55 protein-coding genes, 2 tRNA genes and 1 pseudogene (2 of these 58 cut by a window edge) are annotated in these 56,386 nt (G+C 64.5%); 32 read left to right on the top strand and 26 right to left on the bottom strand.

Annotated elements, in window-relative coordinates; translation table 11 throughout:
• From BM118_RS23870 to leuB, 5 genes are all read left to right on the top strand, one after another.
• Positions 1–970: the 3' portion of a putative 2-aminoethylphosphonate ABC transporter permease subunit gene (locus BM118_RS23870; RefSeq protein WP_210189060.1), read on the top strand. Its footprint begins 722 nt before the window's first position; 970 of the gene's 1,692 nt are visible here — the last part of the coding sequence; its start codon lies off the left edge, out of view; its stop codon occupies positions 968–970.
• A gap of 2 nt (positions 971–972) precedes the next feature.
• On the top strand, positions 973–1,938 hold the full coding sequence (locus BM118_RS23865; protein ID WP_210189059.1) for a LysR family transcriptional regulator: 966 nt from the start codon (positions 973–975) through the stop codon (positions 1,936–1,938).
• Positions 1,939–2,053: 115 nt separating this feature from the next.
• The gene (gene leuC, locus BM118_RS23860) at positions 2,054–3,445 is read left to right on the top strand and encodes a 3-isopropylmalate dehydratase large subunit (protein WP_092187992.1); all 1,392 of its coding nucleotides are present in this window, start codon (positions 2,054–2,056) and stop codon (positions 3,443–3,445) included.
• Positions 3,446–3,447: 2 nt separating this feature from the next.
• Positions 3,448–4,032: a 3-isopropylmalate dehydratase small subunit gene (gene leuD / locus BM118_RS23855; protein ID WP_092187912.1), complete on the top strand. Its 585-nt coding sequence runs from the start codon at positions 3,448–3,450 to the stop codon at positions 4,030–4,032.
• 42 nt (positions 4,033–4,074) lie between these two features.
• Positions 4,075–5,145 carry a 3-isopropylmalate dehydrogenase gene (leuB, locus tag BM118_RS23850; RefSeq protein ID WP_092187911.1) on the top strand — a complete coding sequence of 357 codons (1,071 nt, stop codon included), beginning with the start codon at positions 4,075–4,077 and terminating at the stop codon, positions 5,143–5,145.
• 333 nt (positions 5,146–5,478) lie between these two features.
• Here the strand turns inward: leuB and BM118_RS23845 are convergent, their stop codons facing one another.
• Both BM118_RS23845 and pxpB read right to left on the bottom strand, forming a co-directional pair.
• On the bottom strand, positions 5,479–6,504 hold the full coding sequence (locus BM118_RS23845; RefSeq protein ID WP_092187910.1) for a 5-oxoprolinase subunit C family protein: 1,026 nt from the start codon (positions 6,502–6,504) through the stop codon (positions 5,479–5,481).
• An 8-nt stretch (positions 6,505–6,512) separates the two neighbouring features.
• Positions 6,513–7,268 carry a 5-oxoprolinase subunit PxpB gene (gene pxpB / locus BM118_RS23840; protein ID WP_092187909.1) on the bottom strand — a complete coding sequence of 252 codons (756 nt, stop codon included), beginning with the start codon at positions 7,266–7,268 and terminating at the stop codon, positions 6,513–6,515.
• Between the two features lie 140 nt (positions 7,269–7,408).
• Here pxpB and BM118_RS23835 point away from each other — a divergent pair, with 140 nt between their 5' ends.
• Positions 7,409–8,185, top strand: a complete 777-nt coding sequence (locus BM118_RS23835) for a LamB/YcsF family protein (RefSeq protein WP_092187908.1) — start codon at positions 7,409–7,411, stop codon at positions 8,183–8,185.
• A 26-nt stretch (positions 8,186–8,211) separates the two neighbouring features.
• Here the strand turns inward: BM118_RS23835 and BM118_RS23830 are convergent, their stop codons facing one another.
• Positions 8,212–9,474, bottom strand: coding sequence for a Zn-dependent hydrolase (locus BM118_RS23830; RefSeq protein WP_244550214.1), 1,263 nt, complete (start codon positions 9,472–9,474; stop codon positions 8,212–8,214).
• The gene (locus BM118_RS23825; protein ID WP_092187907.1) at positions 9,471–10,463 is read right to left on the bottom strand and encodes a hydroxyacid dehydrogenase; all 993 of its coding nucleotides are present in this window, start codon (positions 10,461–10,463) and stop codon (positions 9,471–9,473) included. Before BM118_RS23825 ends, BM118_RS23830 begins: the two co-directional genes overlap by 4 nt.
• Positions 10,464–10,713: 250 nt before the next feature.
• On the opposite strand from BM118_RS23825, the gene BM118_RS23820 reads away from it, so the two are divergent.
• The 4 genes from BM118_RS23820 to BM118_RS23805 all read left to right on the top strand — a co-directional run bounded on the left by BM118_RS23820 (position 10,714) and on the right by BM118_RS23805 (position 13,850).
• Complete coding sequence (locus tag BM118_RS23820; protein ID WP_092187906.1) at positions 10,714–11,505, top strand: amino acid ABC transporter ATP-binding protein; 792 nt, start codon at positions 10,714–10,716, stop codon at positions 11,503–11,505.
• A 34-nt stretch (positions 11,506–11,539) separates the two neighbouring features.
• A complete protein-coding gene (locus tag BM118_RS23815) occupies positions 11,540–12,211 on the top strand; it encodes an amino acid ABC transporter permease (RefSeq protein WP_092187905.1) in 672 nt (223 codons plus the stop codon).
• Positions 12,212–12,261: 50 nt separating this feature from the next.
• Positions 12,262–13,050 carry a transporter substrate-binding domain-containing protein gene (locus BM118_RS23810; RefSeq protein ID WP_092187904.1) on the top strand — a complete coding sequence of 263 codons (789 nt, stop codon included), beginning with the start codon at positions 12,262–12,264 and terminating at the stop codon, positions 13,048–13,050.
• Positions 13,051–13,193: 143 nt separating this feature from the next.
• Positions 13,194–13,850 carry a GntR family transcriptional regulator gene (locus tag BM118_RS23805; protein ID WP_244550213.1) on the top strand — a complete coding sequence of 219 codons (657 nt, stop codon included), beginning with the start codon at positions 13,194–13,196 and terminating at the stop codon, positions 13,848–13,850.
• 268 nt (positions 13,851–14,118) lie between these two features.
• On the opposite strand, the gene lpdA is transcribed toward BM118_RS23805, so the two are convergent.
• From lpdA to BM118_RS23780, 5 genes are read right to left on the bottom strand one after another with little or no spacing between them, the layout of a single operon-like run.
• The gene (gene lpdA, locus BM118_RS23800) at positions 14,119–15,516 is read right to left on the bottom strand and encodes a dihydrolipoyl dehydrogenase (RefSeq protein WP_092187902.1); all 1,398 of its coding nucleotides are present in this window, start codon (positions 15,514–15,516) and stop codon (positions 14,119–14,121) included.
• Between the two features lie 13 nt (positions 15,517–15,529).
• A complete protein-coding gene (locus BM118_RS23795; RefSeq protein WP_092187901.1) occupies positions 15,530–16,813 on the bottom strand; it encodes a dihydrolipoamide acetyltransferase family protein in 1,284 nt (427 codons plus the stop codon).
• The gene (locus BM118_RS23790; RefSeq protein WP_092187900.1) at positions 16,813–17,829 is read right to left on the bottom strand and encodes an alpha-ketoacid dehydrogenase subunit beta; all 1,017 of its coding nucleotides are present in this window, start codon (positions 17,827–17,829) and stop codon (positions 16,813–16,815) included. The genes BM118_RS23795 and BM118_RS23790 overlap by 1 nt, the downstream gene beginning before the upstream one ends.
• 3 nt (positions 17,830–17,832) lie before the next feature.
• The gene (locus tag BM118_RS23785; RefSeq protein ID WP_092187899.1) at positions 17,833–19,065 is read right to left on the bottom strand and encodes a 3-methyl-2-oxobutanoate dehydrogenase (2-methylpropanoyl-transferring) subunit alpha; all 1,233 of its coding nucleotides are present in this window, start codon (positions 19,063–19,065) and stop codon (positions 17,833–17,835) included.
• Complete coding sequence (locus BM118_RS23780) at positions 19,062–19,382, bottom strand: hypothetical protein (RefSeq protein ID WP_092187898.1); 321 nt, start codon at positions 19,380–19,382, stop codon at positions 19,062–19,064. Before BM118_RS23780 ends, BM118_RS23785 begins: the two co-directional genes overlap by 4 nt.
• 125 nt (positions 19,383–19,507) lie before the next feature.
• Between BM118_RS23780 and BM118_RS23775 the strand changes: the two genes are divergently transcribed.
• Positions 19,508–20,008 carry an Lrp/AsnC family transcriptional regulator gene (locus BM118_RS23775; protein ID WP_011089070.1) on the top strand — a complete coding sequence of 167 codons (501 nt, stop codon included), beginning with the start codon at positions 19,508–19,510 and terminating at the stop codon, positions 20,006–20,008.
• 143 nt (positions 20,009–20,151) lie between these two features.
• On the opposite strand, the gene BM118_RS23770 is transcribed toward BM118_RS23775, so the two are convergent.
• Positions 20,152–20,661: a hypothetical protein gene (locus BM118_RS23770; protein ID WP_092187897.1), complete on the bottom strand. Its 510-nt coding sequence runs from the start codon at positions 20,659–20,661 to the stop codon at positions 20,152–20,154.
• 379 nt (positions 20,662–21,040) lie between these two features.
• Between BM118_RS23770 and BM118_RS23765 the strand changes: the two genes are divergently transcribed.
• The 8 genes from BM118_RS23765 to BM118_RS23730 all read left to right on the top strand — a co-directional run bounded on the left by BM118_RS23765 (position 21,041) and on the right by BM118_RS23730 (position 31,551).
• Complete coding sequence (locus BM118_RS23765; RefSeq protein WP_092187896.1) at positions 21,041–22,039, top strand: ABC transporter permease; 999 nt, start codon at positions 21,041–21,043, stop codon at positions 22,037–22,039.
• A gap of 38 nt (positions 22,040–22,077) precedes the next feature.
• Positions 22,078–23,091 carry a sugar ABC transporter substrate-binding protein gene (locus BM118_RS23760; protein WP_092187895.1) on the top strand — a complete coding sequence of 338 codons (1,014 nt, stop codon included), beginning with the start codon at positions 22,078–22,080 and terminating at the stop codon, positions 23,089–23,091.
• Between the two features lie 51 nt (positions 23,092–23,142).
• Positions 23,143–25,263, top strand: coding sequence for an ABC transporter permease (locus tag BM118_RS23755; protein WP_177234621.1), 2,121 nt, complete (start codon positions 23,143–23,145; stop codon positions 25,261–25,263).
• Positions 25,245–26,342: a hypothetical protein gene (locus BM118_RS23750; RefSeq protein WP_092187893.1), complete on the top strand. Its 1,098-nt coding sequence runs from the start codon at positions 25,245–25,247 to the stop codon at positions 26,340–26,342. Before BM118_RS23755 ends, BM118_RS23750 begins: the two co-directional genes overlap by 19 nt.
• A gap of 4 nt (positions 26,343–26,346) precedes the next feature.
• A complete protein-coding gene (locus tag BM118_RS23745; RefSeq protein ID WP_092187892.1) occupies positions 26,347–27,840 on the top strand; it encodes a sugar ABC transporter ATP-binding protein in 1,494 nt (497 codons plus the stop codon).
• Positions 27,841–27,902: 62 nt separating this feature from the next.
• Positions 27,903–28,811, top strand: a complete 909-nt coding sequence (locus tag BM118_RS23740; protein WP_244550212.1) for an NAD(P)-dependent oxidoreductase — start codon at positions 27,903–27,905, stop codon at positions 28,809–28,811.
• Between the two features lie 98 nt (positions 28,812–28,909).
• Positions 28,910–30,391: an aldehyde dehydrogenase family protein gene (locus BM118_RS23735; RefSeq protein WP_092187891.1), complete on the top strand. Its 1,482-nt coding sequence runs from the start codon at positions 28,910–28,912 to the stop codon at positions 30,389–30,391.
• Positions 30,392–30,471: 80 nt separating this feature from the next.
• Positions 30,472–31,551, top strand: a complete 1,080-nt coding sequence (locus BM118_RS23730) for an isocitrate/isopropylmalate dehydrogenase family protein (RefSeq protein ID WP_092187890.1) — start codon at positions 30,472–30,474, stop codon at positions 31,549–31,551.
• A 10-nt stretch (positions 31,552–31,561) separates the two neighbouring features.
• On the opposite strand, the gene BM118_RS23725 is transcribed toward BM118_RS23730, so the two are convergent.
• Both BM118_RS23725 and BM118_RS23715 read right to left on the bottom strand, forming a co-directional pair.
• A complete protein-coding gene (locus BM118_RS23725) occupies positions 31,562–32,458 on the bottom strand; it encodes a LysR family transcriptional regulator (RefSeq protein WP_092187889.1) in 897 nt (298 codons plus the stop codon).
• Positions 32,459–33,128: 670 nt separating this feature from the next.
• Positions 33,129–33,204 (bottom strand) — tRNA-Ile (locus tag BM118_RS23715).
• Between the two features lie 13 nt (positions 33,205–33,217).
• Between BM118_RS23715 and BM118_RS42400 the strand changes: the two are divergent.
• Positions 33,218–33,540: pseudogene (locus tag BM118_RS42400) on the top strand (adenylate/guanylate cyclase domain-containing protein); the annotation flags it as partial.
• A 77-nt stretch (positions 33,541–33,617) separates the two neighbouring features.
• Here BM118_RS42400 and BM118_RS42595 read toward each other — a convergent pair.
• From BM118_RS42595 to BM118_RS23675, 9 genes are all read right to left on the bottom strand, one after another.
• Positions 33,618–33,746: a hypothetical protein gene (locus BM118_RS42595; protein WP_283806376.1), complete on the bottom strand. Its 129-nt coding sequence runs from the start codon at positions 33,744–33,746 to the stop codon at positions 33,618–33,620.
• An 85-nt stretch (positions 33,747–33,831) separates the two neighbouring features.
• Positions 33,832–34,266: a universal stress protein gene (locus BM118_RS23705; RefSeq protein ID WP_092187888.1), complete on the bottom strand. Its 435-nt coding sequence runs from the start codon at positions 34,264–34,266 to the stop codon at positions 33,832–33,834.
• Between the two features lie 100 nt (positions 34,267–34,366).
• On the bottom strand, positions 34,367–34,765 hold the full coding sequence (locus BM118_RS42590) for a type 1 periplasmic-binding domain-containing protein (protein ID WP_210189058.1): 399 nt from the start codon (positions 34,763–34,765) through the stop codon (positions 34,367–34,369).
• Positions 34,762–35,556 (bottom strand): ABC transporter substrate-binding protein, encoded by a 795-nt coding sequence (locus tag BM118_RS42585; RefSeq protein WP_210189057.1) that lies wholly within the window; start codon positions 35,554–35,556, stop codon positions 34,762–34,764. The genes BM118_RS42590 and BM118_RS42585 overlap by 4 nt, the downstream gene beginning before the upstream one ends.
• A gap of 10 nt (positions 35,557–35,566) precedes the next feature.
• The gene (locus BM118_RS23695) at positions 35,567–36,208 is read right to left on the bottom strand and encodes a hydrolase (protein ID WP_092187887.1); all 642 of its coding nucleotides are present in this window, start codon (positions 36,206–36,208) and stop codon (positions 35,567–35,569) included.
• A gap of 32 nt (positions 36,209–36,240) precedes the next feature.
• Positions 36,241–36,621 (bottom strand): nuclear transport factor 2 family protein, encoded by a 381-nt coding sequence (locus BM118_RS23690; RefSeq protein ID WP_092187886.1) that lies wholly within the window; start codon positions 36,619–36,621, stop codon positions 36,241–36,243.
• A 161-nt stretch (positions 36,622–36,782) separates the two neighbouring features.
• Positions 36,783–37,694 carry a helix-turn-helix domain-containing protein gene (locus tag BM118_RS23685; protein ID WP_244550210.1) on the bottom strand — a complete coding sequence of 304 codons (912 nt, stop codon included), beginning with the start codon at positions 37,692–37,694 and terminating at the stop codon, positions 36,783–36,785.
• 181 nt (positions 37,695–37,875) lie between these two features.
• Positions 37,876–37,951 (bottom strand) — tRNA-Ile (locus BM118_RS23680).
• A 345-nt stretch (positions 37,952–38,296) separates the two neighbouring features.
• Positions 38,297–39,271 (bottom strand): Bug family tripartite tricarboxylate transporter substrate binding protein, encoded by a 975-nt coding sequence (locus tag BM118_RS23675; RefSeq protein WP_177234620.1) that lies wholly within the window; start codon positions 39,269–39,271, stop codon positions 38,297–38,299.
• A 107-nt stretch (positions 39,272–39,378) separates the two neighbouring features.
• Between BM118_RS23675 and BM118_RS23670 the strand changes: the two genes are divergently transcribed.
• Complete coding sequence (locus BM118_RS23670; RefSeq protein ID WP_092187884.1) at positions 39,379–40,341, top strand: TAXI family TRAP transporter solute-binding subunit; 963 nt, start codon at positions 39,379–39,381, stop codon at positions 40,339–40,341.
• A gap of 138 nt (positions 40,342–40,479) precedes the next feature.
• On the opposite strand, the gene BM118_RS23665 is transcribed toward BM118_RS23670, so the two are convergent.
• Together BM118_RS23665 and BM118_RS23660 are read right to left on the bottom strand one after the other, a co-directional pair.
• Positions 40,480–41,697, bottom strand: coding sequence for an ABC transporter substrate-binding protein (locus BM118_RS23665; RefSeq protein WP_092187883.1), 1,218 nt, complete (start codon positions 41,695–41,697; stop codon positions 40,480–40,482).
• 97 nt (positions 41,698–41,794) lie between these two features.
• Complete coding sequence (locus tag BM118_RS23660; RefSeq protein ID WP_092187882.1) at positions 41,795–42,688, bottom strand: helix-turn-helix transcriptional regulator; 894 nt, start codon at positions 42,686–42,688, stop codon at positions 41,795–41,797.
• Between the two features lie 320 nt (positions 42,689–43,008).
• On the opposite strand from BM118_RS23660, the gene BM118_RS23655 reads away from it, so the two are divergent.
• From BM118_RS23655 to BM118_RS23640, 4 genes are read left to right on the top strand one after another with little or no spacing between them, the layout of a single operon-like run.
• The gene (locus BM118_RS23655) at positions 43,009–43,842 is read left to right on the top strand and encodes an ABC transporter substrate-binding protein (protein ID WP_092187987.1); all 834 of its coding nucleotides are present in this window, start codon (positions 43,009–43,011) and stop codon (positions 43,840–43,842) included.
• 54 nt (positions 43,843–43,896) lie between these two features.
• Entirely contained in the window at positions 43,897–45,003 is a 1,107-nt protein-coding gene (locus BM118_RS23650; RefSeq protein ID WP_092187881.1) for a molybdopterin-binding protein, read from the top strand.
• Between the two features lie 13 nt (positions 45,004–45,016).
• On the top strand, positions 45,017–46,966 hold the full coding sequence (locus BM118_RS23645; RefSeq protein ID WP_244550209.1) for a molybdopterin biosynthesis protein: 1,950 nt from the start codon (positions 45,017–45,019) through the stop codon (positions 46,964–46,966).
• 56 nt (positions 46,967–47,022) lie between these two features.
• Positions 47,023–48,153 (top strand): FAD-dependent monooxygenase, encoded by a 1,131-nt coding sequence (locus BM118_RS23640; protein ID WP_092187879.1) that lies wholly within the window; start codon positions 47,023–47,025, stop codon positions 48,151–48,153.
• On the opposite strand, the gene BM118_RS23635 is transcribed toward BM118_RS23640, so the two are convergent.
• A complete protein-coding gene (locus tag BM118_RS23635; protein WP_092187878.1) occupies positions 48,120–48,350 on the bottom strand; it encodes a hypothetical protein in 231 nt (76 codons plus the stop codon). The two genes, BM118_RS23640 and BM118_RS23635, sit on opposite strands and share 34 nt — an antisense overlap.
• A 111-nt stretch (positions 48,351–48,461) precedes the next feature.
• Between BM118_RS23635 and BM118_RS23630 the strand changes: the two genes are divergently transcribed.
• A complete protein-coding gene (locus tag BM118_RS23630; RefSeq protein WP_244550208.1) occupies positions 48,462–48,761 on the top strand; it encodes a hypothetical protein in 300 nt (99 codons plus the stop codon).
• Between the two features lie 5 nt (positions 48,762–48,766).
• On the opposite strand, the gene mobA is transcribed toward BM118_RS23630, so the two are convergent.
• Together mobA and fdhD are read right to left on the bottom strand one after the other, a co-directional pair.
• Positions 48,767–49,408, bottom strand: a complete 642-nt coding sequence (mobA, locus tag BM118_RS23625; RefSeq protein WP_092187877.1) for a molybdenum cofactor guanylyltransferase MobA — start codon at positions 49,406–49,408, stop codon at positions 48,767–48,769.
• Positions 49,389–50,279 (bottom strand): formate dehydrogenase accessory sulfurtransferase FdhD, encoded by an 891-nt coding sequence (gene fdhD, locus BM118_RS23620; protein WP_177234619.1) that lies wholly within the window; start codon positions 50,277–50,279, stop codon positions 49,389–49,391. The genes mobA and fdhD overlap by 20 nt, the downstream gene beginning before the upstream one ends.
• A 208-nt stretch (positions 50,280–50,487) precedes the next feature.
• Between fdhD and mobB the strand changes: the two genes are divergently transcribed.
• From mobB to BM118_RS23590, 6 genes are all read left to right on the top strand, one after another.
• Positions 50,488–51,015, top strand: coding sequence for a molybdopterin-guanine dinucleotide biosynthesis protein B (gene mobB, locus BM118_RS23615; protein ID WP_092187875.1), 528 nt, complete (start codon positions 50,488–50,490; stop codon positions 51,013–51,015).
• Positions 51,016–51,024: 9 nt separating this feature from the next.
• Complete coding sequence (locus tag BM118_RS23610) at positions 51,025–52,281, top strand: molybdopterin molybdotransferase MoeA (protein ID WP_092187874.1); 1,257 nt, start codon at positions 51,025–51,027, stop codon at positions 52,279–52,281.
• Between the two features lie 44 nt (positions 52,282–52,325).
• Positions 52,326–52,589: a sulfurtransferase TusA family protein gene (locus BM118_RS23605; protein WP_027549445.1), complete on the top strand. Its 264-nt coding sequence runs from the start codon at positions 52,326–52,328 to the stop codon at positions 52,587–52,589.
• A 317-nt stretch (positions 52,590–52,906) separates the two neighbouring features.
• Entirely contained in the window at positions 52,907–54,562 is a 1,656-nt protein-coding gene (locus BM118_RS23600; RefSeq protein WP_092187873.1) for an OFA family MFS transporter, read from the top strand.
• Between the two features lie 93 nt (positions 54,563–54,655).
• Entirely contained in the window at positions 54,656–54,937 is a 282-nt protein-coding gene (locus tag BM118_RS23595; RefSeq protein ID WP_011085103.1) for a hypothetical protein, read from the top strand.
• A 154-nt stretch (positions 54,938–55,091) separates the two neighbouring features.
• Positions 55,092–56,386, top strand: the 5' portion of a protein-coding gene (locus BM118_RS23590) for an NADH-ubiquinone oxidoreductase-F iron-sulfur binding region domain-containing protein (protein WP_092187872.1). The gene runs 409 nt beyond the window's last position; the window shows 1,295 of its 1,704 coding nt (coding positions 1–1,295); its start codon is at positions 55,092–55,094; the stop codon falls past the right edge of the window.

The following is a 56,386-nucleotide window of genomic DNA, read 5'->3' as shown; positions in this document are numbered from 1 at the left end:
GGTCGGCGTGCTCCTGCTGCTTCCAGCGCTCCTGTCCTTCGCGGTCGACCTCTATGTCCGACGCCGGCAGAAATCGATGCTGGGCGGCCGGGCGGTCGTGCTGGTGCCAGAGCCGAGCCGCGTCTTCGATCTCGCGATGCTGGTAGCGGCCGGCCTGGTGGCGCTGTTCGTCGTCGTGCTCCTCGGAACGGCGATCTTTGCCTCCCTCGTCAAGTTCTGGCCCTATGATCTCAGCCTCTCACTCAACAATTACGACTTCGCGGCCTATGACGCCGCCGGCTGGTCCTCCTATGGCAACAGCCTGGCGATGGCCGCATGGACGGCGATGATCGGTACCGTCTGCGCTTTCGGCGGGGCCTATCTCGTCGAGAAGGGGCCGGGTTTCGTGCTGCCGCGTGCGCTTTATCGCGGACTCGCCGTCCTGCCGCTCGCGGTGCCGGGACTTGTGCTGGGCCTCGGCTACATCTTCTTCTTCAACAGCGTGTCGAACCCGCTGAACGGCGTCTATGGCGGGCTGTCGATCCTCGTGATGTCGACCATCGCCCACTACTACACTGTACCGCACCTGATGGCCGTGACGGCGCTGAAGCAGATAAACGACGAGATCGAGGAGGCGGCGGCAGCGCTCGGCGTGCCATTCTGGAGGACCTTCGTACGCGTGACGTTGCGGATCTGCGTGCCGACCGTGATCGACATCGCGACCTATTTCTTCCTCAACGCCATGACCACGATCGGCGCGGTCGTCTTCCTTTATGCGCCGGCGACCAAGCTGGCGTCCGTCGCGGTCGTGGAGATGGACGATACCGGAGACACGGCCGCGGCGGCCGCGATGGCGGTGATGATCCTGCTGACGGCCGCGGCCGTGAAGATCCTGCAGACCCTCCTGACCTCCGTCGTCGTCGGGCGGAGCCAGGCCTGGCGAAGGCGCGACTTGATCGACAAGGCGGAGCATGCTCCAGTGGTGGCCTGACGATGCGAACCTTGGGACCTGCGATGCGGCAATACTCGGGGGCTGCCGAGCCGATCCGGATCAATGTCAGCTCCCGCATCGACCTTCTGACACTGAGGCTCTTCGTCGCCATCGTCGAGGAGGGCAGCATTGCACGTGCCGCGGACCGTGAGAACATCGCCGCCTCCGCCGTCAGCAAGCGCATTGGCGACCTCGAACAGGCGTTGCGCACGGAGCTGCTGCACCGCCATCGCCAGGGTATCGAGCCGACTGCCGCTGGCCAAGCTCTATTCCAGCATGCGCAGCTCATCATGCGCAACCTGGCCGAGTTGGAGGCCGAACTCGTCGACTTCTCCGCGGGCACGCGCGGCCAGGTCCGCATGTGGGCGAATGAATCGACGTTGTTCGGTTTCATCCCCGAGCAGCTTGCCAGTTTCGCGCAGCGCTACCCGCAGGTGCGCGTCGACCTGCAGTCCAATCTGAGCCCGATGAATATCCAGGCAGTGATGGACAACAGCGCCGATATCGGCATCTTCTCGGGCGAATTGCCGACCGGCGATCTTTCGGTCTACTCCTGTTTCAGGGACCGGCTCGTGGTGGTGGTGCCGGTCGGGCACGAGCTGGCGGAGCGCGAGGGCGTCGGCTTCGCCGAGCTGCTCCGCTACGATTTGATCGAGCAGGAGCCGCGCAGTTCGATCCAGACCCTGTTGCTCAAGCATGCCGGCGAACTCGGCAACATCCCGCGCTCGCGCGTCCGGGTTGGCGGCTTCGACGCCGTCTGCCGCATGGTCGAGGCCGGGCTCGGGCTCGGCATCATTCCGGACCGGCTCGCCGCCAAGCTCAGCCCGGTGATGGACATCGTGACCGTCGCGCTGGAGGAGAACTGGGCGGTACGTGAGCACAAGGTCTGTGTGCGCGGCAACGCCGAGCTTCCCGTGGCGACGCGCCTTCTGCTGCGCCATCTGCTCGAGGCCGCCGAAGCATCGTGAGCCACGCTGCTTGCTTGGCGAACTACGACTTCCGCCTGCCGTCCCTTCTTTCTATCCGGATAAGGGAGCCGTATTCGGCTTCGCCTGATGGGGAGAGGGTGTCGTGTCCGGCACGATGTTCGAGAAGATATGGGACCGCCACAAGGTCTTCGAACGGCCGGACGGGCAGACGCTGCTCTATATCGACCGGCATTATGTCGGCGACGATCTGCCGCTCGAAGCGTTCGAGACGCTGAGGCGCAAGGGGCTCAAGGTCCGCCGGCCCGACCTGACATACGCGATGCCCGACCACTACGTCTCGACGCGGGGCCGAAGCCTCGCCGATACGGTCGATGCCGAGCGGCGCGAGCTAATCGAGGAACTCGGCCATTTCGCCGAAGAGAACGGAATCTCGTTCTTCCCGCTCGGCGATCCCAGGCAGGGCATCGTCCATGTCGTCGGTCCTGAATTGGGTTTGAGCCAACCCGGCATGACCATCGTCTGTGGTGATAGCCACACCTCGACCCATGGCGCGCTCGGAGCGCTGGGCTTCGGCATCGGTGCTGCGGAGGTCAGCCATGTCTTCGCCACGCAGACGCTTTGGCAGCGCAAGCCGCAAACCATGCGCGTGGCGGTGAACGGCGCGCCCGGACCGTGCGTCGTCGCCAAGGACGTCATCATGGGCATCATTGCCCATATCGGCGTCGCCGGCGCGACCGGCCATGTCATCGAATATGCCGGAGACACCATCCGTGGCCTCAGGATGGAGGGGCGCATGACCCTCTGCAACATGTCGATCGAAGCGGGGGCCAGGGCCGGCATGGTGGCGCCCGACGCCACGACCTTTGCCTATCTCCATGGGCGGCCCTTCGCGCCAAAGGGCGCGGACTGGGAAAAGGCGGTCGTACGCTGGGCGGCCTTGGCAAGCGATCCGAACGCCCTCTTCGATCGTGAGGTCGCGCTCGACGCCGCCGATCTCGCCCCCATGGTGTCCTGGGGCACGAGCCCCGAGGACGCAGGACCGATCACCGGCCGCGTCCCGGAGCTGCGCGACATCGCCGACCCGCTGAAGCGGGCGCGGATCGAGAAGGGGCTCACCTATATGGGGCTCGATGCCGGCGCTGCGCTGGAAGGTCTTCCCGTCGACCGCGTCTTCATCGGCTCCTGTACCAACGGCCGGATCGAGGATCTGCGTGCTGCTGCCTCAGTGCTGCGGGGGCGGCGGGCAGCAGTGCCGACGCTGGTGGTTCCGGGGTCGGGCCTGGTGAGGACCCAGGCCGAGGCCGAGGGGCTCGACCGCATCTTCCTCGAAGCTGGCTGCGAGTGGCGCCATGCCGGATGCTCGATGTGCCTCGCCATCAACGGCGACATGCTGTCGGAAGGCGAGCGCTGCGCTTCGACCACGAACCGCAATTTCGTCGGCAGGCAGGGCAGGGGCTCGCGCACCCACCTGATGAGCCCGCCCATGGCAGCGGCGGCCGCCATCGCCGGCTGTCTCACCGATGTTCGTCAACTCGGGAGGAGCTGAGTATGGAGCGCTTCACCCGCATCACGGCCGTCGCCGCTCCGATCGAGGGCGCCGACATCGACACCGACCAGATCCTGCCGGCGCGCTTCATGCATAAGCGTCGCATCGACTACGGCCAGTACTGCTTCCACGACCAGCGCTTCGACACGACCGGACGGCCGCGTCCCGACTTCGTGCTCAACCGGCTAGGCTTCCGGCAGCCGTCGATCCTCGTCGCAGACCGCAATTTCGGTTGCGGCTCCTCGCGCGAGCAGGCAGTCCATACCCTGGTCGATTTCGGCATCCGCAGCATCATCGCCGTCAGCTTCGGTGACATCTTCCAGACCAACTGCCTGAAGAATGGCTTGCTGCCCGTGGCGCTGCCCGTGGAGGTGGTCCGAGCTCTCCGCTCGAATCTCGCTGCGTCTCCCGGTGTGTTGCTCACGATCGATCTCGAAGCTGAGCAGGTGATCGCGCCAGACAGCACTGCGCACGCGTTCTCGGCCGATTCTTTCGGCCGATCCTGCCTCCTCGCCGGTCTCGATGAGATCGACTACACGCTGACGCTGCTCGACCGCGTCAGTGATTTCGAGGTGACGAGGGCGTGAAGCCCGCCCCGTTTCCATTCTGCTGACCTTTCGGAGACATCCATGAAAATCGCAATCCTGCCGGGCGACGGCATCGGGCCGGAGGTGACACGTCAGGCCGTCAAGGTGCTGCGCGCCGTCGCCAGCCGCTTCGGTCTTGCCCTTGAGCTGAGCGAAGCCCTGATCGGTGGCTGCGCCTACGAAGCGCACGGCCATCCGCTGCCTCCTGGGACCCTGGCCCTGGCGCGCGAGGCCAACGCCATCCTCTTCGGTGCGGAAGGCGGCTTCCAATACGAGACGCTGCCGCGCGGCTTGCGTCCCGGCGACGCACTGCTGACGCTGCGTCGCGAACTCGATCTCTTCGCCAATTTCCGCCCGATCGTCGCCTGGCCAGAGCTCGCGGACGCTTCAACCTTGAAGCCGGAGGTCATCGAGGGGGTCGATCTCACGATCCTGCGCGAACTGACGAGCGATCTCTATTTCGGTGAGCCCCGCGGGATCGAGACCCTGCGCGACGGTTCGCGCCGCGGCATCAACACGATGAGCTACACCGAGGCCGAGATCCGCCGAATCGCCCATGCCGGTTTCCGCGCTGCGCGGTCGCGGCGCGGTAAGCTCTGCTCGGTCGACAAGGCTAACGTGCTCGAGACGATGGAGTTGTGGCGCGAGGTCGTGACCGAGGTCGGCACTGAATATCCGGATGTCAAGCTCAGCCATCTCTACATCGACGCGGCGGCGATGGCGCTGGTGCGCACGCCCAAGGCCTTCGACGTCATCGTCACCGCCAATCTCTTCGGTGACATCCTGTCAGACGAAGCCTCTATGCTGGTTGGCTCCATCGGGATGCTGCCGTCCGCCTCTCTGAATGCCGACAGCAAAGGTCTCTTCGAGCCGGTGCATGGCTGCGCTCCAGACATCGCCGGCAGAGACATCGCCAACCCGCTGGCCGCGATCCTCTCGGTCGCGATGATGCTGCGGCTGAGTTTCGGCCGGGAGGATGCCGCCTCCGCAGTGGAGGCTGCCGTCCGCAAGATCCTGGCCGAAGGCCACCGGACCCAGGACATCGCGGCATCCGACGAGGTCGTCATCGGTACGGAAGAGATGGGCGATAGGGTGACGCGGGCTCTGGCCTGAGCAGCGCAATTCCCCCTGGCGTTGCTCCTCGCTCCGATCCTGCTCGCGCTTCCGGGGATTGCATTCGAGTATCTGGCGTTAAGACCACTGCTGCAACGATCGCACATAGAGGTTGCGTTGGTCACGCTGGGCTTGGGCATCATCCTCGGGCAGATGATCATCCACGCCTACGACGACGCGTGTACCGTGGATGCACCGCGATCCTGTCCGGCCCGATCACCGTCCCAAACCCGTCCTACTCCCCGTCTATCGCCTCGTTTTGATCGTGACGGGGTTTCGGCTCATGTGCGCTGTTGGCGCTTTGGCTCCGATATGCCAGAGGCAAACTGGGGTTCAATCGAATGCGGAAACCACGCCGTCGATCAGATTGCACGCCAGCAAGTGGTCGCTCGTGGGCGTGGCGGCGCGCTGGATCTCGATCACGGACACGTCGATACGCTTGATCCGCTCGTGCATCTCGCGCGCGAGCTTCACGGCCACGTCTTCCTCGATCGCCTCAAAGCGCACGCGTTCGCCGGGCCGGAGCTGGGCGAGCCGCGGAAGGTCGGCCGAGATGACGGTAGCGATCTTCGGATAGCCGCCCGTCGTTTGGCGATCGGCGAGCAGGATGATCGGCTGGCCGTTGCCGGGAATCTGGATGCTGCCGAACACCGTGCCGTCAGAGACGATGCCCACCGCGCCCGCATGTTGAACGCGGGGCCCTTCGAGCCGGCATCCCATGCGATCGGATAGGGCGGTGACGGTGTAGTCGGAGGCGAAGAAGGTTGCGATTCCCTCGGGGCTGAAGGCATCGTCCTGTGGGCCGAGGAGGACGCGAACAGGTCCTTGCGCACGGCGGCGATGCGTCGGGGGCACCATCAGATGTGGCCGTGCCGGCAGTCCGGGAGCTGCCAGCGGCAATCGATCGCCCGCGCGCAGCGGACCACCGTCGAGCCCGCCGAGCTGGCTGCGCGAATGCGTGGAGACGCTGCCGAGCATGGGCGTGACCTGAAAGCCGCCGGAGACGGCGAGGATGGCGCGCGCGCCATCCCGCGCGGTCCCGATCGAGAGGCGCTGGCCTGCTTTCAGGTCGTGCGTTTCGTAGGACGAAACCGGCCGGCCGTCGATACCGATCGCGAAGTCCGCACCCGCCAGCGCGAAGCGGACATCGGCGCCGGCGCAGGTGAGCGTAGGCCCCGCGAGGGTGATTTCGACCGCCGCCATCTCGGCCTTGTTGCCGACCAGTGCATTGGCGGTTGCGAGTGCAATCGAATCCATCGCGCCCGAGGCCGAGATGCCGTAGCGTTGAAAGCCGCGGCGGCCGAGATCCTGAAGGGTCGTGGCAAGACCAGGCTCGACGATTTCGAGATAGAAAGACATCGCGCCGCTCAGACCTTCAACTCTTCTCTCTCGGCGATGATCGCGCCTGTCTCCGCCGCGCGCTCGAGCGCGGCAAATTCGGCAACGCCGATGGGATGAAACCGCAGGAGATCGCCGGCGCGAAACAGGAAGGGCTCTTGCTTGCGACGCGGGTCGTAAGAGCGCACCGGCGTACGGCCCAGCATGTGCCAGCCGCTGGGTGCGGCGAGCGGCGGCGCAACCGCCGCCTGCTGGCCTCCGACCGAGACGCTGCATGGCGGCGTCACGAGCCTCGGCTCCGGGCGCCGATCGACATGAAGTGCGGGATCGAGTCCGCCGAGATAGGCAAATCCCGGCATGAAGCCGATCATGTAGACACGGTACTCGGCTGCGCTGTGCCGCGCCACGATCTCGTCCGTCGTCATGTCGAGGCGTTGCGCGAGCCAGTCGAGGTCCATCCCGTTGTCGCCCCCATAGGCGACCGGCACGGTCCAGCGGCGGCGGAGCTGTCCTTCCGGAGCCACCGGCGGCCACAGCGCGATGATCTCGGCTTCGATGTCGCGCCGTGACAGCATGGTCGGATCGAAGCAAACCAGCAGCGTGCGATAGGTCGGCACGATCTCCACGATTCCGGGCAGCGCGCGCTCGCTCAGCGCGCGGTCGAGGTCGACGACGCGCGCGTTGACATCGGCGTCGATGCCGTCTCCGACTTCGATCGTCAGCGCAGCGTCGCCGGATCGGCGGAAGCGCGGCACCGTGTAGAGTGCATCGTTTGCCATGCTCATCGATGTCGTCGTGAAAGTGTTGGACGTGTGCGTGCTCTTCGAAAAGTACCACCGTCCCATGCAAGCGGCGCGCCGAATTGTTCGTGACGCGCACCACGCATAATGGGTATATCGAACCTAGGCGAAAAACGAGGACGACGATGACTCTGATCGATATGAACTGCGACATGGGCGAAGGTTTCGGCGTCTATACGCTCGGCGATGACGCCGAGATGCTGCGGACCGTCACCTCCGCCAACATCGCCTGCGGCTTCCATGCCGGCGACCCGCTCGTCATGCATCGCACCTTGACGGAGGCGAAGGCAAACGGCGTGCAGGCCGGTGCGCACCCCGGTTTCCTCGATCTCTGGGGTTTTGGCCGCAGGCCCATTCAGGGGGAGCGCCCCGCCGACATCGAGAAGATGGTGCTCTATCAGGTGGGCGCGCTGTTGGCGCTGGCATCCGACGCCGGGCATTCCGTCCGGCACGTCAAGACCCACGGTGCGCTCGGCAACATCGCCGCGGAGGATCGTGACCTCGCCGAAGCCGTGGCACGCGCGATCCGCACCATCGACCGCAACCTGATCTTCGTGGTGATGCCCGGCCAGGAGACGGAGCGGGCCGGCGAGAAATTCGGCCTGCCGCTGGTGCGCGAGATCTATGCCGACCGCGCTTATGCCGACAACGGCAATCTGGTCTCCCGTCGTCTTGCCGGTGCCGTCATTCATGACGCGGAGGTCGCAGCGGAGCGGATCATTCGCATGATCGCGGACGGCGCGATCACCTGCCTGTCGGGAGCGCGGCTGTCGACCCGCATCGACAGCGTCTGCGTTCACGGCGATACGCCGGGCGCGGTTGCGATGGCGCAGCGTCTGAAGGCGCGCCTTGCTGCGGCGGGCGTCACGCTGGCGCCGATGGCCAAAGTCATCGGTGCCTGATCCCTTGCACAGGCGGTCATCGCTCCTCATTCCAGCACGAGATGGGTGAGGACGGTGGCCGCCGCGTGAAAGTCCTCGATCCGCATCGCCTCATGCGGATTGTGGCTGCCGTTCTGGTTGCGCACGAACAGCATGGCGGTGGGAATGCCGGCATTGGCGAACACCGCAGCGTCATGCCCCGCGCCGCTCGGCAATGACAGGTACGCGATGCCGAGCCGGTCGGCGATCGTGCCAAGCCGCCGCAACAGCTCCACGTCCATCGTGGCGGGCTGGCTTCCGGTCTTCTCTCCCAGCGCGAACCGGACGCCGCGCGTTTTCTCGATCGCGGTGATGAATGTCATCATCCGGGCATGGATCTCGTCCAGCAGCGCGACATCGGCGCTACGCACGTCGAGGCAGAAATTGAGCTCGCCCGGGATCTTGCTGAAGCCGTGTTGGGTCGCATCGGTAAAGACTTCGCCGAAGGTGATGGTCGCGGTCCGGCCGGTGGAATCGAGATCGCTCCAGAGAGAGTCGAGCGACTGGATCAGATCGGAGACGGCGAACATGGCATCGTGGCGGTACCGGCGCGGCACCGCGCCGGAATGACCGTACGCGCCGATGCAGCGCGCCTTGCGATAACGGAAGCTGCCGCTGATGCCTGTGACGAGGCCAAGCGGAATCCGCTCGGCTTCAAGCGCCGGTCCCTGTTCGATATGGGTTTCGACGAAACCATGGACGCGGTCGGGCGTCAGCAGTCGCTCGCCCCTTGCCACTCGCTCCGGTGCGAGGCCGAGGTCGCGCATGTGGTCGCGCAGCGGGCGTCCGGTATCGGAGCGAGGCAGGTCGAGCAATTCGGCGGGCAGCAGGCCGAGGAGGGTGCGGCCGCCGATATAGGAGGCGGGAAACCAGTTGCTCTCCTCGGCGCGCGTGACGACGACGATCACGGAGCGTCGCGGCCGCCGGCCCGCGCGCGCGAGCCCGGAAATCGCCGCAAGCCCGGCGACGACGCCGGCCGCGCCGTCGAAATTGCCGCCATGCGGCACGGAATCGAGATGCGAGCCGACCACCCATGCCGGGAGGTTCGGCTCAGTCCCGCGCAGCGTCAGCAAGAGATTGCCGGCAGCGTCGACATCGCAGCTGAGGCCGAGCTCGGCGGCCACCTTGCTCATCAGATCATGCGCGCGCTGCTCGCCGGCGCCATAGGCATCGCGGGTCACACCGGGATCGTCGCGGCTCATCTCGGCCAACTGGTCGAACAGGCGAACGGCAAGCGCGCGGTCGGCGCTGAGCGGAGGGTGAACAGTCACGCGCTCGCTCCACGGCGGTGCGGCCAGACCGAGGAGTTGACCAGGAAACGCGGCCGCTCGCCAGCGAGCACGGCAAGGATGCCATGCGCGACGTCCTCGGCGGTGCGGGCGAGGCTCGCCTCGGTCGAGCCGGCGATATGCGGCGTGAGCACGATCCTGGGATGGAGCAGGAGCGGGTGGTCGGGCGGCATGTCCTCGCTGGCGAAGACGTCGAGACCGGCGCCGGCGAGATGGCCCTTGTCGAGCGCATCGAGCAGCGCCCTCTCGTTCACGACGCCCCCGCGACCGGTGTTCACCAGGAATGAGCCCGGCCGCATCGCCGCGAGCTCCGCCGCGCCGATCAGGCCGCCGGTCGATGGCGTGAGCGGCAGATGCAGCGAGACGATGTCGGATTGGGACAACAGATCACGAAGCTCCGAGATAGGCTCAACGCCGGTCTCGGCATAGAGCTCCGGGGCAGTCTCCAGCGAATGGGCGATCACCCTGAGCCCGAGCGCCTTGGCGAGGATCGCGGTCTGCCGGCCGATGCCGCCGAAACCGACGATCCCGAGCGTCAATCCCTGGAGCTCGAGCAGGCGCGCCGAGTATTTGAAGCGGAAATCGCCGGCACGCGTTGCGCGATCGGCTGCTACGAGCGACTTGGTCAGGGCGAACATCAGCGCGATCGCGTGCTCGGCGACCGAGCGCACATTGGCGTGTGGCGCGTTGACAACCGCAATGCCGCGCTCGGTTGCCAGCGCAACATCGATCGCGTCGACGCCGACGCCGTGGGAGCCGATCACCCGCAGCGCGGGAGCGGCCTCGATCGCGCGCGCGGGAAAGCCGGCGCTGCGCGTCACCACGGCGACGCAGTCGCTCGCCGCGCGGGCAAGCGCCTGCGCATCAACGTGCTCGATATGGCGCAGCGCAAGCCCGCCTCGCGCGAGAATGTCTAGTCCGGCCCGATGGATCGGCTGAACGATCAGGCAGGTTTGCGAAGCTTCGGTCATGCTCATTTCCTGTGCAGCCTGCGCCTATAAAATGCCATTTGGATTCCGTTGGTATACCATTAACATTCCAGCGTTGTTCCTTACAAGACTTCAAATACGGGCGGTACGAAAACGTGTGATTGGCAAGCGGAGATGCCCGAGGCATCGGCGCTTGCGGAATGCGGGCGAGCTTGTTCAGGCATCGGTCGGCGCTCCGTGAAGCGGCGGCCGGCGAGATGGAGACGGAAGTGGCAATCGCCGGGAGACTCTCGTGACCGCAACGTCAGCCGATACGCCGGTTCTGAAGCTGAAGGACATCCGCAAGCGCTTCGACGCCAACGAAGTGCTCAAGGGCGTGTCGCTGGACGTGCGCGCCGGCGAAGTGATCTCGATCATCGGCGCCAGCGGCTCAGGCAAGAGCACCTTCTTGCGCTGCGTCAATCTCATGGAAATCCCGGACGAAGGCTTCATGGACTTCGACCGCTTTTCCTTCGACTACATCGAGGGCGCGCGCCGGCAGCCGACGCCGCAGCAGTTGCGCGAATTGCGTGCGCAGATCGGCATGGTGTTCCAGAGCTACAATCTGTGGCCGCACATGACCGTGCTCGAGAACGTCATCGAGGCGCCGGTGCGGGTCAAGAAGGTCCCGCGCAAGGAGGCGGTCGAGCAGGCCGAAGCGCTGCTGCGGCGCATCGGCCTGTACGAGAAGCGCGGCGCCTATCCGTCAAAACTGTCCGGCGGCCAGCAGCAACGCGTCGCCATCGTGCGGGCGCTGGCGATGAAGCCCGAGGTCATGCTGTTCGACGAGGTGACCTCGGCGCTCGATCCCGAGCTCGTCGGCGAAGTGCTGGAGCTGATGGGATCGCTCGCCGCCGAGGGCATGACCATGCTGCTCGTCACCCACGAGATCGCGTTCGCGCGCGATGTATCGTCCCGCGTGGTCTTCTTCGACCAGGGCGTCATCGCGGAGTCCGGCTCGCCACGTGACATCCTCGCCGATCCCAGGAGCGACCGTCTGCGCCAGTTCCTCAAGCGCGTCCTGCATCAGGGAGTGGCCGGATGAACTTCGCTCGCTTGCTCCAGCGGATATCGCAACGATGAATCTGTCGAAGATCGAAGAGTGGCTGATCGACTTCGCGGCCTATGTGCCTGGCTTCGCGAAGGCCGCGGGGATCGTTCTCGTCCTGACGCTCCTCATCATCGTCGTGAGCTGGATCTGCGGCCTCATCGCGGCGCTCGGCAAGCAGTCGCGGCTGAAGTTCGTGCGTTCGGCCGCGTCCTTCTACGTCTGGTTCATCCGCGGCACGCCGACGCTGGTCCAGGTGTTCATCGTCTATTTCGGCTTTCCGCAGCTCGGCCTGAAGCTGTCGCCGTTCGTCGCCGGCACTCTTGCGCTCGGCATATCCAGCGGCGCCTATGTCGCCGAGACGATCCGCGCCGGCCTCACCGCGATCCCCAAGGGACAGACGGAATCGGCCCTGGCACTGGGTATGAGCCGCGCCGGCGCGATGCAGCGCATCATCCTGCCGCAGGTGTTCCGCATCATCCTTCCGTCCCTCACCAACGAGGCGATCGCCGCGCTGAAGAACACCTCGCTATTGTCCACCATCACGGTGGTCGAGCTGACGCTTTATTCGCAGCTCCTGATCGCCAGCACCTTCCGGCCGTTCGACTTCTACATCGCAAGCGCCTTGATCTACCTCGTCATGACCTCGCTGCTCTCCAGGCTCGCGCACTGGCTCGAGCGTAGCTACGCGCTGCGCTACTGACGGGGCGAGATTCCGGAACCGAACATATCAACCACGAAAGGACTTCATCGATGATCTCGCGACGGAATTTCGCTCTCCTGGCGGTCGGTATCGGCCTGACCCTCTCGGTTCCTGCCAATGCCGCCGATCTCGAGCTGCTTCAGCCCGGCAAGCTCCAGGTCGCGACGCAGGGGACGTTCGCACCCTTCTCCATGCGCGGTCCGGACGGCGCGCTCGATGGGCTCGAGATCCGCGTCGTCAAGGAGATCGCCCGCCGCCTCAAGCTCGAATACACGCCCGTCATCACCCAGTTCGATGCCGCGCTCGTCGGGCTCCTCGCCGGCCAGTACGACATGACCAGCATCTCAATGGACATCACCGCGGCGCGCCAGAAGCAGGTGACCTTCGCCGACGGCTGGCTCGCCTCGGGCGCGATGATTCTCACCCGCAAGGGTACCGGCATCCGCACCGGCGACGATCTGAAGGGCAAGAACGTGGGCGCGGTGGCGGCCTCGACCTTTGGCAAGATCGCCGAACAGAACGGCGCCACGCTGAAGAGCTACAAGGCCGAGGTCGACGCCGTCCAGGATCTCGTCAACGACAACCTCGATGCCGTGATTACCGATGCGGTCGCCGCCAACTACGCGATCAAGGCCAGGAAGTTGCCGCTTGTCACCGGCGAGGGCACACTGAGCCAGGTTCAGAAGGGATTCGCCATTCAGAAGGGCAAGCCCAACCTGACCCGCGCGATTAACGGTGCCTTGGCGGACATGATCGCCGACGGTACCTATGCGAAGTTGACGAGCGATCTGATCGGTTTCGATCCGCACCCGAAGGAGCCGATCCGCAGCGAGCTCTGAGCAACGCGCGGTCGAGAAATCAATTCGCCCGGCTGTTCCGGTTGTCCGGACACGCCGGGCGGAGCAGGGAAGGAAGTGAGGACATGCCGCGTAGGCCCAGTAGCGCGAGAAAAGCGTCGAGCCGTCAGCAGCCTGCGTCGGATTTGTCCGTTCTGCTTGCGCCGACCGAGAAGAGCCTGAGCCAGCTCGCCTATGAGCGCATTCTGGACCTGCTCGTGAAGCGCGAGCTGCCGGCCGGCACGGTGATGCAGGAGCGGCGGCTCGCCGAGTTTCTCGACATCTCGCGAACGCCGATCCGCGAGGCGCTCTATCGTCTGGAAACCGAGGGGCTCGTCACGCGCGCCCCCGGCAACAGCCTGATCGTCAAGGAATTCTCACTTGGTGAGCTCATTCAGATCCTTCAGGTTCGTCAGATGCTCGAAGCCGAGGCAGCAATCCTGTCGATCGATCGCATCTCAGGGAAGGACCTCGACGATCTGGAGGCGCATATCCTGCGCTTGCGCGAGCACGGCGATCCCCAGGCGGCCGAGAACCGCGAGGTCGACAAGCGCTTCCATGAGCTGCTGGCCGAGGCCAGCGGCAATGCTGTTCTCGCAGGCCTGATCCGCGATCTGCGCCTCAAGACGCAGATGTTCAATCTTAGTCGATTGCCGGAGCGCTTCGCGCCGGTCCACAACGAACATCTGGCCATCATCGCCGCGCTGCGGGCCAAGGATCCAAATGCGGTGCGCGCCGGCGTCGGCGCGCACATCGAGAACATCAAGCTGAGCATCATGCGCAAGCTCGGTGCGATTGGCTGATCGCTCGTCGCCGCGGAACGGCATCCGCCTCGCGGCCCCCGATGTTTCCTGCACCGCCGGGGCCAATGCCGCCGCAAATGGAAATCCAATTGTGGGCTCAATGCACGTTCAACGAGGCGTTTGTCGGAATGGACCTTGATCTTACAGAGAAATCATTCGGCTCTTAATCAGCGGGTCCCAGGTTCTAGCCCTGGTGCGCCCACAATACATGTTCTTCTTCAACGAATTGCCGAAAGGTCGTCGGTCTCGCTCGACGTTCGTGATGGGTCTAGACGTGGATCGCGTGGCCGAGTGCCTTGAAGGTCGCTTCCTGAATTGCTTCGCCCAGCGTGGGATGCGCGTGGATCGTGCCGGCGATGTCCTGCAGGACCGCGCCCATCTCGATCGCGAGGCCAAATGCGGCAGAAAGCTCCGAGACGCCCTGTCCAACCGCCTGGATACCGAGAACACGTTGATTGTCGGCCCTGGCGACGACGCGCACAAAGCCGGGCTCGCCATGGCGCGTCATCGCGCGGCCATTGGCTGCAAAGGGAAATTGGCCAACCTTGATGTTGATGCCGGCCTGGCGAGCCTGTTCCGGTGAGAGGCCCGCTGAGACGATCTCAGGATCCGTGAAGCAGATCGCCGGGATGCAATGCTTGTCCCACGCGCGCGGCATGCCGGCGGCGATTTCTGCCACCATCTCACCCTGCGCCATGGCGCGATGGGCCAGCATCGGCTCTCCCGTGACGTCGCCGATCGCATAGATGCCGCGCATCGAGGTCTCGCAATGCTGGCCGATCCGGATGAAGCGGCCGTCCATGTCGAGCACGAGTTGTTCCAGTCCCAATGCGGCGGTGACAGGTGCGCGCCCGACCGTGACGAGAATCTTGTCGGTCGAGAGGCTGCGCTCCCGGCCATCGGCCGTCTCGACGCGCAGTCCGTCGCCCTGAGCGGTCAGGCCGAGCGCCCGGGCACCGGTCAGCACCTCGACGCCGAGCGCGGTCAAGCGTTTGGCGATCGGAGTCGTCAACTCGACGTCATAGAGCGGCAGGATGTTGTCCTGCGCTTCCACCACGGAAACCTTGCTCCCCAGCTTGGCGAAGGCGGTCCCGAGCTCGAGCCCGATATAGCCGCCGCCGACGACAACGAGGGATTTTGGCACCCCTGCGAGCGAGAGTGCACCGGTCGAGGAGATGACCCTGCCGCCGAACGGCAGGGACGGCAGCTCGACAGGAGCCGAGCCGGTCGCGATCACCACCGTCTCGGCCTTGATCGTCTTCGGGCCGGTCTCGGTCTCGACGACGATCGTCTTGCCGTCGCGGAAGCGCCCATGGCCCTGGACGATCTTGACCTTGGCCTTGCGGAGCAGCGCAGCGACGCCGTTGTTCAGCCGATGGACGATACCGTCCTTCCAGGCGATCGCCTGCTTGAAGTCCAGCGCAGGTTGCGCCGCCGTCAGGCCAAAGGGGGTCTTGCCATCAGCCGCCTCCGCCAGCTTCTCGAATTCCTCGGCAACATGAATCATAGCCTTCGAAGGAATGCAGCCGACGTTCAGGCAGCTTCCACCGAGCTTGCCGCGTTCGACGAGAACGGTGTCGAGGCCGAGCTGGCCGGCGCGGATCGCGCACACATAGCCGCCGGGTCCGGCACCGATGACGACAAGCTGACAAGTGATCTCGGTCATTGCTTCTTCTGCCTTAGGGGTCGATGAAGATCGTCGCAGGGTTTTCCAGGAGCTCCTTGAGCCTTTGCACGAAGACGGCGGCAACCCATCCGTCGATGACGCGGTGATCGAAGCTGGAGGAGAGGTTCATCATCTTGCATGGCACGAACCGCGCGCCGTCCCAGACCGGACGCACGGCCATCTTGTTGACGCCGACAATGGCGACCTCGGGATGGTTGATCACCGGCGTGGTCGCAAGGCCGCCGAGCGCCCCGAGCGAGGTGATGGTGATTGTCGAGCCGGTCAGTTCCTCGCGTGTCGCGGTGCCCTCGCGGGCGCGCCGCGCGAGACGGTTCAGCTCGATGCTGCAGTCCCGGAGGTCGCGCGCCTCCGCATGCTTCACTACGGGCACGACGAGGCCTGACGGGGTCTGGGTTGCGATGCCGATATGGATGCCGGCATGCTCGTGGACGATGCCGGCCTCGTCGTCATAGAGCGCGTTGAGCGCGGGCTGCTCGGTAAGCGCCTTGACCATGGCGCGCATCAGGAACGGCAGCAGCGTGAGCTTCGGGTGCTCCGGCGCAGGTTTCCTGTTCAGCGTCGCGCGCAGATCCTCCAGCGGCGAGACGTTGACCTCCTCGATGATGGTGATGTGCGGGATGCGAGACTTCGACAGCGCCATCTTCTCGGCAATGCGGCGGCGCAAGCCCACCACCTTGACGTCGGTGACGGCGGTCTTCGGACTCATGCCGCGACCATGGGCCGGCGCCGGCCCGCGCGACAGGAAGGCGTCGATGTCCTCGTGGGTGATGCGTCCGGCGGGGCCTGTACCGTGGACCTGGCGCAGGTCGATGCCGGCTTCCCGCGCCTTGAGGCGTATGGCGGGCGAGGCCAGCGGCTTCTCGCCCGGCGCGCGGCGGACCGCAGATGTGGTCGCCGGCCGGGCCTCGATGGCCGCGGGGTGGACGCGGGCAGGGGGCGTTGGCACAGCATCCGGGGTTTCGGCGTTCGTCACGGCCGATGGTGCGGCGACGTCTTCCGTCGGTGCCTCGTCTGCCGGCTCCGAGGCATCATCGCCCGCGACCTTGAGCTTCACGAGCGTCGAGCCGATCGCCACCGCATCGCCAATCCGGGCGCCGATCCAGCTGACCTCGCCCGCGAGCGGCGAGGGAATCTCGACCGAAGCCTTGTCGGTCATCACGGTGGCAAGCAGGTCGTCCTCGCGAACAAGATCGCCCTCCTTGACGTGCCACTCGACGAGCTCTGCTTCGGCGATGCCTTCCCCGATGTCCGGAAGCTTGACGCTGCGCTCACCCATCAGCGTGTCTCCATGATGTCGCGCAGCGCCTGCCCGAGCCGGACGGGACCAGGGAAATAGTCCCATTCCTGGGCATGCGGGTAGGGCGTGTCCCAGCCGGTGACGCGCATCACCGGCGCTTCGAGATGATAGAAGCAATGCTCCTGCACCAGCGCCGTGAGCTCCGCGCCGAAGCCGGAGGTCAGGGTTGCTTCGTGCAGCACGATGCAGCGGCCGGTCCTGGCGACGGAAGCGATGATCGTCTCGAGATCGAGCGGAAGCAGGGTGCGCAGGTCGATCACCTCGGCATCGACGCCCGTCTCCTCGACCGCCGCCAGGGCGACGTGAACCATGGTGCCGTAGGCAAGGACGGTGACGGCCTCTCCGGCGCGCCGCGTCACCGCCTTGCCGAGCGGCGTGGTGTAGTGTCCCTCCGGCACTTCGGAGAGCTCATGTTTGGCCCATGCGGTGACCGGGCGATCGTGATGACCGTCGAACGGGCCGTTATAGAGCCGCTTTGGCTCCAGAAAGATGACGGGGTCCGGATCCTCGATGGCCGCGATCAGGAGGCCCTTCGCATCATGGGGATTGGACGGCACTACGGTCTTCAGTCCTGCGACATGGGTGAAGAGTGCCTCGGGGCTCTGGCTGTGGGTCTGTCCACCGAAGATGCCTCCCCCGGTCGGCATGCGGATGACGAGGGGGCAGGTGAAGTCGCCAGCCGAACGATAACGCAGGCGAGCTGCCTCCGAGACGATCTGGTCGTAGGCCGGATACATGTAATCGGCGAACTGAAGCTCGACGCAGGGGCGCAGTCCATAAGCGGCCATGCCGATCGCGGTACCGACGATGCCGCACTCGCTGATCGGCGCGTCGAAACAGCGCGAGACGCCGTATTTCTGCTGCAGGCCCTGCGTGCAACGGAACACGCCGCCGAAGAAGCCGACGTCCTCGCCATAGACTACGACGTCGTCGTTGCGATGCATCGAAACGTCGAGCGCCGAGCGGATTGCCTCGATCATCGTCATGCGCGGCACGGCTCATACTCCGATCTGTTGGCGCTGGCGCCGCAGATGCGGCGGCAGCTCGGAATAGACGTCCTCGAAGATATCGCGCGCCGAGGGCTTACCGCCGGAATGCAGGGTACCGAAGGCCTCGGCTTCCTTCTGCGCGGCGATGACGGTGGCAAGAATCTCGGCCTCGGTCTGCTTGTGGCGCTCTTCCGACCAGGCGCCGGCTGCGATGAGATGCTGCTTGAGCCGGATCACGGGATCGCCCAGCGGCCACTCCTCGGATTCGTGCTTCGGCCGGTAGGCGGAAGGATCATCCGACGTCGAATGCGCGCCGGCGCGGTAAGTGACGTATTCGATCAGTGTTGGCCCGAGGTTGAGCCGCGCCCGCTCGATCGCCCATTTTGCGACGGCATAGGTCGCGAGATAGTCGTTGCCGTCGACCCTGAGCGCGGGGATGCCGAAGCCGAGGCCGCGCGCCGCGAAGGTGCCCGAGCCGCCACGCGCGATGCCCTGGAAGGTCGAGATGGCCCACTGGTTGTTGACCACGTTGAGGACGACCGGCGCCTTGTAGGTCGAGGCGAAGACAAGCGCCGCATGGAAATCCGATTCCGCCGTCGAGCCGTCGCCGATCCAGGCGGCGGCAATGCGGTTGTCGCGCTTGATCGCCGACGCCATGGCCCAGCCGACCGCCTGGACGAACTGCGTGGCGAGGTTGCCCGAAATCGAAAAGAAGCCGTGTTTTTTCGAAGAGTACATCACGGGCAATTGCCGGCCCTTTAGCGGATCATGCTCGTTGGAATAGATCTGACACATCATGTCGACGAGCGGATAGTCGTGCGCGATCAGCAGGCCGGCCTGACGGTAGGTCGGGAAGTTCATGTCGTCGGGGCCGAGCGCGATGCGGAACGCGCAGCTCACCGCTTCCTCGCCGGTGTGCTGCATGTAGAAAGACGTCTTGCCCTGACGTTGCGCCATCTGCATGCGCGCGTCGAACGTGCGCAGGGTCATCATGTGGCGCAGGCCGGCGACCAGCTCGTCCAGGGAGAGGTCCGGCACCCATGGCCCGATTGCCCGGCCCTCGTGATTGAGCACGCGGATGATCGAGTAGGCGAGATCGCGAATCTCCTCGGGCGGCACGTCGACCGGCGGGCGCCGGACTGAGCCCGCCTTTGGAATTGAGACGCCGGAGAAATCTGGCTTTCCCCCCGGCCGGCTGGCAGGCTCCGGAACGTGAAAGTGAAGTGGCGTGGGGCTGTTCATGGGAGCATCCGCTCGTTTGCCGGTTCTGGAGAGACAACGCCTGGCCGACCGGATTCCTCGCGCGCGAGCCCCACGACGCGAAGGTCCGTGATCGCCGGATGGCGCGACAGCCGTTCCGCGATGTCAGCACAATCGGCCGACGGCTGGACTTCAAGGACCATCCGTATCGTCCGGCCGCCACCGGGGCAGGTCGTCATCGCGACCTGGTCGAGGCCGAAGCCGAACCGCGCCGCGTCGAGGACGAGCCGAACGATCCCGTCAAAGGGGTCGGACGTGGTGGCGATCACGCTGACGGATCGGCGCTGTTGAGGTTGCATGTCACGTTCTCCCGCCGCACAATGATAATCTCCTGGCTCAAGAAAATTTCCCAAAATTCCGATGTGTTGGCCGGAATCTCGGAAAAGTCTCCCGCCGAAATGCAAAAAGACAGAAGGATTGACCCATGCCCTCCAAGCGCAGCCCCGTCGAGGATCTCGATCATCTGGATCGCCGGATTCTCTCGGCGCTTTGCGAGAACGGCCGCTTGACGACGAGTGCGCTGGCGGAGCAGGTCGGGCTCTCGAGTTCTCCATGCTGGACCAGAGTGAAGCGCCTGGAGGAAAACGGCGCGATCGAGAAATATGTCGCGGTGCTCAATCACGCCAATCTTGGATACAACAACATCGCCTTCGTCGAGATCACGCTGGACAAGCATGACGACAAGGTGCTCGATCGCTTCGGCACTGCCCTGTCGCGGATTCCGGAGGTGATGGAGGCCTACCTGGTGACCGGCGATTACGACTATCTCATCAAGGTCGTCGTGCGAGACACCGATCACTACGAGCGCTTCTTGCGACAGTCGTTGTACAGGATACCGGGCATCCGCCAGTCGCGAACGACATTCGGCCTGCGTACCCTGAAACGCCAGATTTCGATCGATCCCTCCAAGGCCGGTCCGCCGTAAGCGCGGCCGTTTCGAACGGGCCCTCGAGGGCCGAGCTCCCGCGATCGGGAGCCCGACGAAAGATGCTCGTGGCGCCGCGCGCCTAAGCCAGGAACATTCGGTTTGACGCCAGCTCCCGCGTTCGCGCGGAAGCCAGCGGAGCATCAGAATGCGGTCTTTTTGCCGATGATGCCGACATAGCTCGATCGCACCAGGGCGCCCCATCGCCCATCCTTCTTGACGATCACATAGAAGGAATCGGCCGACAATATCGGCTTGTCGTTGGCGTCATAGCGCGTGAACCGCGTGACGAAGTGCAGCTTGTCGTCGGATTTTTGCACGAGCTTGCGATAGGTCCATGCCGAACGCGCCCAGGTCGAGGCCTGCGCCAACTGCTTCGCGTCGCTCGATTGCGCATACTCTTCCGGCGTGTTCCAGATCTGCACCTGGCCGGCGGCGATCCGGATGTGCGGATAATGGACCGTCTTGGCCCAAGCTTCCGCATCTCGCGAGTTGAACGCCTTCATGAACTCGTCGAGATAGGAGCATCCCTGCTTCAAGAGCTCGTCGTTTCCGGAATTCAGGCACTCATCGTCGGCCTGAGTTTGAGCGAGCGCAACGGTGCTCATGCCAAAAAACACACCCGCGAGCGCGAGCAGTCTGCGAAATTTCATACTTTACCTCCCTGTCAGGTGAAATCGACTCTGTTTCGTTGTGATTGGTCGAGGCGCCGATCGCGTTTCGATCTTCAAGTAGACGAACCGCCGAGGCAATGCCGGCGAAGCGCAGTATTTCTGACGGGGGTGTCAGTTTTTCTCAACGGCCGAGATCTCGGCGACACTGCCCGGTGTGAGCGTCAAAATGCCGGAGGATCAGAAAAACGAAACAGGGGGTCAGAAAAAGCGCCTTGCATGAAGCGGGGCGACCTCGCTCATCTTGCCCGCCAAGAAGAGCCTGTTGCGGGCGGGGAAACAACGATGATCGCGAGCAGTCAATCCTGCGCGAGGGCTCGGCCCGGTCGCGCCTCCGAAGCCGGAAACGGTTGACCGGAACATGAGCCGCTCGGAGCATCTGGTGCGTGGAATTCCATCGTTCAGGCTGACGCAGGAGGAGGTCATCTTCTGCATCACGCTCGTCCTGATCGCGGCTTTCTCGATCTTCCTGCCCAGGTTTCTCACCGCTGGGAACATCCTCACGCTCCTGAACAACGTCGCGACGCTCGGTATCCTTGCGGTCGGCATGGCGCTGGTCGTCGTGGGGCGCGGCATCGACCTGACCATGATCGCGGTGATGGTGATCGGCGTTGCGTTCAGCATCTGGCTGTCGACAGCCGGCCTGCCGTTTGGCTGGGCATTGGTGGTCGGCGGGCTGCTCGTCATCCTCGTCGGCGTCGGCACCGGAACGCTCGTCGCGGTGGCGGACGTGCCTCCGATCTTTGCGACCCTCGGCCTCGCATCGGTGGTCTATGGCGCAGGGCGAATCGTCTTCAAGTCGGACGTGGTCTATGCCCCGACGGGGCACGGCTGGTTCACGTTCCTCGGAACAGGGACGATCGTAGGTGTTCCCGTCTCGGTCTGCGTGGCGGCGGTGCTGGCTGGACTTGTCGCCCTGTTCCTGCGGAAGACCCGTTTCGGGCGGTTCATCTACGCGACCGGCGACAATCCTTTCGCCGCGCGCACGATGGGATTGCCGGCCCGGCCGGTCATCGTCTCGCAATATGCCGCCAGCGCCCTGATCGCATTTCTGTCCGGCATCCTGATGTGCGCGGTGGTCTCCGGCATCAATACGCGTCTGTACAACTCGACGCTGATCTACGACGTGCTGCTCGTCGTCGTGCTCGGCGGCATCGGTCTCAGCGGCGGACAGGGCGGTGTCCGCAACGTGATCGTGGGAACGATCCTCGTCGGCGTTCTCACCAACGGCATGACGATCCTCAACATCAGCTTCACGGCCCAGAATCTCATCAAGGGCGTGATCCTGCTTGGCGCTCTGGCGATCGATGCGCTGCTCAATCCGCGCGACGAACAGACCTCGCAGAGTGGCGACATCTAGGGCGAACGCCTCAAGCAACTACAATCCGGGAGGACATCATGGTTTCAGTTCTGCGAAAATTGCTGTTGACGGGCCTCGTGCTCGGGGGCCTTGCAGCGGCAACGCCGGGCATCGCCGCCGAGGTGCAGCAGGTCGGCAGAGAGGCATATCTGAAGGCCCTCAAGGGCAAGAAGGTGATCTTCGTTCCGATCTCCCAGGGCTTCGACCTCAACCAGGCCTGGGTGACGGTTTGGCAGCGGCATGCCCAACGTTACGGCTTCACGCTCGAAGTGCGCGATCCCAACATGAACACGGAGGCGGGCATTCGCGCGCTGACCGGCGCGATCGCCGAGAAACCCGATCTGCTGATCGTGCAGAATCCGGACGTGCAGACCTATGCGCGCCAGTTGAAGCAGGCTCAGGAGGCCGGAATTCCGGTGCTTCAGGTCAACATGCAGTCGGCGACCCAGACGGATTCCTATGTCGGCAACGACTGGATCGAGATGGGCCGGCTCGAGATGGGCGAACTCGCCAAGGCGTGCGCCAAGGGCAAGGGCCCATCCACCAAGGTTGTCTGGCTCGCCGGCGTGGAGACCGGCGCGGCTAACATCTACATGCGCCAGGGCATCAACGAGGTGCTGGCCGCCAATCCCGACCTTCAGCTCGTCTCTGACCAGGCCGCCAACTACGACTCCGACAAGGCGCGCCAGATCACTGCGACGGTTCTCCAGCAGCATCCCGATCTCTGCGGCGTCATGGGCATCTGGGACAATGCCGAGGTGGGAGCCGGAGCTGCCGTGGCAGCCGCGGGCAGGACCGGGCAGGTCACGATCGTCACGAACGGCGCGGGAAGCCAGACCGGTTGCGACAGCATCAAGAAGGGGCTCCTGACCGTCGTGTACAACTTCCACGCCGACATCCAGGGTGAGATCGCGGCAGGCCAGATATCCGAGCTGCTGCAAGGCAACCGCAAGGCGGCGGCCGTCAAGGACGTATTCTTTGGCCCGGTGACGCGGGTCGACAAGAACAACGCGGCGGGCCGCAACTGCTGGACGCTCGACGAACTCAAGTGAGGGGCATGTCGCGCGTCGACCCCACGTCGGCGCGCGCAGGGAATGGACGAGATGAGTTTTTCGACCGATATCGTTCGCTGGCGGTACAAGCTCCTCCCCGATCACGTGATCGGGGAGGTCCTCACCAAGAAGTGGGTCGACAGCGCCATCCCGTTCCTGGCGCTGGCGCTGCTCGTGTTCGGTCTGGGGCCGTTCGTTCCGCACTTCTTCGAATGGACCACGCTCGGAAACCTCGCGCGCCAGTTTGCGGAGTTCGGGCTGATCGTTCTCGGCCTCACGATCGTGATGATGTCGGGCGGAATCGATCTGTCCGTCGGCTCGGTTTTCGCACTGTCTGTGCTGATGTCCCTGATCGGCATGAATGTCGAGGGATGGAGCGCCGCTACCGGCCTCATTGCCACACTAGCGGTCGGAGGCTCATGCGGTGCCCTGAACGGGCTGCTTGTCGGCTACGTCAGGATGCGGGCGTTCCTGACGACCCTCGTCACTCTCATCATCTTCCGATCGTTGTTCGAGATCGTCTTTCCGGAGTTCTCGACGGCGATTGTGACCAACGTGTCCGACTCCGCCGCGTTTGAATATCTCGGCACCGCGAATATCGGGCTGGTCCCGGTCTCCTTCCTGATCACGGCCGCCATCGCGATCGGGATTCACGTGGTGCTCTCGCGTACTCGGTATGGCTGGCATCTCCTCGCTGTCGGCGGGGCGCGCCGGTCGGCGTACAATGCCGGCATCAATGTCCGCTGGACGATCTTCAGCGCCTATGTTTGCTGCAGCACCCTCGTCGCCCTGTCCGGATTCATGTTCGCGAGCCGGATCGGAAGCGCGGCGTCGGACGTCGGGGCGGGACTCGAGCTGCAGGCGCTCACGGCCACGGTGCTGGGTGGCATCTCGCTTGGTGGCGGGCGGGGCACTGTCTCCAAGGCGATCATGGGGGCCGTCTTCGTGCTGCTCCTGTCGAACAGCTTCCTCGCGCTCGCGATCTCCGGCCCCGGGGCCGACCTCGTGCTGGGTCTGATCCTTGTCGCCGCCGTCTTCCTTGACGTGCGCTGGGTCAAGAACCGCCACAAGCTGCTGCGGAGCGTCTACATTTCCCCGGCCTATGCCCGCATGCCCGACCCCATCCCGACGGACCCGGGCGCCGGCGCCATGGCACCGAACGACAGGCTGCGCGACGTCGGCGTTATTGGCCTTGGCATTCTGGAGGGAGCCGAGGACGTCATCTTCGATCGCGACGACAACCTCTACACAGGCAACCGTCACGGCGACATCGTGCGCTGGTTTGCACCCGATTATCGGCGATGGGAGGTGCTGGCACACATCGGCGGCTCGCCACTGGGAATGGCGTTCGATCGCCAGGGACATCTCAACATCTGCGTCGCGGGAATGGGCCTCTATCAGGTCGAGATGAACGGCACCGTGCGCCGGCTGACTGCGGAGACAAACCGGAGCCCGCTGTCGATCATCGACGATTCCAACATGAAGCTCGCGGACGATCTCGATATCGCCCTGGATGGCATGATCTATTTCAGCGAGGCGACGACGCGGTTCGAGATGCACGACTGGTACTCGGACGCGCTCGAGAGCCGCGGCAACGGCCGCATCATCCGCTACGACCCGAAGACCCGAAGGACCCGGACCGTTCTGAAGAACCTGGTGTTCCCGAACGGCATCTGCATATCCTACGACAACGAATCCCTGCTCTTCGCGGAAAGCTGGGCTTGCCGGATCAGTCGGTACTATTTCGATGGACCGAAGAAGGGCGAGGTGGAGGTCGTCATTCCGAACCTTCCCGGTTACCCCGACAACATCAATCGTGCGTCCGACGGGTGCTACTGGCTGGCCTTGATGGGGATGCGTACACCGGCGCTCGACCTGTCGCTCGAGATGCCGGGCTTCCGCAAGAGGATGTCGCGGCGGTGCTCCGAAGACGCCTGGCTGATGCCGAATTTGAACACCGGATGTGTTCTCAAGTTCAACGAGCGCGGCGAGATCCTCGAAAGCTATTGGGATCAGGGCGGTCAGAAGCATCCCATGATCACCTCGATGCGCGAGCACAAGGGCGTGCTTTATCTCTGCGGAATCTTCAACAACCGGATGGGGACATACCGGCTGGAGGGAGCCGATCCCGCGTTCTGCGGTGTAGACAGTTATTGGGGCCGCCGCTCGTGAAATGGATCGACAAAGTGCTGGGGCGCCGCGAAGGCGCGGTCACGGTGCCCGTGCTCGACGGCCCGTTCCTGCCAAACCAGAAGCTCGAGGCAGCCCCGGTCCTCTGCCAGGTCGATCAGGTCGACAACCTCGTGGCTCTCGGTGCGAACCTCTTTGCCTCGAGCGGGTCCGAGCTGCTCCGCCTGCGGCCGATCTCCTCCTCGGGTCCGGAGACGGTGGCAAGGTTCGATGCCCCCATCTCGGCGATGGCTGGACTGGGTGACGCACTGGCGATAGGGCTCGACCGCAAGGGACTCGTCGTACGGGGCGGTCGCTTCGACGGCAAGGTGGTTCAGCCTTGTGGTGACGTCCTGCATTGCCCGACCGCAATCGCGTGGCTGGACGAGTCGACGCTCGCCGTGTGCAACGGGTCGAAACATGTCGGTGCACTCGACTGGCGGCGTGCGCTGATGACGAAGGATAGTTCGGGCTCGATCGTCGTCGTCGATCTCGTCAAGGACCAGGTCACGATCGCAGCGAGCGGGTTGGGGTGGCCATCCGGATTGGTGGCATCAGACGGACAGGTGTTCGTCTCCGAGTGTCTGAGTCACCGCATCCTTGCGCTGGCGCTTCCGGCTGGAAAGCCCGTTGAGCTTGTCACCGGCCTGCCTGGCTATCCCGCACGCCTGACGCGTGCGGCTGCCGGTGGCATTTGGCTTTCCTTCTATTCCGTGCGCAACCAGCTCGTGGAGTTCATCCTGCGCGAGGATGAATACAGGACCCGTATGGTCAACGAGCTGCCGGAGGAGCACTGGGTGGCCCCGTCACTCTATTCAGGACGCAGCTTCAAGGAGCCGATGCAGGGAAGCCAGCTGAAGCAGATGGGCATCCTGAAGCCCTATTCGGTCACGCGGTCTTATGGGCTGATAGCGTATTGCGACGCGAACATGACGCCCATCGGATCCTTCCACTCCCGCGCGGACGGCACGCGGCATGGTGTCGTGGCGGCTGCCGAATGCGCAGGCGCGCTCTACCTCGCCAGTCGCGGTTCGAACGCGGTCCTGGAAATCCGCGATCCGGCGGCGGCCCTCTCGGAGTAATCGCATGCAGCCCATTCTGGAGATCCGCAACGGGACGAAATTGTTTGGAAGGATCCCGGCCTTCCAGGACGTCGATTTCGCCGTTTCGCCGGGAGAGGTTCACGCCATTCTCGGCGAGAACGGTGCCGGCAAGTCGACGCTGACGAAGGTTCTTGCGGGCGTCTACAAGCTCACTTCCGGCGAGATGCTTTTGAACGGGACGCCGGTGCGATTGTCGACGCCCGCGGAAGGCCTGAAGCAGGGCGTGGTCATGGTCTACCAGGAGACCAATCTCGTGCCGTCGATGACGGTGGCGCAGAATATCTACCTGGGCGAGGAGAAGGCGTTCAACCGGTTGCGGGGACTCTACATCCAGGCCCGGCAGTTCCTGGCCAGCATGGGCTTCCAGGTCGATCCGACGGCACAGGTCTCACAGCTCGGGGCCGCGCAAAAGCAGATGGTGGAGATCGCGCGCGCCGTTCATCACAAGGCAAAGGTGATCATCTTCGATGAGCCGACGGCGACACTCACGCCGGAGGAGAAGCGGCACTTCTTCAACCTGATCCGGCGTCTGGTCGCCGACAAGGTCGCGATCATCTTCATTTCGCATGCGCTCGAGGAGGCGCTGCAGCTCGCCGACCGCATTACAATTCTCCGGGACGGGCGGCTCGTCGCATCGGATGTCAAGGCGGCGTTCACGCGTGACACGGTCATCCAGGCGATGGTCGGACGCAACCTCACCGAGACGTTGCATGGCGATCGCGGCCGCCCGCCCAGGCCGTATGGCGAACGGGTGCTCAGCGTCGAGAACTTGTCTTCGGGCACCATGGTCCGCAATACGTCGTTCTCGATCTTCGCCGGACAGGTGACCGGTGTCTTCGGGCTGGTCGGCGCCGGTCGTACCGAAATGATGAAGGTGGTCGCGGGCGTGCTGAAGCGGGACGCCTTCCATGGTGGCGAGATCAAGTATTGCGGCAAGTCGGTCCGCTACCGGGTTCCGAGGATGGCGGTCCGGGAAGGCATCGTCTATGTCACGGAAGACCGCAAGTTCGACGGCTTCTTCGAGACAATGACGGTGGCCGAGAACCTGCACCTGGGCGAGCTCTCGCGCTTCTCGAACCCGCTGTCCGTGATCTCGATGACACGGGCGAAGGAGCTGGCGCGACAATGGGCCGGGCGGCTTCAGCTTCGCTCCATCAACGAAAAGGCCAGGGTGATCGAACTCTCCGGCGGCAACCAGCAGAAGGTCGTCATCGCGCGGTCACTCATCCAGAAGCCGAAGCTCATCATCTTCGACGAGCCGACCCGCGGCGTCGACGTCGGGGCCATCGTCGAGATCCACCAGTTCATCAACAGCCTGGCCGACGAGGGCTTGGCCGTGGTCGTGATCTCCTCCTACCTGCCCGAGGTCATGGCCCTCTCTGACCGCATCCTGGTCGCCAAGCGGGGCAAGATCGTCGAGGAGATCAAGACCACCGAGGCAACCGAGCAGCAGATCATGTACGCCGCCGTCCACTAGACGGCCTGCTACAGCATATGCCGGTTGTCCTGACATGTGGGGCAGGAGACCGGCGACCGGACATGCAAGAGATGAACGAGGTTACCGTGACGAAGGTCGGAATTATCGGCGTGGGCCTGATGGGCCACGGCATCGCGAAGAACGTCATGGCGCGGGGCCGCTTCCCCCTGGCGTTTCTCGATCATCCGGGCAACCAGCCCGTCGACGATCTCGTCGGGCTCGGTGCCATCGCCTGCAAGACTCCTGCTGACGTAGCGGAAGCATCGGATATCATCATCCTCTGCGTCACCGGTTCGCCCCAGGTCGAAGCGGTTCTCGCCGGTGACGCGGGCATCTTGTCCCGGCTGCACAAGGGAACCATCATCGTCGATTGCTCGACCGCACTGCCGGAATCGACATTGCGGATGGCCGCGGCCGTCCGCGCCGCCGGCGGGGCCTTCCTCGATGCGCCCATGACCCGCACGGCAAAGCATGCGGAAGATGGGGCGCTGAACCTTCTGGTTGGCGGCGACGAAGCAGATTTTCAAAATGCCTGCGCGGTCCTCGCATCCTTCACCGAGCGGGTCGAAAGAGTTGGGCCGGTGAGCTTTGGTCATCGGCTCAAGCTGCTCCACAACTATGTCTCGATCGGGTTCATGGCGCTGCTCAGCGAAGCCGCTGCACAGGCGGCCGATGCGGGCGTCGATCCCGCGGTTTTCGTCGATGTCCTCGCCAAAGGAGGCGGGGCCGGCGCTGCGCTACAGCGTATGACGCCCGCCATCGTGACGGACGACGTCAGCACAGTCCCGTTTTTCATCGGCAATGCGTTGAAAGACATCGATTACTACCGGACCATGGCAAGTGCATCCGGCGCATCCAGGACGATCGCCGACGGCGTTGCCGGTGCGATCGCGGCAGTGGTCGAGAGCGGCCACGGCCAGGCCTACATTCCGGAATTGGCGCGCTTTTTGCGGAAGCAGCCGGCCGCCTAGAGGCCCTGCCCGAGGCAAAGAATCAGCGCTATGAAAGCGCGAAATCAAACAACGGCGGGGCATCCGGCCATCGCCTCTGTTGAGACAGGAGTACTCCGATGACGAAAGCTGAGATCCGATTTCCGGTCGACGGCCGAACCCGAAAGATGTTCGTCAATGGCGCGTGGGTGGAAGCCCGCTCGGGCAAGGTCTTCGAGACGCATAACCCCGCGACTGGCGAAGTCATCGCCCGTGTCCCGCGTGGCGAGGCGACCGACATCAACGAGGCGGTCGCTGCGGCCCGTCGCGCCTTCGTGGGACCGTGGAGCCGTTTCAAGCCGTTCGAGCGGCAGGCGCTGCTCCTGCGTATCGCCGACCTGTTCGAGAAGCACTGGGAGGAGATCAGCCAGTCCGACACGGCCGATATGGGAATGCCGATCGCCCGGACGCGGGCGAACAAGCTTCGCGTGATCGGCATGCTGCGATACTACGCCGGCATGGCAACCGCGCTCCATGGACAGACGGTGGACAATTCGCTTCCGGGCGACATCGTCTCGTTCACGCGGAAGGAGCCCGTCGGCGTGGTTGGCGCCATCATCCCCTGGAATGCGCCGACGGCCGCATCGGTTTGGAAGATCGGACCCGCGCTCGCAACCGGCTGCACGATCGTGCTGAAGCCGTCGGAAGAGGCGCCGCTGACGCCGCTGCTGATCGCGGACCTGATGAACGAGGCCGGCGTGCCGCCTGGCGTCGTCAACGTGGTGACCGGAACCGGGGTGGAGGCCGGCGCACCGCTGGCCGAGCATCCCGATGTCGACAAGATCGTCTTCACCGGCTCCACCGCTACCGGCCAGGCGATCATCCGGGCTTCGGCCGGCAACCTCAAGCGGGTGTCTCTCGAGCTGGGCGGAAAGTCACCGGTCATCGTCTGTGCCGACGCTGATCTCGACAAGGCCGTGCCGATCGCCGCGATGGCCGCATTCGCCAATTCGGGTCAGATCTGCATCGCCGGCTCGCGCCTGTTCGTGGAGCGTAAAATCCACGATGAATTGGTCGAGCGGCTCGGGAAGTTCGCCTCGGCCCTGAAGATCGGCGATGGCGCGGATCCGACGACGGAGATCGGACCTCTCGTTTCCCGGCGACAGCTCGACAAGGTCGAGGGCTTCCTGCAAAGCGGGCGCGAGGAGGGCGCGAAGGTGGTGGCCGGCGGCCGGCGCGTAAGGGAGGGGAATCTTGCGAAGGGTAACTTCGTCGAACCGACCGTGTTCGCCGGCGTATCCGATGACATGCAGATCGCCCGTGACGAAATCTTCGGCCCGGTCATTTCCGCGCTGCCGTTCGATACCCTCGACGAGGCAGTGGAAAGAGCCAACGCGACGCCGTACGGGCTCGCGGCGGGTGTCTTCACGCGCGACGTGAGCAAGGCCCACGTCATCTCCCGCAGCCTCCGCGCAGGGTCGGTGTGGGTGAACACCTATCATGCGCTGGATCCCGCAATGCCATTCGGCGGCTACAAGATGAGCGGATATGGCCGCGAGGGCGGCACCGAGCATCTCGACGAATATCTGCACACGAAGGGTGTCTGGATCAAGCTGGACTGACTTTGAGACGATGCGATCGGATGCGTGCCTGCCGTGCGCAATCTGAGGCAACCACAGATGAAATTCACCGAGCGAGTATCATGAAGGACACTTACACAATTGCTGTCGTGCATGGCGACGGCATCGGCCCTGAAGTGGCGCGTGCGGCGGTCGCGGTGCTGCAGGCCGGCGTCCAGGCCGGCACGCTGCAGTTCGTGGACTATCCCGCGGGCGCCGATCACTTCCTGAAAACGGGGGACTCGTTCCCGGCGGCCTCGTTCGAGGGCTGCAGGACGGCCGACGCCATTCTGCACGGTGCGGCCGGCATTCCCGGCGTGGTCCATCCCGACGGGACCGAGGCCGGGCTCGACTTCACGTTGACGCTCCGCTTCAAGCTCGACCTTTTTGCCAATGTGCGGCCGATCAAACTCTACAAGGGCGTTCCGTCGCCCCTGGGGCGGCCGGGTCCGATTGATTACGTCATCGTCAGGGAGAACAGCGAAGGGCTCTATGCCGCGCGCGGTGCGGGTGCGCTACTGAGGGAAGAAGTGGCTGTCGATACCCTCGTCCAGACCCGGAAGGGCATCGAGCGCATCGTACGGTTTGCGTTCGAACTGGCCAGAACGCGCAACGGCTCGCCAAAGGACGGACGACGCCGCGTGACCTGCTGCGACAAGGCCAATGTGCTGCGGACCTACGCGTTCTTCCGTGCCGTGTTCGACGAGGTGGCGAAGGATTATCCCGACATCGAGGCCGAGCACGTCCTTGTTGACGCGATGACGGTTCATCTCGTCAACAAGCCCTCTCATTTCGACGTCATCGTCACCGAGAACATGTTCGGCGACATCATCTCCGACCTCGGTGCGGCGACCGTCGGCGGCATGGGCATGGCTCCATCCGAAGAGGTCGGTGACGGGATCGGTTTCTTCCAGGCCTCGCATGGCTCGGCGCCCGACATCGCAGGAAAGGGACTCGCCAACCCCTATGGAACCATCCTGGCATCGATCCTGATGCTGAGGCGTCTGGATCAGCGCCATCGCGACGGCCGGTTGAGGGCCGGGGCAGACGGGATCGAAGCTGCGGTGCGCGCCGGGCTGGAGGACCCCGCATTGAGGACCCGCGACATCGGCGGCGTCGCGCCGACCAATCAGGTCGTGGATGCTCTGCTGAAACGGCTTTGATACGCCGGGTTCAGCGGAGCTGGGCAAGGCTGGTTCGTATCAAGGTAATCAGCCGTTCGGTGTTGGGGCGGAGGATCGGCCCGCGCGCGGTGATCAAGCCGACCTGGCGAAGCCCGACATGGTCGGAGATCGGCACCATGCGAAATTGCTGCACGCCGGCCTGCACCAGCGCGACCCGGGGCACGATTGCAACGCCGAGGCCGGACGCTGCAAGGGCCATGGCCGTCGTGGCCTGCTGGACCTCGAACGGGACGTCGAGAAGGATTCCGAGCGCCTCCAGCGTGTCATCTATCAATCCCCGGACCGCGGTCGACTTCGACAGCATGATCGTGGGCTTGTCGACGAGGTCGGCAAAGCAGATGCTCGACTGCCCCTCGTCGAAGACGGGCGGCACGCAGGCATAAAGTGGATCCTCGAGGATCGGCTCGAACTCGAAGTCCTCCATGCCCGGAATCTTCGGGCCAACGCCGAATTCGACATCCCGACGTCTCAGCAGCTCGAGCATCGGCCCGGTCGGCAGCTCCATGAGCTGCACCTGGGTGCGCGGATGACGGATCTTGAACGTCGCCAGGATGTTCGGAAGCCAGCCGGTCGCAAGCGTCGGGACGCAGGCCATTTGAATGTGGCGGCTGCGCGACTGGGCTGCTTCCGTCAGCAGATCGAGTCCGGACTGAACTTCCTGCAGCGCGCGCTTGGCCTGCTCGAACAGGATCCGGCCCTCGGGTGTGAGCAAGACCTTCTGCGGCGTTCTGCGAAAGAGCTGGACGCCGATCTGCTCTTCCAGCCCGCGAACCTGCATGCTTACCGCGGAAGGAGACCGGTTCGATTCCTGTGCGGCTTTCCGGAAGCTCTCGTGTTCCGCCGCGAGCAGGAAGGTATGGAGAAGCTTGAGATTGATGTTCGACAACGGCTGTTACCTAGTTCGGCGTCTACGTCTATGCGGTCTAACGCAGGAGGACGAGGGTCCTTCTCTTTGCCCGGAATGGGTCCACCCGCAATATCCAGTGCCGATTGGCATGCACGCGCATGAAAAAATCTGCAGCCAAGTTGCGGTGCAGCAAGACCCCGGCCGGCCGGGCAAAAGCAGCGTTGTGATCGCGCGACAGACGCCTATTTTCGGCCGGATAAGCTCCAGTCTGGGGCCTGACAATTTTTGAGTTTAGGCGGACGATTGGAGGAAGTATCGCAGATTTTCGTCGTGTGGGGTGAAGCGGTAGCGGTCTCCTGACTCGAGCCCCCGACGCCTCATCTTGTAAGTTCTCGCGAGGCGCGCGTATTTGCTATCGGGCCATTCCGACAAATGGAAATCCAATTGTGGGCTCAATGCACGTTCAACGAGGCGTTTGTCGGAATGGCCCTTGATCTTACCGAGAAATCATTCGACTCTTAATCAGCGGCTCTGTCGGAGCATCTCCAACCGATGGGTGGGCGACGATTACATTCACCATCACCCAAGTCGGTCTAGCGCCATCGAGCGGATTTGCGGTGCGCGAACTTGCGCACGAACGAAAAGTGCACGTATCTGGTGCGGTAGTCGCGCCGAGGGCAACGAACACCAAGGAAGAGACTGATGTGATTGGTGGGCCCGGCAGGACTCGAACCTGCAACCAGACCGTTATGAGCGGCCGGCTCTAACCATTGAGCTACAGGCTCAAGTCGTGACAACGGGGACGGCATGCTCGCGCAGTCAAGGCGATGGCCGCCGGGGTCCGTTGCGCGACCGCGATACGCGAAGCTGTGCGCACGCTGGGCTTGAGATCAAGGTGAGGCTGCATGCGGGCTAATACAAGGTGAGTGGGGGCGAGGCGGTCGGTCTCGCTCCACATCAGCGCGTGCGTCGCCGCGAAAGCGTTGGCCGGCGAAGTTCTGGTGTCGAGCGCGGTGAAGGACCTGATGAAGACGCGGTCAACGATCAGCTCCAGGGATCACGGGGTGCATCAGCTCAATTGCGTGGCGGAGCGGTGGCAGCTGTGGCGGGTGGAGGGGTAGGTTGGCGTTCTCACTTCGCTGAATTTGCGCAGCCTGAGGGCCGTTCCCTTGGTATTGGAGAGGTCGTCGGTTCAACATCACCGCACGCCCGTGCCTTTGCAGCGCTGGCACTTCACCACCTTGTCGCCCTTCCTGAGCAAACCTTTGCCTTCACAATTTTTGCATTTCTGCTTCTTCTTTATATTCGGGCCTTTTTCACTAACCATGAAATTCTCCTGCCGCGAGAGAGCGGTCTTGTGCGGGTGCTCAGCGGAACAGCCGCGCGTCGCCAGGTCAACCCTGCACGGTCATTTATGCCGGCTTCGGCACCACCAGCACCGGCACGCTTCCGTCCATCAGGACCTCGGATGTCTGGCTGCCCAAAAACAGCTTCCTGAGGCCGCGACGCCCATGAGAGGCCATGACGATCAAGTCGCAGCCCCTGGACTTTGCTGTTTCAATGATCGCAGTCGCCGGGTGCGCATTCGGAACATGCAAGAGTTCTGCAGATTTACCGATCTGCTCCGACATGGCGCGCGCGTCATCGAGCACTTTGCCTGCACGGGCCTTGCAGGCTGCGTCGAAGCTATCGATCTCGTCCTGCGTCGGAATCCATCCCGAGTCGTGCCCGCCCCCATAGTCAACCGGCAGTGCTTCCGTGACGGTGATGATCGTCAGCCTGGTGTTCAAGGCCTTCGCCAAGGCAATGCCGGCATTGAGGGCACTGTCACTGTAATCCCCATTGATCCGCTAGTGGACCTTGTTGGACGCAGATCGAACTTTGTGCCTCGTCCCACCCGCCGGAATTCCGCAGAATTTGCGAGGAACTGAGGGAGCTCAAGGGATTCTAACCCTTTGCTGCCGACAGGACATCGACGTAAGGGTAGCGAAGCTTTCCGGAAATGACGTCAGACGGCGACACTACGATTTGCCTCGATCCATTCCGGAATTGCTCAACGTCGTGGCTGGAAATTCCCTGGAATTGGACTTGCAGAACGCGCGGATGCGCCCATTCTCCATTCTTGCCGAACCGGACGTCGCCCATGACCGTGTTGAATGTCGCCGTCCGTACGTAGGCCGAGAGGCTGGCATCGTCGAAGCCACCGGTCGCTTCGACAGCCTGAGCTACTACCTGCATCTGGGCGTAAGCGAGCGGCGCCATGTAATGGCCTAAGGGATCGACACCCGCGTCGTCTGCTCGTGCTTGGTAGGTATTCAGGAATCCCTGAACCCCGGGGAACATCATGTTGGGAACCGGTTGCCAGTATCGTAGTTCACGAAACCGTTGAGCAGCGGGCCGAGCGTGGTCTTCACCACTGTGTTCTGTGGGCCGATCATGCCAGCGCCGACCATTTTTGGACGAAACGCGTGTGCATGGATGGCATGCACGAGGCCGATCGAGTCATCTAGATAGGAACAGAGAAACAGAAGGTCGCAGTTGCTCTTGGCGACTGCGTCGATGACAGGCGTGAAATTCTCGGTCGTTAGCGGATAAGTAGCTTCATGAACGATATGGAAGCCGTGCTTGGCGGCATTGGCTTTTGCGCCAAGGATGGGGTTGCGCGAGAATTCCGCATCCGCCGAGACCAACGCTACGGTCAATGGTCGAGGCGTCTGCGCCGCGCCAAGCTCGAAAAATCCCTCGGTCAACGCGGCGTTTGGATCTGGCCCGGTTGGGATCATCGCGAAGTAGTTGGGATAGGCGAGCGCGTTGTTAACACCGAGGCCCATCAGACCAACGAAGAACCGCTGCCGCTCCATGATCAACGGCATCGCCGGCAGTATGGTGTTGGTGCCGTAACCGCCGATGACGAGATCGACCGTGTCCTCGTCCATCAATCGCTTGTAGAGGCCGGGAACGCGCGATGCATCGGCGTGATCGTCGTAGCAGATGAGTTCGACGGGTCTACCAAGCAATCCGCCCCGGCCGTTGATATCCTCCCGCCAAATCTCATGGGCAAGCTGCGCCGACCGACTGTTGCCCGCAACGGGGCCGGTCAGCGACAAGCAATAGCCGATACGGATTGATGCGGGCACGTTTGGCCCCTTACTTAGCGTGGCTGGTGAGAAGCTGAAGTTCCCACGCCAGCGCAACAGCGCTGCCGCCACCATGTTCGAGAACGACGCCCGCGACGCCAGCGGCGGTTTTCTCCCGCGCCCAATCGCGTTGCCATTCGCCGAGCACCGCAAGCCAGGTGATCGGCACGGCACCCGCTTGAACCATGCGGCGCACGGCCATGTCATGGGCTTCCAGGGAGACGCCGCCCGAAGCGTCGGTGACGATGAACACGTCATACCCCTCGTCGAGCGCCTGTATCGCAGGCATGGCCAAGCAAATCTCGGTGTAGAGCGCGGCAAGGACGAGTTGCTTGCGCCCGCTCTTCTTCACGATGTTGGTAACGTTCGGGTCTTCCCAGGTGTTGATGAAGGTGCGGTTGATCGGCTTCTGCTCGGGGAAGACATCCTGAAGCCCCTTGATGACATAGCCGCCGCGTTCCTCGATCACCGTCGTGAGGATCGTCGGCACGTTGAAGACTTTCGCGGTCTTAGCGAGGCCGATGACGTTGTTGATGATCATCGTCGGCTCGTGGCTGTTCAGGTTCGTGAACTGGTAGGGCTGATGGTCGATCAGTACGAGGATGCTGTCTTCAGGACGAAGCAGGGCATCGAGGCCGGTCTTGGCGGGCATAGAAACTCCTTGGATAGATGTGTAGGTGATGCTCAGGGGCTGGGTGGGTCCAGAAAGACGTGAAGGGTCTTGATTTGACCGCGTTCGATTTGCGCAACGTCGGTGCCGGTCACGGCTACGGGACCGTTTGGTGGACCGGATTTCCAACGTAGCCGTCCCATACCGTGGTGGCCAACGGCAGGGCCAATCGCCGCAAAGACGAAATTGGCCGGTAGGTTTGCCAGCAGTTCATCCACCGCCTGATTGATGGCGGGATGGCCGGTCGCCGAGGCATCCGGTGGTTCATACAACGTTGCATCGCCGGCATAGAGCTCTGCAATGGCCTTCATTCTGCGAGAGGTGTCGCGCTCGCCGAACACCCGCGCGAGATTTGCCTGCATAAGGCCGTCATAGTCGATGGGGGGCGCGCTCATCTTCCATCCTCCGGAGTTGGGAATTCCGGAAGGGCGCGCCTCGTCAATCGCTCACTGCGATGTCGCTCGCCGATCCGGTTGCGGCGATTGTGTCTCTCCGCTTTGCGGAAGACACTGTTCGATTCTGCTATTTGCAGTCCGAATCTGCGGCGGGATGGCGATCAGCTTTTGCGATCGCGTCGCCACGCCGCTGGCGTTGCTCCGGTCAGCTTGCGGAACGTTCGCCCAAAATGGACCGCGTCGGCGAAGCCGGTCGCCTCGGCCACCTCGTTCAGCGAGGCGTGGCTGTCGATCAGGAGAGCCTGCGCGCGCCGAATGCGCGCGTCGAGCTGCCAGCGATAGGGCGCCATTCCCGTAGAGGTCTTGAACGCACGGCTAAAGTGCGCCTGCGAAAGACCCACCTGCGCCGCCAGATGCGCGAGGTCGACGCGCTCGGGCAAACGTGAATCGAGATATTCCACGATACGTCGCAGCTGCCAGGGTGCCAGTCCCTTGCCGTCTGTGGCAGGCACCGGTGAATCGGCCAAGAGCCGTGCCGCGATCGCTGCAGTCAGCCCATCGCCATAGAGTTGGTTCGACGGATCAGGATCATTCACCGCGTCGGAGAGCAGCTTGACCAGAGTCCAGATCCGGTCGTCGGCAAAACGTAGCCGCGGCTTGGTGACCGCATCGGCGTTGAACCCGCTGGCCAGCCGCTCGCTTAGTATGGCGAGATCAAAGCTCAAGGTGGCGTCCCGCGCGAAGCGCGCATCGGCGCTGAAGCCCCATATTTTCATGCCGGCGGGTGCAAAGTGCATGTGCCGTGGCATATAGCCGATCGGGCAAGGCTGGTCCTCGCGCAGACGCGGCTCGCACGGGCTTCCAATCTCTTCGAGCAGCACGTTGAGGCGGGTTTCGTTCTCGTGGCGAAGCTGATGAGACACCCGGCCGACGCAATGAAATTCATCGACGTCAACGCGCACGCCGTTCCATTCGCGCCACGCCGTCGTCAGGCTCAGCACATTCTCAGGCAAGGAGGACAGGCGACCGGTGCGGGTAAGCAGGGAGGTTGCTCCGAGCGTTGACGAGATCACTGATGGTCATTGTAGTCCAGACAAACCAAATCTTAAACGCTGTTCGCTTGCCGGGTACGATACGAGCTGGTTCGCCCAGCCGTAGCCCCGGCCAAACAGCCCGGTTCGCCTTCGGCTACGCCAGGACCTCGCTCCTTCCGTCTTCGCCTGGCCGCGCCACGCGTACCCGAAGGGCGAAGCGTGGTGGGCCCGGCAGGACTCGAACCTGCAACCAGACCGTTATGAGCGGCCGGCTCTAACCATTGAGCTACAGGCCCCGCCGCGAGACGGCCACTTTGGCAGCGGCCGGCAACGGTGCGCGGTTCGTTTACAAGGCTGGAGGCGAGGGTGCAATGCCGGCCCTGGCCGATGGAAACGCCGGCGCAGCACTGCCTGTGATTTCTAAATTACCGAAATTGGCGATGATGCACTTATAGTCCTGTTTTGCCCGACGGGTCAAACCGTCCCGCCGACGTTCGTTTTCTTGGATTTTGTAACCCCTTGTGATCGCTTGATCTTTCTACTGTGCATGGGGTTGTTTTCGATGTTTTTGATGGGAGGGGCCTTCCTGGGTCCCCTCCAATGTCTTACCGGCGAGCTGCAAGCTCGCCGCAGATCGCGGCCTAATCCACCGAAACCCCGGCGAACTCCACCACCTTCCGCCACTTCTCGGTCTCGTCCGCGACCAGCTTGCCGAACTCGGCCGGCGTCATCGGCTTGGGGATGCCGCCGGTCTCGGCGAGGCGGGCGACCAGCTTCGGGTCCTTCAGGGCTTCGCCGACGGCCTTGTTGAGGATCTCGATGACCTCGGGCGGCGTGCCCTTCGGCGCGGAGATGCCGTAGAAGCCGACCGATTCGAAGCCCGGCACGGTCTCGGCGATCGCGGGCACGTCGGGCACGATCGGCCAGCGCTGCGGCGAGGTCACGCCGAGCGCGCGGACATTGCCGCCCTTCGCCTGCTCCAGCGCGGACGGCAGGTTGTCGAAGATCAGCTGCACCTTGTTGGAGATGATGTCGGGGAATGCGATCGCAGATCCCCGATAGGGCACGTGCACCATGTCGCACTTGGTCATCACCTTGAACAGCTCCGCCGACATGTGCACCGAGGTGCCGTTGCCGGACGAGGCAAAGGAGACTTTTCCGGGATTGGCCTTGCAGTAGTCGATGAACTCCTGAACCGTCTTCACCGGCATCGCGTTGGAGACGACCAGCATGTTGGTGAGCTGCATGATGCTCGCGACCGGCACGGTGTCGCGCAGGAAGTCGAACGGTAGCTTCTTGTAGAGCGAGGTCGAGATCGCGTTGTTGGGCGCGACGAACAGCAGCGTGTATCCGTCGGCCGGCGCGTTGATCGCGGCGGCGGCGGCGATGTTGCCGCCGGAGCCGGTGCGGTTCTCGACGATGAATTGCTGGCCGAGACGATCCGACAGCCACTGCGCCAGGATCCGTGCCACGATGTCGACCGGGCCGCCGGCGGCAAAGCCGATCATCCAGTGCACGGGTCGGTCGGGATAGGCGGCGGAGGCGGGAGGTGTGGCGCTGAAAAGACCTAAAAGAACTGCGAGCCCGAAAACACTGCTACGCAAAATTCGCAACATGACGCCTCCCATTGCATTATTGTCGTTGTGCTGCATGCTTTCACAAAATCGGGCCGCTGCCTACATCGTCGCAAGTCGGTGTTGACGCAGGTCCGCCGGGAACGACCATGAGATTCGCGATCAATCTTCTCGCCGCGGCGCTGCTCTTAAGCCCCGCCGCTGCTCAAACCGGAGGCACGGCCATTCCGACCACGACACTCAGCCTGGGCACCGCGACGCCTGGCGGCGGCTTTCCGCTCTATGGCAACGCCTTCGCGGAGGTGATGAACGCGGCCGATCCGCAAATCACCATCGCCCCGCGAAACACCAAGGGCAGCAACGAGAACATTCCGCTGCTGGAGAAGGGCGAGCTCGATCTCGCTTTGGTCGCGGGCGAGCCCGCCTACGAGGCCTTTGCCGGCATCGGCCGCGCGAAGGTATCGCTGAAGATCCTCACCGCGATCTATTCCAACCCTGGAATGTTCGTGGTGCGCGCGGACAGTCCGTACCAGACGATTCGCGATCTCGTTGGCCAGCCCGTTGCGTTCGGCGCCAAGGGCTCGGGCCTGCCGATCCTCGCGCGCTACGTGCTCGATGGCCTCGGGTTGAGGCAGGACGAAGACTTCAAGGCCGTCTATCTCGACCGCGCCGGCGATGGTCCTGCGATGGTCGAGGACGGACGCGTCGCCGCGCTGTGGGGCGCCGGCATCGGCTGGCCCGGCTTTGCCGCGGTCGCATCGAGCGCGTCAGGCGCGCGCTTCATCGCCCTGAGCGCGGAAGAGATCACGCGCATTCGCACCAAGCATTCGTTCCTGAAGCCGCTCACCGTGCCGGCGGGCTCCTACCCGAAGCAGACGGAGCCGATTGCCTCGCTCGGCTCATGGAGCTTTGTCCTCACCCGCGAAGACCTGCCCGATGATGTCGCATATCGGCTGGCAAGGACGCTGCACGGTGCGGAGGCGATGTTCTGCAAGAAGCTCGCGCAGGCCTGCGAGACGACGGCGGCGAACACCGTCGCGGCGGCACCGAAGCCGGAGCTGATTCATCCGGGCGTGATGAAGTATTTTCGCGAGATCGGCGTGGTGAAGTGACGGTCGCTCCTTAAGCGGCCGTCATTCCGGGGCGCGCAAAGCGCGAACCCGGAATCTCGAGATTCCCCGGTGCGCAATTGCGCACCTGTGGTTCGGTCCTGCGGACCGCCCCGGAATGACGATCGCTTTAGGCGATCGTCACTTCTTCACCATCGCACACGCCGGGTCCGGTGGCCCGAAGGCCTTGTCGCCCGAGATGGTCGTGAGGATCTTGTAATAGTCCCACGGATATTTGCTTTCCTCCGGCGTCTTCACCTGCACCAGCCAGAGGTCGTGCACCATCAGATTGTCCTCGCGCAGTCTGCCGTTGCGGGCGAAGAAATCCTCGATCGGCTTTTCCCGCATCTTGGCCGCGACCTTCAGCGGATCGTCGGTGCCGGTCTCCTTGATGGCGTTGAGATAGTGCATCACGCTCGAATAGACGCCGGCCTGCCACATCGACGGCATCTTGTTCATCTTGGCGAAATAGCGCTTCGACCATTCGCGGGTCTTGTCGTCCATGTCCCAGTAGAACGAGGTGGTCAGCAGCAGGCCCTGGGCTGCCTGCAGGCCGAGGCCGTGGATGTCGGTGATCAGCGCCAGCAGCGCCGCCATCTGCTGGCCGCCCTTGAACACGCCGAACTCCGAGCCGGTCTTGATCTCGTTCATGTTGTTGGGGGGGCCTGCCGCAATGCCGATGATCTTGGCCTTGGAGGCCTGCGCCTGCAGCACGAACGAGGAGAGATCGGGCGTTGCCAGCGGTGGCTTCACCGAGCCGAGCACCTTGCCGCCATTGGCGGTGACGACGCTGGAGGCGTCGCGCTCCAGCGAATGGCCGAAGGCGTAGTCGTCGGTGATGAAGAACCAGCTGTCGCCGCCGCGCTTGACCACCGCATCCGCGGTGCCGACCGCGAGCGCGCGGGTGTCGAACACCCACTGGATCGCGTAGGGCGAGCAGAACTTGCCGTGGAAATCGGCGGTGCCGGTGGAGTGGGTGATGAACAGCCGCTTCTTCTCGTTGGCGATGTTCTGCACCGCGAGCCCGACCGCCGAGACCGGCACGTCGACGATCAGATCGACCTGGTCGACGTCGTACCAGCGCCGCGCGATGGCGCCGCCGATGTCGGCCTTGAGCTGGTGGTCGCCGATCACGATGCTGATCGGCTTGCCGAGCACGGTGCCGCCGAAATCGTCGATCGCCATCTGCGCCGCCGTCACCGAGCCCTGGCCGGTTGGCGCGGAGGCGGGACCGTTCATGTCGGTGAGCACGCCGATCTTGACGACGTTGTCGGAAACCTGCGCCGACGCCGCACCCGGCAGCAACGCCGCTGCCGCCAAGGCGGCCGCGACCGGCAGTCCAAATCTTGCTGGATTCACGCTTGTCCTCCCCTGATCCGGCTCGTTGGCCGGTGTTGCCCGGGTATGCCCGGCTGAATTGGTTTCTTTTGCAACTATTTGGGGGCGGGCGTCAATGTCAGGCCGCGAAGCGGATCTGCCCCGCCGGCGAGGGGTCGTAGCCGGTCAGCTCCTCGGCGCGCTGGCGCAGCCGTCGTTCGCTCAGGAACCGGATCAGGGCCTGCATGGTGGGGCGGAAATAGCTGCGTTGCCGCATCGCGAGGTCGAAATTCTCCCAGACCAGCGGCACGAAATCGAGGCCGGCCGAGCGCGCCGCCGCGCGTGTCGCCACGCCGCAATCGGCCTGGCCGGCGCGGACCATTTCGGCGAGATCCGGCCCGGTCAGGGCCGGCGTCTCCACCCGGCGCAAGTCGCGGGCGGTGGCGTCCGCGCGCTTCAGGAGCGCGTCGAGCAGCATCTGCGCACCTGTGCCCTGTTGTCGCATCGCCATCCTGGCGCCGAGCGCGAGCACGTCGGCGAGACCGCGCAATCGCTTCGGATTGCCCGGCGGCAGCACGAGACCCTGCTCGCGGCGCGCGAATGCGACCAGCAGCGCGTCATGCAGGTCCGGCGCGTCCCGCAGCGCCGTCACATTGGCGTCGGAGGCAAGATTGCCGGCGGCATCCAGGCTGTGGAAGTGCACGGCGACAGCGGTCACCTCGTCGCGCTGGAGGCGCTCGAGCCCGCGCGCGCTTCCCTCGCTCATCGATCCCAGGCCGGAGCCGGATTCGCGCAGGCTCCAATCCAGCAATTCGTCCTGGCTGCCGCCCATGACGGGCGGCGGCTCCGTGGCCAGCATGCCCGCAGGGCGCGCCAGTCCGGACAGCACCCAGAGATCGAGCTCGTGCCGCGGGAAGAGCCACTTCCCGGTCACCTTGCTACAGGGGATCGCGCCGGTGGTGACGAGTTCGTAGAGCTTGCGTTCGCCAAGTCGGAGATAGTCGGCGGCTTCACTGGTCGTCAGGAATTCCATCCTGCATTCCTATGCAAATTCTTGCTTCTTTTTGGACTTTCGTCGCAGGTGGAATTCTGCAGTTCATTTTCGTCCGCGGGAACCATGCCCGATCATCTCGTTGCTTTGCAACACATCCGCCGTCGCGTCGTCCGCTTTGGTGAACGATCCTGAGACGCTCACGTGGTGCGGGCCTTGCGGCTGTCGCGCTCGCGATTGCAATCGGCCCCGCTCGGTGCATTGCCGAAATTTCCCGAATGGGAGCGCGCGAGGGCAAATGCGTCACGAGTGCGGCGCAATCGATCCTCATGATCGTGGCCGTATCCAATGGGAACCAGCTCATGGCCTTTCGCCGCCTGTCCGTTGCACTCGCGCTTCTCTGCGGCCTGACCGCGGGCAGCGCAGCGTCGTTCGCGGAGGAGCGCGCGATCGTCCTGGCCTCGACCACAGCGACGCAGGATTCGGGCCTGCTCGATCATCTGCTGCCGATTTTCCATGAGAAGACCGGCATCGACGTCAAGGTCATCGCGCGGCGCGCCGACGAGGTGCTCAACGAGGCGCGCAAGGGCGATGCGGACGTCGTGCTGACCCATGCACGGCCACAGGAGGAAAAGTTCGTCGCCGACGGTTTTGCCGCGAAGCGCTTTGACGTGATGTACAACGACTACGTGCTGATCGGGCCGAAGAGCGATCCTGCCGGCGTGAAGGGCAAGGACATCGCGACCGCGCTCAAGGCGATCGAGGCCAAGGGCGCGCCGTTCGTGACGCGCGGTGATCGCTCCGGCACGCACGCCGCGGAGCTCGCGCTCTGGATCGTCGCCGGCATCGACATCGCCGCCGCCAAGGGCGCCTGGTATCGCGAGGCCAAAGAGGGCATGGGCGCGGCGTTCGAAGCTGCGCGTGTCGCAAATGCCTATGTGCTGTCGGATCGCGGCAGCTGGATCGCCTTCAAGGAGCGCGGCGATCTCGACATCATCGTCGAAGGCGACAAGCGGCTGCTCAACCAATACGGCGTGATGCTGGTCAACCCCGAGAAGTTTCCGAGCGTGAAGAAGGAGCTGGGGCAGACCTTCATCGACTGGCTGATCTCGCCGGACGGGCAGGCGGCGATCGCCGGCTACAGGGTCGACGGGCAGCAGCTGTTCTTTCCGAATGCGGACAAGTCGGCCGGCTGACATCTGCGCCTGCGGCGGTTGCCAAACGGAGCGATGCATGGTCCATCATGGCGCATGACCCAGCGCCTGCCGCCATCGCTGACGCCGCTCGACACCGCGCTTGCCGCGTTGCTGCGAGACGTCGAACCGATCGCACCTGTCGCGTTGCCGTTGACTGAAGCGATCGGCTGTATCGCGGCGGACGCCCCGCTGCTTGCGGCCTATCCGCCGCACGACATTGCCGGCACAGACGGGTGGGCGTTGCGCGCCAATGATCTCATCGGCGCGTCCGCCTATTCGCCATCGCCTCTGGCGACGGCGCCGGTCTGGGTCGAGGCCGGCGACGCGATGCCGGCCGGATGCGATTGTGTGCTCGATGCCGACGCCGTCGAGATATCTGGTCCGCTTGCGCAGGCGCTGGCGGAGGGCGTGCCGGGGCAGGGCGTCCGCCGCGCCGGAAGCGACATCGCCGTTCGCACGCCTGCCGGCGCAGACGGATATCCGGTCGGTCCGGCCGCGCTGATGCTCGCCGGCGTCGCGGCGGCGGACAGGCTCAAGGTGCGGCGGCCGCGGCTGCGCATCGTCAACGTACCGGGCGCGACGACGACGGCGCATATGATTGCCGGGATCGCGCGCGTCGCGGGACTGGATGTGAAGGCGTTCGAGGCCGCCGCGCGCGATGACGCGTCGATTGCCGATGTGCTCGATGCTTCCTCTTGCGACCTGCTGCTGACTATCGGCGGCAGCGGCGTCGGCCGCCGCGATGCCGCCGTCACGGCGCTGGCCCGGCGTGGTGACGTGATCGCCCATGGCATTGCGCTTCAGCCCGGCCGCACCGCCGCGATCGGACGGCTTGGCAAAGTTCCCGTCGTCGCCTTGCCCGGCTCGCCGGACCATGCGCTCGCAGCCTGGTTCGCGCTGGTGCTTCCACTCGTCGATCGTTTGTCGGCGCGCCGGCCCCGCCGACAGGTGACCCTGCCGCTCGCGCGAAAAATCGCATCCAGTGTCGGCATTGCCGAAATCGCACTGCTGGCCGAGGAACATCAGGCCTGGATGCTGCTTGCGGTGGGGGAGTGGCCGTTCCAGGCCATCGCCGGTGCGGATGCATGGCTGGTCATTCCTGCCAGCCACGAGGGATTTGCAGCGGGCGCACCCGTCGATGCCTATCTAATGCGGGAGTGATATGAGTTCCGGCATGACGATGATCCCGCAATCGCAAGACCGCAGCGCGCTCGAACAGGAGCAGTTCCTCAAGATCCTCTCGCGCGAGGAGGCGATGGCACGTTTCGAGGCGGCGCTGTTTCCCCGCGCGATTCCGAGCGAAACGCGCAAGCTTGCCGATACGCTCGGCGCGGCGCTCGCCGAAGACGTCACGGCACCGATCGACGTCCCGCCGTTCGACCGTTCCAATGTCGACGGCTTTGCCGTCCGCTCGGCGGACCTCGCCGCGGCCGGCGAAGGTGCGCCTGTTCGCCTTGCGTTGAACGGCGAGACCATCCATTGCGGCACCGCGCCGAAGATGCAAGTCGCCACGGGCACCGCCACGCCGATCGCCACCGGCGGCCCGCTGCCGCGCGGCGCCGACGCCGTCGTCATGGTCGAGCACACCCAGCCGGCCGGACCGGATGCGATCGATGTCCGCCGTGCCGCATCTCCCGGGCAGTTCGTGTCCTATGCGGGCTCCGACATCGCGCGCGGCGAAGCGCTGCTGCGCGCCGGCACGACCATCGGCTCACGCGAGATCGGCATGCTGGCGGCCTGCGGCATCGCCGAGGTGGCGGTCGCGCGCAAGCCGCAGGTCGCGGTGATCTCGACCGGCGACGAGCTGGTTCAGCCCGGCGAGCTGCTCGCGCCGGCCGAGATCTACGACACCAACGGCGCGATCGTCGCGGCTGCGATCGACGAGAATGGCGGCGAGGCAATCTTCCTTGGCGCCATTCCCGACGACGAAGCGAAGCTCGAATCCGCCATGTGTCGCGCGCTGGCGGGTGCCGATATGCTGGTGCTGTCCGGCGGCACGTCGAAAGGCGCGGGCGACCTGTCCCATCGCATCATCGGCCGGCTCGGCCAGCCCGGCATCGTCGCGCATGGCGTTGCGCTCAAGCCCGGCAAGCCGCTGTGCCTCGCGGTCTGCGACGGCAAGCCGGTGGTGATCCTGCCGGGCTTTCCGACCTCGGCGATGTTCACCTTCCACGACATGATCGTGCCGGTGCTGCGCAGGATGGCCGGCCTGCCGCCGCGCTCCGATGCCAAGGTCAACGCGACCGTGCCGGTGCGCATCGCCTCGGAGCTCGGCCGCACCGAATTCGTCATGGTCTCGCTGGTCGAGGGCAGGGACGGCTTGATCGCCTATCCCTCCGGCAAGGGCTCCGGTGCGATCACCTCCTTCGCGCAGGCCGACGGCTTTTTGCGCATCGATGCGCTCGCCGACCAGATGCCCGCGGGGACCGAGGCCGAGGTGACGCTGTTCACGCCGCATGTGCGCGTGCCCGATCTCGTCATCGTCGGCAGTCATTGCACCGGCCTCGACCTCGTCACCGCACAGCTCGCGCATGCCGGCCTCGCCGTGCGCTCGATCGCGGTCGGCAGCCTCGGCGGGCTTGCGGCGGCGAAACGGGGCGAGTGCGATCTCGCGCCGATCCATCTGCTCGACGACAGAACCGAGACCTACAACACGCCTTACCTGGTCGAAGGGCTCGAGCTCGTGCCGGGCTGGCGGCGGATGCAGGGCATCGTGTTCCGCAAGGGCGACAAGCGCTTCGAGGGCAGCAGAGCAAAGGACGCCGTTGCCGCCGCCCTCACGGACCCCGCCTGCATCATGGTCAACCGCAACCAGGGCGCCGGCACGCGCATCCTGATCGACCGGCTGCTCGCCGGTGCGCGCCCCGAAGGTTATTGGAACCAGCCGCGCTCGCACAACGCGGTTGCCGCGGCCGTCGCGCAGCACCGCGCCGACTGGGGCATGACCATTGCGCCGGTCGCCCATGCGGTCGGCCTCGGTTTCATTCCGCTCGCGGAAGAGCATTATGACTTCGCATTGGTGACGGCGCGCAAGCAGCGACCGGCGGTGCAGGCCTTTCTCGATGCCCTCGGCTCGAACGAGGCGCGTGCGGCACTGGCGCGAGCGGGCTTCGGGCCGGCGTAGACGATAGACGACGACGCGGCATTTCAAGCTGCGCGGCGGACAGGGTGGGGGACGCGATGGCAAGGCCGCTTTCGGTTGCGATCGTCGGTGCCGGCATGGGCGGGCTTGCGACCGCCGCGGCGCTGCGGCGTGTCGGTATCGACGTGATGGTCTACGAGCAGGCCTCCCAATTCGCCCGCATTGGCGCCGGCATCCAGATCGGCTGCAACGCCATGAAGGTGTTGCGCGCGCTGGGGCTGGAGGCGCGGATGCGCGAGCACTCGTTCTATCCGCGCTCCTGGAACAACCGCGACTGGAAGAGCGGCGATATCAAGTTCGACATGATCTTCGGCGAGAGCGCGGAAGAGAAGTTCGGCGCGCCCTATCTGCTCGCGCATCGCGGCGATCTGCATGCGGCGCTGGCGAGTGTGGTGCCGAACCAGTTCGTGAAGCTCAACCACAAGCTGGTCGGTCTCGACGAGATCGGCGAGGGGGTCCGGCTAACTTTTGCAAATGGCACCAGCGCCGTTGCCGATGCCGTGGTCGGCGCGGACGGCGTTCATTCGGCGGTGCGCGATATCCTGTTCGACACCGCGCCGGTCAAGTTCACCGGCCGCATCGCCTACCGCACCACCTATCCGGCCGCGCTGCTCGGCGGTGAGACGATCGACGACTGCACCAAATGGTGGGGCGAGGACCGCCACATCGTGATCTATTACGTCAAGCCTGATCGCAGCGAGGTCTATCTCGTCACCAGCCAGCCCGAGCCGGATTTTCGCATCGAGTCCTGGTCGGCGAAGGGCGACGTGCGCGATCTGCGCGCCTCGTTCGAAGGCTTTCATCCGCAGGTCGGGCTGGTGCTCGCGGCGTGCCCCGACGTGCACAAATGGGCGATCATGGATCGCGAGGCGCTCGATCGCTGGGCCGACGGCAAGGTGACGCTGCTCGGCGATGCCTGCCATCCGATGACGCCCTACATGGCGCAGGGCGCGGCGATGGCGATCGAGGACGCCGCCGTGCTCTCGCGCTGCCTTGATGGCGTTGACCGCGATGGTATTGCAGGCGCGTTCCGCCGCTTCGAGGCGACGCGCAAGGAGCGCACGACGCGGGTGCAGGAGACCTCGCGCGCCAACATCTGGCTGAGGGAGAGGACCGATACGAGCTGGGTCTACGGCTACGACGCCTGGTCGGTGCCGCTGGCGGCCTGAGCGGCCCGGTCGCGCGCACGCTCCCGCTCCTCGGCTTCAGCGAGCGCTCGTTGTGCGGCAGGTGGTAGCGGCTTCGGTTCCGGGGGAACGTCGACGGTCTCCGGCTTGCTCAGCTGTCTCGTGCGATCGATCGTCTCAGAAAGATCGAAGACGAAATCGACGACTGCGAAGACGGCATTCAGGAGAGAGTCGGCCATGGCTCATCCGGGCAACGTCCCGATCAGTAGTCGCCTCCGGCCTTGGCCCGGTTCGATGTCCCCATGAACTCGAATGGCGGCAGCAGCGACCAAAGGGGCATGAGCCAGGCCATGACCGCGCCAATGCCTTTTAATTTCCGCAAGATCGCCGCGCTGATTGCGGCCGCCGGTACGCTGTTCTGGCTCTATACGTTCTACGCGATCGCCCATGTCCCTCCGGGCGATGGCACCGGCTTTCACTGGCTCGCGGTGTTTCCGCTCGGCATGATCTTTGGGCTGTTCTTCCTGCCGGCCTGGCTGCTGGTCGCGATGAACAGGTTGCCGCGATTGACGACCCTGATCGGTCTCTGCGGCCTGATCGCCTTCGCGATCATCTGGGTCCAGCTCCTCAACGAGTTTCCGAGATCGTAAAGCGGCTAGGCCGCGTCATCCAGCGCCGCGAGCCGCTCGGCCTCGGCGATGTCCTCGACCGTGTTCGCATTGAAGAACGGATCGAGCGGCTCGGCCGGCCACGTCACCGTCGCGAGCGGATAGCGTGCGGTCCAGCGGTCGATCTTGCGCAGGTCCTCGACGACCAGCGCGTGGCGCAGTTGGTCGCGCAAGGCAACGCGCCACAGCCCGATCACCGGATGCGACTGGTCGCCTGATGCGGCGACCGCGAGCTGCGCGCTCTCCCGCTCACGGGCTTCATGCAGGCGCGCGACGAGATCGCGCGGCAGGAATGGACAGTCGCCGGCGGCGCTGAGCACCCATGCGATCTCCGGCCGGTTCGCCGCGGTCCAGTCGAGCGCGGCGAGGATGCCGGCGAGCGGGCCGGGAAAGCCGGGCACGTCGTCGGCGACGACCTGCAAACCGAACGCGGCGAAACGCGCGGGATCGCCGTTGGCATTGAGGACCAGTCCGCTGCACTGGGGCGAAAGGCGTGCGATCACGCGCTCCAGGATGGTGCGTCCGCCGATGGTGCGCATCGGCTTGTCGCCGCCGCCCATGCGTCGCGCGAGACCGCCGGCGAGCAGCACGCCTTGCGTTGCCGGAATTTCAGTCGTCACCACCTTCACCCTTGCGCTTGTGCTTGGCCGACTCTTCCTCGACGTAAGCGAGGTTCTGGTCGTAGACGATGCGTTCCTCCCCCGCGAGCGCGATGAAGCGTTTACCGCGGGTGCGGCCGACCAGCGTCAGGCCCACTTGTCTTGCGAGATCGACGCCCCAGGCGGTGAAGCCGGAGCGCGACACCAGGATCGGAATGCCCATGCGCACCGTCTTGATCACCATCTCCGAGGTGAGACGGCCCGTGGTGTAGAGGATCTTGTCGCCGGCATCGACGCCGTGGCGGTACATCCAGCCCGCGATCTTGTCGACGGCGTTGTGGCGGCCGACGTCCTCGGTGTAGCAGAGCGGCTCGCCCTCTTTGCAGAGCACGCAGCCATGGATCGCACCCGCCTCCAGATACAGCGAAGGCATGGTGTTGATGGTCTGCGTCATCTGGTAGAGCCAGGAGGTGCGCAGCTCCGCCTTCGGCAGCGCGACGCTCTCGACCGCTTCCAGCAGATCGCCGAAGGCGGTACCCTGCGCGCAGCCCGAGGTCTGCGTGCGCTTCTTCAGCTTGGCCTCGAAATTGGTGTTGTGCTCGGTGCGTACGACGACCACCTGGAGATCGTCGTCGTATTCGACCTCGGTGACCGCGTCATTATATTTCAGCATGTTCTGGTTGAGCAGATAGCCCAGCGCCAGATATTCCGGATAGTCGCCGATCGTCATCATGGTGACGATCTCCTGGGCGTTCAGGTAGAGCGTCAGCGGCCGCTCCATCGGCACCTTGATCTCGACCTTGGCGCCGGTCTGGTCGGTCCCGGTCACGCTCTGGGTCAGGCGCGGGTCATCCGGGTTGGGGACGATCAGGGGCACCGGGGCTTTGTCGATCTTCATCATGGCCACGACGTTAGCATGACATTCGGGTCAAGCCGATATAAGCATGCTGGCGGAAAGCGAAAATGCCGCCTCGTCGTCAGTGCGAGCGCCGCGAAGCAATCCAGGAATGCCCCCGCGGAGACAGTCTGGATTGCTTCGCTACGCTCGCAATGATGGTGGAGAGAGCGGTTCCACCAAAGACCCAGTCGCTCGCGGAGACGGATCGGTTATGAAAGTCATCGGCCTTGCAGGCTGGAGCGGTGCGGGCAAGACCACGCTCTTGACGCGGCTGATCCCGCATTTCAGCGCGCAGGGCCTGCGCGTCTCCGTCATCAAGCATGCGCACCACCAGTTCGACGTCGACGTGCCCGGCAAGGATTCCTGGCGCCATCGCGAGGCGGGTGCCGCCGAGGTGCTGGTTGCCTCGTCAAGCCGCTGGGCTCTGATGCACGAACTGCGCGGGGCCACGGAGCCGCGGCTGCCGGAACTCCTGAGCAAGCTGTCTGCGGTCGATCTCGTCGTGGTCGAGGGTTTCAAGCGCGAGCCGCACCGCAAGATCGAGGTCTATCGTGCCGGCAACGGCAAGCCGTTGCTGTTTCCCGACGATCCCGGAATTGCCGGGATCGCGACCGATGCCCCGATTGACACCCGGCTGCCGACCGTCCATCTCGACGATATCCCGGCCGCGGCGGCTTTGCTGCTGCGTGCGGCGATGCCGGTCGAGGAAGCGGTCGCGAAAAGCGTTGCGATGCGCTGACGAGGCACCATGGCGCAACTGTCTGACGATTGCTTTGCCTTTGGCGGACCGATGATGTCGGTCGACGAGGCCGTTGGTCTGATCACGACGCGCGTCAACGCGATTGCCGATGTCGAAACCGTGGCGCTGGTCGATGCGGACGGGCGCGTGCTGGCCCGAGACATCGCCGCGCCCCTGCCGTTACCACCCTTCACCAATTCCGCTGTCGACGGCTATGCCGTGCGCAATGCCGATCTTCCGGACAGCGCGGAACGGGCGTTCCCGCTCGATGGCCGCATCCAGGCCGGCGGCCTTGTTCAGGCGCCGATCAGGCCCGGCCACACCGCGCGCATCTTTACCGGCGCGCCGATGCCGCCGGATGCCGGGACCGTCTTCATGCAGGAGGATGTCCGCATCGATGATTCCGGCAAGGTCGTGCTGCCGCCAGGGCTGAAACCAGGCGCCAATGTCCGCCCTGCCGGCGAGGACATTCCCGAAGGGCAGGTCGCGCTGCGCGCCGGCCAGCGGCTGCGGCCACAGCATGTCGCGCTTGCCGCGGCGTTCGGCCTTGTCAGGCTCGACGTCGTCAGGCGCATCCGCGTTGCGGTGTTCTCGACCGGCGACGAGCTGGCGTCGCCGGGCGAGCCGCGCGCCGCCTCGCAGCTGTTCGACTCCAACCGCTTCATGCTGATGGCGATGCTGCGCCGGCTCGGCTGCGAGGTCAGCGATCTCGGCATCTTGCGTGACGAGCGGACCTCGCTTGCCGACGGCTTGAAACAGGTCGCAGGCGCCCACGACCTGATCCTCACCACCGGCGGCGTCTCGACCGGTGAGGAGGATCACGTCAAGGCGGCGGTCGAGAGCATCGGCTCGCTGGTGCTGTGGCGGATGGCGATCAAGCCCGGCCGTCCGGTGGCGATGGGCATCATCGGCGGCACGCCGCTGATCGGCCTGCCCGGCAATCCCGTCGCGAGTTTCGTCACCTTCGTCCATGTGGTGCGGCCGACGGTGCTGGCGTTGATGGGTGGTTTGTCGGAACCGCTGTTGCCGATCCCGGTGCGTGCGGCGTTCGCTTACAAGAAGAAGATCGGCCGCCGCGAATATGTTCGTGCCTCGTTGCGGCGGGGAGAAGACGGCGCGCTGGAGGCAATCAAGTTCCCGCGCGAAGGCGCCGGGCTGTTGTCGTCGTTGGTCGAGACCGACGGCCTCGTCGAGCTCGGCGAGGACATCACGCGGGTCGAGCCGGGACAGAGCGTAGGTTTCCTGCCCTATGCCGATCTGCTCTGACCGGTTGCGTTGACGCCACGCACCGGCCCCGCCATGTTGCGCCCATGACCAGAACCACCCTCGATCTCACCGGGCTGAAATGCCCGCTGCCCGCCCTGAAGACACGCAAGGCGCTCAAACCGTTGCAGCCGGGCGATCAGCTCGAGGTGTACTGCACCGATCCCCTGTCGGTGATCGACATTCCGAACCTGATTCGCGAGACCGGCGACACGGTGGAGATCACCGAGCGCAACGACGCGCGCATCGTGTTCTTGATAGAAAAGACAAATGGTCCGATAGGCAACGCCAATGGTGCGCCGCGTTCTTGAGCGCGTTACCGCGGTGATACCGACCTTTTGTCTATCGACATCGATCATGGCTTCTGCCCAAATTGACTTTCTCCGTGCGGGCGCGGAGGTTGAGTCTTGTCTGCGATACGCGGATCACCGGGCCAAACACGAAGCCTGTACGTTGTATCGGGCATAGAGCCCTGCTCGAGGGGTTAACTTTTCGAAGGCGCGTGACCGATCCTGGCGCGCGCCGGATGACTATGCGGGGCAGCGGGGACACTGGCTGCACCGTGAATGGCTGAGGATCAGGATCTTAGCGGCAGGCCGCTCAGAAGGGCGGCTGAGGGGAGGACTGTATGTCGACTATTGAGAGCGCTGGAACGATATCGGGCGCTGGCTCTGGCTTTCTTGATCGTGAGCGGACCATCGCGACCGCCGGGTTCAATCGCTGGCTGGTGCCGCCGGCTGCGCTCTGCATCCATCTCTGCATCGGCATGGCCTACGGCTTCTCGGTGTTCTGGCTGCCGCTGTCGCGCGCGATCGGGTTGAATGCGCCGAAGGCGTGCCCCGACATCTCGCTGTTCCAGGAGTTGTTCTCCACCACCTGCGACTGGAAAGTCGCGAGCCTGGGCTGGATGTACACGCTGTTCTTCGTGCTGCTCGGCGTTTCGGCCGCGATCTGGGGCGGCTGGCTCGAGCGGGTCGGTCCGCGCAAGGCCGGCTTCGTTGCCGCGTTGTGCTGGTGCGGCGGCCTGTTTCTCGGCGCGATCGGCATCTACACCCACCAACTCTGGTTGATGTGGCTAGGTTCGGGCGTGATCGGGGGCATCGGCCTTGGCCTTGGCTATATCTCGCCGGTGTCGACGCTGGTGAAGTGGTTTCCGGACCGCCGCGGAATGGCGACCGGCATGGCCATCATGGGCTTCGGCGGCGGCGCCATGATCGGCGCGCCGCTGGCGAACCTCTTGATGAACTACTTCAAGACCCCGACGTCGGTCGGCGTCTGGGAGACCTTCGTCGCGATGGGCGTCATCTACTTCGTGTTCATGATGATCGGCGCGTTCCGCTATCGCTTGCCGCCGCCCGGCTGGCAGCCGGAAGGCTGGACCCCGCCGTCCAAGGCCAACGCGATGATCTCGAAGAACAACGTTCATCTCAACGACGCACACAAGACGCCGCAGTTCTGGCTGATCTGGTGGGTGCTCTGCCTGAACGTGTCGGCGGGTATCGGCGTGATCGGCATGGCGTCGCCGATGCTCCAGGAGATCTTCGCCGGCAAGCTGATCGGCCTGCCGGACGTCGGCTTCAACGCGCTCGATGCCGGGCAGAAGGCGCAGATCGCCGCGATCGCCGCGGGCTTCGCCGGATTGCTGTCGCTGTTCAACATCGGCGGCCGCTTCTTCTGGGCGTCGCTGTCGGACAAGATCGGACGCAAGAACACCTACTACACCTTCTTCATCCTCGGCATCGTGCTCTATGCGCTGGCGCCGACCTTTGCGGCGATGGGCTCGAAGCTGCTCTTCGTGCTCGGCTTCGGCATCATCCTGTCGATGTATGGCGGCGGCTTCGCGACCGTGCCGGCCTATCTCGCCGACATGTTCGGCACGCAGTTCGTCGGCGCCATCCACGGCCGGCTGCTGACGGCATGGTCCACCGCGGGCATCATCGGCCCCGTCGTGGTCAACTACATCCGCGAGTTCCAGCTCGCGGCCGGCGTGCCGCGCGACCAGCTCTACAACACCACCATGTACATCCTGTGCGCGATGCTGATCGCGGGCCTGATCTGCAACTACCTGATCAAGCCGGTCGATTCGAAGTGGCACATGAAGGAGGCCGATGTCGCCAAGTTGCAGGCGGCGAGCGCCAGCGCCGCCGCGGCGGGGCCGCACGGCTCCTACGGCATCGGGTTTGGCGGGCTTGACGCCAAGGCGGCGCTGTTCTGGGCCTTCGTCGGCATTCCCTTAGCTTGGGGTGTCTGGAAGACGCTGGAGAGCGCGGTCAAGATATTCTGATCGCTATCAAGACAGCCGCGGGATGCTCATCATCGGCGTCCCGCGGCGTTCGCCTTTCAGACATCATCGAGACTGGGACTTAAGGGGATTTAAATGCTTCGCACCCGAATTTGCCTTGCGGCCGTGTTGCTGGTCGCCGGCCTTCATGCCGCGTCCGCGCAGACCGCAGCGGCGCCTGCCACCACAGCACCGGCCGCGACGACGGAGGCCAAGCCGGGCAAGATCAAGCTCACCATGCAGAAGCTGAAGGACATGAAGGCGAAGTGGTCCGCCAACAAGCCGAAGCTCAAGGCCTGCCGCGCCGACGTGAAGTCCAAGGGCCTCGCGGGCGACGACCGCTGGTTCTACATCGAGGAGTGCATGAACAAGACCTGAGGTCGGGTTCCACGAACAGTTCGAGGTAAGGGGCGTGGGGCTTGTTGGCCGCATGCCCCTTAAATGCTTATCGGAATGGATGAATTCTCTTGGCATCTGGTATGCCAAGAGCTAGACTTGGACGCATTCTAAAGAAGGTTGACGAGACTCATCGATGAGCCATGACGTGCACGAGGTCCGCTCGTTCGAACATCCGGGCGAGGGACGGAAGCGAGCCAAGGCCACGCCCAAGGGGCGGCAGGTCGATCCCACCGCCGCGCACGAGATCGAGCAGTTGCTCGGCGATCGCCCGCGGCGGCGCGACCTCCTGATCGAATATCTCCACCTGATCCAGGACAAATATCACCAGATCTCGGCGGCGCATCTTGCCGCGCTTGCCGACGAGATGAAGCTCGCTTTCGCCGAGGTGTTCGAGACCGCGACTTTCTACGCGCATTTCGACATCGTGAAGGAAGGTGAGCCTGATATCGCGCCGCTGACGATCCGCGTCTGCGATTCACTGACCTGTGCGATGCTCGGGGCCGAGAAGCTGCTCGCGGATTTGCAGAGCACGTCGGGTCCCGGCATCCGCGTCGTGCGCGCGCCCTGCGTCGGCCGCTGCGACACCGCACCTGCCGCGGAAGTCGGACACAACTTCGTCGATCATGCGACCGTCGCCAATGTGATGGCGGCGGCGAAGGCCGGCGACACCCACGCGCATCTGCCCAAATATATCGACTACGACGCCTATGTCGCGGGCGGCGGCTACAAGCTGCTCAATCGCGTTCGTTCGGGTGAATTGCCGAAGGATGATCTGCTGAAGGCGCTCGACGACGCCTCGCTGCGCGGTCTCGGCGGCGCCGGCTTCCCGACGGGTCGCAAATGGCGCGCGGTGCTGGGCGAGCCCGCCCCGCGGCTGATGGCGATCAACGGCGACGAGGGCGAGCCCGGCACGTTCAAGGATCGCGTCTATCTCGAAAGCGATCCGCATCGCTTCATCGAGGGCATGCTGATCGGCGCGCATGTGGTGCAGGCCTCCGACGTCTACATCTATCTGCGCGACGAATATCCGGCCTCGCGCGAGATCCTGGAGCGCGAGATCGCGAAGCTGCCGCCGGATGGCCCGACGCTGCACATGCGCCGTGGCGCCGGCGCCTATATCTGCGGCGAGGAATCTTCGCTGCTCGAGAGCATCGAGGGCAAGCGCGGCCTGCCCCGGCACAAGCCGCCTTATCCATTCCAGGTCGGCCTGTTCGGCCTGCCGACGCTGATCAACAACATTGAGACGCTGTGGTGGGTGCGCGACATCGTCGAGAAGGGCGCCGATTGGTGGAAGGGCCACGGCCGCCACGAGCGTCACGGCCTGCGCAGCTTCTCGGTCTCTGGCCGCGTCAAAAATCCCGGCATGAAGCTCGCGCCGTCAGGCATCACCGTGCGCGAGCTGATCGACGAATATTGCGGCGGCATGGC

This window comes from Bradyrhizobium sp. cf659, from assembly GCF_900113725.1.
Taxonomy (GTDB): domain Bacteria; phylum Pseudomonadota; class Alphaproteobacteria; order Rhizobiales; family Xanthobacteraceae; genus Bradyrhizobium.
The sequence above is the reverse complement of the archived record's forward strand: the minus strand, read 5'-3'. Positions and strand labels throughout refer to the sequence as shown.

Coding starts and splice junctions, on each gene's coding strand:
- BM118_RS23785 (WP_092187899.1), bottom strand. CDS start 19,065: ATGAACAGCCCCACGCCACTTCACTTTCACGTTCCGGAGCCTGCCAGC.
- BM118_RS23770 (WP_092187897.1), bottom strand. CDS start 20,661: ATGAAATTTCGCAGACTGCTCGCGCTCGCGGGTGTGTTTTTTGGCATG.
- BM118_RS23655 (WP_092187987.1), top strand. CDS start 43,009: ATGGCCTTTCGCCGCCTGTCCGTTGCACTCGCGCTTCTCTGCGGCCTG.
- leuC (WP_092187992.1), top strand. CDS start 2,054: ATGTTCGAGAAGATATGGGACCGCCACAAGGTCTTCGAACGGCCGGAC.
- BM118_RS23605 (WP_027549445.1), top strand. CDS start 52,326: ATGACCAGAACCACCCTCGATCTCACCGGGCTGAAATGCCCGCTGCCC.
- BM118_RS23640 (WP_092187879.1), top strand. CDS start 47,023: ATGGCAAGGCCGCTTTCGGTTGCGATCGTCGGTGCCGGCATGGGCGGG.
- lpdA (WP_092187902.1), bottom strand. CDS start 15,516: ATGACCGAGATCACTTGTCAGCTTGTCGTCATCGGTGCCGGACCCGGC.
- mobB (WP_092187875.1), top strand. CDS start 50,488: ATGAAAGTCATCGGCCTTGCAGGCTGGAGCGGTGCGGGCAAGACCACG.
- BM118_RS23595 (WP_011085103.1), top strand. CDS start 54,656: ATGCTTCGCACCCGAATTTGCCTTGCGGCCGTGTTGCTGGTCGCCGGC.
- fdhD (WP_177234619.1), bottom strand. CDS start 50,279: ATGATGAAGATCGACAAAGCCCCGGTGCCCCTGATCGTCCCCAACCCG.
- BM118_RS42590 (WP_210189058.1), bottom strand. CDS start 34,765: ATGATGTTCCCCGGGGTTCAGGGATTCCTGAATACCTACCAAGCACGA.
- BM118_RS23675 (WP_177234620.1), bottom strand. CDS start 39,271: ATGTTGCGAATTTTGCGTAGCAGTGTTTTCGGGCTCGCAGTTCTTTTA.
- pxpB (WP_092187909.1), bottom strand. CDS start 7,268: ATGAGCATGGCAAACGATGCACTCTACACGGTGCCGCGCTTCCGCCGA.
- BM118_RS23670 (WP_092187884.1), top strand. CDS start 39,379: ATGAGATTCGCGATCAATCTTCTCGCCGCGGCGCTGCTCTTAAGCCCC.
- BM118_RS23740 (WP_244550212.1), top strand. CDS start 27,903: ATGCAAGAGATGAACGAGGTTACCGTGACGAAGGTCGGAATTATCGGC.
- BM118_RS23810 (WP_092187904.1), top strand. CDS start 12,262: ATGATCTCGCGACGGAATTTCGCTCTCCTGGCGGTCGGTATCGGCCTG.
- BM118_RS23765 (WP_092187896.1), top strand. CDS start 21,041: ATGAGCCGCTCGGAGCATCTGGTGCGTGGAATTCCATCGTTCAGGCTG.
- BM118_RS23600 (WP_092187873.1), top strand. CDS start 52,907: ATGTCGACTATTGAGAGCGCTGGAACGATATCGGGCGCTGGCTCTGGC.
- BM118_RS23835 (WP_092187908.1), top strand. CDS start 7,409: ATGACTCTGATCGATATGAACTGCGACATGGGCGAAGGTTTCGGCGTC.
- BM118_RS23845 (WP_092187910.1), bottom strand. CDS start 6,504: ATGTCTTTCTATCTCGAAATCGTCGAGCCTGGTCTTGCCACGACCCTT.
- BM118_RS23660 (WP_092187882.1), bottom strand. CDS start 42,688: ATGGAATTCCTGACGACCAGTGAAGCCGCCGACTATCTCCGACTTGGC.
- BM118_RS23825 (WP_092187907.1), bottom strand. CDS start 10,463: ATGACCGAAGCTTCGCAAACCTGCCTGATCGTTCAGCCGATCCATCGG.
- BM118_RS23695 (WP_092187887.1), bottom strand. CDS start 36,208: ATGCCCGCCAAGACCGGCCTCGATGCCCTGCTTCGTCCTGAAGACAGC.
- BM118_RS23630 (WP_244550208.1), top strand. CDS start 48,462: ATGACCGCGCCAATGCCTTTTAATTTCCGCAAGATCGCCGCGCTGATT.
- leuB (WP_092187911.1), top strand. CDS start 4,075: ATGAAAATCGCAATCCTGCCGGGCGACGGCATCGGGCCGGAGGTGACA.
- BM118_RS23645 (WP_244550209.1), top strand. CDS start 45,017: ATGACGATGATCCCGCAATCGCAAGACCGCAGCGCGCTCGAACAGGAG.
- BM118_RS23745 (WP_092187892.1), top strand. CDS start 26,347: ATGCAGCCCATTCTGGAGATCCGCAACGGGACGAAATTGTTTGGAAGG.
- BM118_RS23735 (WP_092187891.1), top strand. CDS start 28,910: ATGACGAAAGCTGAGATCCGATTTCCGGTCGACGGCCGAACCCGAAAG.
- BM118_RS23690 (WP_092187886.1), bottom strand. CDS start 36,621: ATGAGCGCGCCCCCCATCGACTATGACGGCCTTATGCAGGCAAATCTC.
- BM118_RS23865 (WP_210189059.1), top strand. CDS start 973: ATGCGAACCTTGGGACCTGCGATGCGGCAATACTCGGGGGCTGCCGAG.
- BM118_RS23730 (WP_092187890.1), top strand. CDS start 30,472: ATGAAGGACACTTACACAATTGCTGTCGTGCATGGCGACGGCATCGGC.
- BM118_RS23610 (WP_092187874.1), top strand. CDS start 51,025: ATGGCGCAACTGTCTGACGATTGCTTTGCCTTTGGCGGACCGATGATG.
- BM118_RS23760 (WP_092187895.1), top strand. CDS start 22,078: ATGGTTTCAGTTCTGCGAAAATTGCTGTTGACGGGCCTCGTGCTCGGG.
- BM118_RS23635 (WP_092187878.1), bottom strand. CDS start 48,350: ATGGCCGACTCTCTCCTGAATGCCGTCTTCGCAGTCGTCGATTTCGTC.
- BM118_RS23795 (WP_092187901.1), bottom strand. CDS start 16,813: ATGGGTGAGCGCAGCGTCAAGCTTCCGGACATCGGGGAAGGCATCGCC.
- BM118_RS23650 (WP_092187881.1), top strand. CDS start 43,897: ATGACCCAGCGCCTGCCGCCATCGCTGACGCCGCTCGACACCGCGCTT.
- BM118_RS23775 (WP_011089070.1), top strand. CDS start 19,508: ATGCCCTCCAAGCGCAGCCCCGTCGAGGATCTCGATCATCTGGATCGC.
- BM118_RS23755 (WP_177234621.1), top strand. CDS start 23,143: ATGAGTTTTTCGACCGATATCGTTCGCTGGCGGTACAAGCTCCTCCCC.
- BM118_RS42595 (WP_283806376.1), bottom strand. CDS start 33,746: ATGGTTAGTGAAAAAGGCCCGAATATAAAGAAGAAGCAGAAATGCAAA.
- BM118_RS23815 (WP_092187905.1), top strand. CDS start 11,540: ATGAATCTGTCGAAGATCGAAGAGTGGCTGATCGACTTCGCGGCCTAT.
- BM118_RS23780 (WP_092187898.1), bottom strand. CDS start 19,382: ATGCAACCTCAACAGCGCCGATCCGTCAGCGTGATCGCCACCACGTCC.
- leuD (WP_092187912.1), top strand. CDS start 3,448: ATGGAGCGCTTCACCCGCATCACGGCCGTCGCCGCTCCGATCGAGGGC.